This is a genomic window from Paenibacillus sp. FSL L8-0644 (genome assembly GCF_038008165.1).
Classification (GTDB): Bacteria; Bacillota; Bacilli; order Paenibacillales; family Paenibacillaceae; genus Paenibacillus; species Paenibacillus polymyxa_D.
The window spans coordinates 4,107,501-4,165,171 of sequence record NZ_JBBOYN010000001.1 but is presented as its reverse complement, the minus strand read 5'-3'; the positions used below and the strand labels follow the sequence as shown (position 1 = coordinate 4,165,171).

General features: G+C 46.4%; 54 protein-coding genes, 1 tRNA gene and 1 other annotated feature (2 of these 56 cut by a window edge). Of the genes, 50 read left to right on the top strand and 5 right to left on the bottom strand.

The window, feature by feature from the left end; all coding sequences use genetic code 11:
• Positions 1 to 264, bottom strand: partial view of a PTS transporter subunit EIIC gene (locus tag NSS94_RS18880; protein WP_029518394.1) — the beginning only. Its footprint begins 1,218 nt before the window's first position; 264 of the gene's 1,482 nt are visible here — the first part of the coding sequence; it begins with the start codon at positions 262 to 264; its stop codon lies beyond the left edge, outside the window.
• 318 nt (positions 265 to 582) lie between these two features.
• Between NSS94_RS18880 and NSS94_RS18875 the strand changes: the two genes are divergently transcribed.
• Positions 583 to 1,407: an MIP/aquaporin family protein gene (locus tag NSS94_RS18875; protein ID WP_029518395.1), complete on the top strand. Its 825-nt coding sequence runs from the start codon at positions 583 to 585 to the stop codon at positions 1,405 to 1,407.
• 32 nt (positions 1,408 to 1,439) lie between these two features.
• Positions 1,440 to 2,933: a glycerol kinase GlpK gene (gene glpK / locus NSS94_RS18870; protein WP_165148779.1), complete on the top strand. Its 1,494-nt coding sequence runs from the start codon at positions 1,440 to 1,442 to the stop codon at positions 2,931 to 2,933.
• An 85-nt stretch (positions 2,934 to 3,018) separates the two neighbouring features.
• On the opposite strand, the gene NSS94_RS18865 is transcribed toward glpK, so the two are convergent.
• A complete protein-coding gene (locus NSS94_RS18865; RefSeq protein WP_029518397.1) occupies positions 3,019 to 4,059 on the bottom strand; it encodes a LacI family DNA-binding transcriptional regulator in 1,041 nt (346 codons plus the stop codon).
• Between the two features lie 311 nt (positions 4,060 to 4,370).
• On the opposite strand from NSS94_RS18865, the gene NSS94_RS18860 reads away from it, so the two are divergent.
• The 3 genes from NSS94_RS18860 to NSS94_RS18850 are packed head-to-tail and all read left to right on the top strand — an operon-like array spanning position 4,371 to position 6,364.
• On the top strand, positions 4,371 to 5,717 hold the full coding sequence (locus tag NSS94_RS18860) for a GH1 family beta-glucosidase (RefSeq protein ID WP_341039884.1): 1,347 nt from the start codon (positions 4,371 to 4,373) through the stop codon (positions 5,715 to 5,717).
• Between the two features lie 18 nt (positions 5,718 to 5,735).
• Positions 5,736 to 6,014 (top strand): hypothetical protein, encoded by a 279-nt coding sequence (locus NSS94_RS18855; protein ID WP_029518399.1) that lies wholly within the window; start codon positions 5,736 to 5,738, stop codon positions 6,012 to 6,014.
• Positions 6,015 to 6,040: 26 nt separating this feature from the next.
• Positions 6,041 to 6,364, top strand: a complete 324-nt coding sequence (locus NSS94_RS18850; RefSeq protein WP_341039883.1) for a hypothetical protein — start codon at positions 6,041 to 6,043, stop codon at positions 6,362 to 6,364.
• A gap of 86 nt (positions 6,365 to 6,450) precedes the next feature.
• Here the strand turns inward: NSS94_RS18850 and NSS94_RS18845 are convergent, their stop codons facing one another.
• The 3 genes from NSS94_RS18845 to NSS94_RS18835 form a co-directional block, all read right to left on the bottom strand.
• A complete protein-coding gene (locus NSS94_RS18845; protein ID WP_029518401.1) occupies positions 6,451 to 7,215 on the bottom strand; it encodes an exodeoxyribonuclease III in 765 nt (254 codons plus the stop codon).
• A gap of 16 nt (positions 7,216 to 7,231) precedes the next feature.
• Entirely contained in the window at positions 7,232 to 8,311 is a 1,080-nt protein-coding gene (locus NSS94_RS18840) for a hypothetical protein (RefSeq protein WP_341039882.1), read from the bottom strand.
• Positions 8,312 to 8,621: 310 nt separating this feature from the next.
• A tRNA-Arg gene (locus tag NSS94_RS18835) sits at positions 8,622 to 8,695 on the bottom strand.
• 257 nt (positions 8,696 to 8,952) lie between these two features.
• Here NSS94_RS18835 and NSS94_RS18830 point away from each other — a divergent pair.
• The 45 genes from NSS94_RS18830 to NSS94_RS18610 all read left to right on the top strand — a co-directional run.
• A complete protein-coding gene (locus NSS94_RS18830) occupies positions 8,953 to 9,861 on the top strand; it encodes a hypothetical protein (RefSeq protein WP_185156363.1) in 909 nt (302 codons plus the stop codon).
• Positions 9,862 to 10,004: 143 nt separating this feature from the next.
• Entirely contained in the window at positions 10,005 to 11,318 is a 1,314-nt protein-coding gene (gene tig, locus NSS94_RS18825; RefSeq protein WP_028541569.1) for a trigger factor, read from the top strand.
• Between the two features lie 411 nt (positions 11,319 to 11,729).
• Positions 11,730 to 12,320 (top strand): ATP-dependent Clp endopeptidase proteolytic subunit ClpP, encoded by a 591-nt coding sequence (gene clpP / locus NSS94_RS18820; RefSeq protein ID WP_016324659.1) that lies wholly within the window; start codon positions 11,730 to 11,732, stop codon positions 12,318 to 12,320.
• A gap of 12 nt (positions 12,321 to 12,332) precedes the next feature.
• Positions 12,333 to 13,589, top strand: coding sequence for an ATP-dependent protease ATP-binding subunit ClpX (gene clpX, locus NSS94_RS18815; RefSeq protein WP_013311623.1), 1,257 nt, complete (start codon positions 12,333 to 12,335; stop codon positions 13,587 to 13,589).
• Positions 13,590 to 13,699: 110 nt separating this feature from the next.
• Complete coding sequence (ispG, locus tag NSS94_RS18810; RefSeq protein ID WP_025718670.1) at positions 13,700 to 14,818, top strand: flavodoxin-dependent (E)-4-hydroxy-3-methylbut-2-enyl-diphosphate synthase; 1,119 nt, start codon at positions 13,700 to 13,702, stop codon at positions 14,816 to 14,818.
• 218 nt (positions 14,819 to 15,036) lie between these two features.
• Positions 15,037 to 16,764, top strand: a complete 1,728-nt coding sequence (gene lonB, locus NSS94_RS18805; protein ID WP_029518404.1) for an ATP-dependent protease LonB — start codon at positions 15,037 to 15,039, stop codon at positions 16,762 to 16,764.
• Positions 16,765 to 16,874: 110 nt separating this feature from the next.
• Entirely contained in the window at positions 16,875 to 19,211 is a 2,337-nt protein-coding gene (lon, locus tag NSS94_RS18800; RefSeq protein WP_023989969.1) for an endopeptidase La, read from the top strand.
• An 18-nt stretch (positions 19,212 to 19,229) separates the two neighbouring features.
• The gene (gene yihA / locus NSS94_RS18795; RefSeq protein ID WP_029518405.1) at positions 19,230 to 19,841 is read left to right on the top strand and encodes a ribosome biogenesis GTP-binding protein YihA/YsxC; all 612 of its coding nucleotides are present in this window, start codon (positions 19,230 to 19,232) and stop codon (positions 19,839 to 19,841) included.
• Between the two features lie 287 nt (positions 19,842 to 20,128).
• Positions 20,129 to 20,716 (top strand): hypothetical protein, encoded by a 588-nt coding sequence (locus NSS94_RS18790; RefSeq protein WP_029518406.1) that lies wholly within the window; start codon positions 20,129 to 20,131, stop codon positions 20,714 to 20,716.
• A gap of 268 nt (positions 20,717 to 20,984) precedes the next feature.
• On the top strand, positions 20,985 to 21,383 hold the full coding sequence (gene speD, locus NSS94_RS18785) for an adenosylmethionine decarboxylase (protein ID WP_025365654.1): 399 nt from the start codon (positions 20,985 to 20,987) through the stop codon (positions 21,381 to 21,383).
• A gap of 246 nt (positions 21,384 to 21,629) precedes the next feature.
• Positions 21,630 to 23,024 carry a glutamyl-tRNA reductase gene (gene hemA / locus NSS94_RS18780; RefSeq protein ID WP_029518407.1) on the top strand — a complete coding sequence of 465 codons (1,395 nt, stop codon included), beginning with the start codon at positions 21,630 to 21,632 and terminating at the stop codon, positions 23,022 to 23,024.
• Between the two features lie 16 nt (positions 23,025 to 23,040).
• Positions 23,041 to 23,868, top strand: coding sequence for a cytochrome c biogenesis protein CcsA (gene ccsA, locus NSS94_RS18775; protein WP_029518408.1), 828 nt, complete (start codon positions 23,041 to 23,043; stop codon positions 23,866 to 23,868).
• 8 nt (positions 23,869 to 23,876) lie between these two features.
• Positions 23,877 to 24,524 carry a precorrin-2 dehydrogenase/sirohydrochlorin ferrochelatase family protein gene (locus tag NSS94_RS18770; RefSeq protein WP_069011260.1) on the top strand — a complete coding sequence of 216 codons (648 nt, stop codon included), beginning with the start codon at positions 23,877 to 23,879 and terminating at the stop codon, positions 24,522 to 24,524.
• 1 nt (position 24,525) lies between these two features.
• The gene (hemC, locus tag NSS94_RS18765; protein WP_209950328.1) at positions 24,526 to 25,452 is read left to right on the top strand and encodes a hydroxymethylbilane synthase; all 927 of its coding nucleotides are present in this window, start codon (positions 24,526 to 24,528) and stop codon (positions 25,450 to 25,452) included.
• 4 nt (positions 25,453 to 25,456) lie between these two features.
• On the top strand, positions 25,457 to 27,013 hold the full coding sequence (cobA, locus tag NSS94_RS18760) for a uroporphyrinogen-III C-methyltransferase (RefSeq protein WP_069011261.1): 1,557 nt from the start codon (positions 25,457 to 25,459) through the stop codon (positions 27,011 to 27,013).
• 48 nt (positions 27,014 to 27,061) lie between these two features.
• Positions 27,062 to 28,060 (top strand): porphobilinogen synthase, encoded by a 999-nt coding sequence (hemB, locus tag NSS94_RS18755; protein WP_028541574.1) that lies wholly within the window; start codon positions 27,062 to 27,064, stop codon positions 28,058 to 28,060.
• A 30-nt stretch (positions 28,061 to 28,090) separates the two neighbouring features.
• Positions 28,091 to 29,395 (top strand): glutamate-1-semialdehyde 2,1-aminomutase, encoded by a 1,305-nt coding sequence (hemL, locus tag NSS94_RS18750; protein WP_069011263.1) that lies wholly within the window; start codon positions 28,091 to 28,093, stop codon positions 29,393 to 29,395.
• The gene (locus NSS94_RS18745; protein WP_340932990.1) at positions 29,392 to 30,306 is read left to right on the top strand and encodes an RluA family pseudouridine synthase; all 915 of its coding nucleotides are present in this window, start codon (positions 29,392 to 29,394) and stop codon (positions 30,304 to 30,306) included. Before hemL ends, NSS94_RS18745 begins: the two co-directional genes overlap by 4 nt.
• 126 nt (positions 30,307 to 30,432) lie before the next feature.
• On the top strand, positions 30,433 to 31,758 hold the full coding sequence (locus tag NSS94_RS18740; protein ID WP_069011265.1) for a LysM peptidoglycan-binding domain-containing protein: 1,326 nt from the start codon (positions 30,433 to 30,435) through the stop codon (positions 31,756 to 31,758).
• 409 nt (positions 31,759 to 32,167) lie between these two features.
• Positions 32,168 to 34,834, top strand: coding sequence for a valine--tRNA ligase (locus NSS94_RS18735; RefSeq protein ID WP_029518416.1), 2,667 nt, complete (start codon positions 32,168 to 32,170; stop codon positions 34,832 to 34,834).
• A gap of 36 nt (positions 34,835 to 34,870) precedes the next feature.
• On the top strand, positions 34,871 to 36,247 hold the full coding sequence (locus NSS94_RS18730; protein ID WP_029518417.1) for a bifunctional folylpolyglutamate synthase/dihydrofolate synthase: 1,377 nt from the start codon (positions 34,871 to 34,873) through the stop codon (positions 36,245 to 36,247).
• 6 nt (positions 36,248 to 36,253) lie between these two features.
• On the top strand, positions 36,254 to 37,633 hold the full coding sequence (gene murC, locus NSS94_RS18725) for a UDP-N-acetylmuramate--L-alanine ligase (RefSeq protein WP_013311605.1): 1,380 nt from the start codon (positions 36,254 to 36,256) through the stop codon (positions 37,631 to 37,633).
• A 166-nt stretch (positions 37,634 to 37,799) separates the two neighbouring features.
• Positions 37,800 to 39,020: an SPOR domain-containing protein gene (locus tag NSS94_RS18720; RefSeq protein ID WP_341039881.1), complete on the top strand. Its 1,221-nt coding sequence runs from the start codon at positions 37,800 to 37,802 to the stop codon at positions 39,018 to 39,020.
• A gap of 121 nt (positions 39,021 to 39,141) precedes the next feature.
• A complete protein-coding gene (locus NSS94_RS18715) occupies positions 39,142 to 39,384 on the top strand; it encodes a DUF4321 domain-containing protein (protein ID WP_023989955.1) in 243 nt (80 codons plus the stop codon).
• 22 nt (positions 39,385 to 39,406) lie between these two features.
• The gene (locus NSS94_RS18710; protein ID WP_039272577.1) at positions 39,407 to 40,015 is read left to right on the top strand and encodes a Maf family protein; all 609 of its coding nucleotides are present in this window, start codon (positions 39,407 to 39,409) and stop codon (positions 40,013 to 40,015) included.
• 13 nt (positions 40,016 to 40,028) lie between these two features.
• Entirely contained in the window at positions 40,029 to 40,721 is a 693-nt protein-coding gene (radC, locus tag NSS94_RS18705) for a RadC family protein (RefSeq protein WP_103050169.1), read from the top strand.
• A gap of 106 nt (positions 40,722 to 40,827) precedes the next feature.
• Positions 40,828 to 41,862 carry a rod shape-determining protein gene (locus tag NSS94_RS18700; protein ID WP_013311600.1) on the top strand — a complete coding sequence of 345 codons (1,035 nt, stop codon included), beginning with the start codon at positions 40,828 to 40,830 and terminating at the stop codon, positions 41,860 to 41,862.
• 55 nt (positions 41,863 to 41,917) lie between these two features.
• Positions 41,918 to 42,739: a rod shape-determining protein MreC gene (gene mreC / locus NSS94_RS18695; RefSeq protein ID WP_029518420.1), complete on the top strand. Its 822-nt coding sequence runs from the start codon at positions 41,918 to 41,920 to the stop codon at positions 42,737 to 42,739.
• Positions 42,739 to 43,269 (top strand): rod shape-determining protein MreD, encoded by a 531-nt coding sequence (gene mreD, locus NSS94_RS18690; protein WP_029518421.1) that lies wholly within the window; start codon positions 42,739 to 42,741, stop codon positions 43,267 to 43,269. Before mreC ends, mreD begins: the two co-directional genes overlap by 1 nt.
• 82 nt (positions 43,270 to 43,351) lie before the next feature.
• Complete coding sequence (locus NSS94_RS18685) at positions 43,352 to 44,014, top strand: septum site-determining protein MinC (protein WP_029518422.1); 663 nt, start codon at positions 43,352 to 43,354, stop codon at positions 44,012 to 44,014.
• Positions 44,015 to 44,017: 3 nt separating this feature from the next.
• Positions 44,018 to 44,815 carry a septum site-determining protein MinD gene (gene minD / locus NSS94_RS18680; protein ID WP_013311596.1) on the top strand — a complete coding sequence of 266 codons (798 nt, stop codon included), beginning with the start codon at positions 44,018 to 44,020 and terminating at the stop codon, positions 44,813 to 44,815.
• Between the two features lie 342 nt (positions 44,816 to 45,157).
• Positions 45,158 to 46,003, top strand: a complete 846-nt coding sequence (locus NSS94_RS18675; RefSeq protein WP_029518423.1) for a peptidoglycan DD-metalloendopeptidase family protein — start codon at positions 45,158 to 45,160, stop codon at positions 46,001 to 46,003.
• Entirely contained in the window at positions 45,996 to 46,874 is an 879-nt protein-coding gene (locus tag NSS94_RS18670) for a M50 family metallopeptidase (protein WP_029518424.1), read from the top strand. The genes NSS94_RS18675 and NSS94_RS18670 overlap by 8 nt, the downstream gene beginning before the upstream one ends.
• Before the next feature lie 47 nt (positions 46,875 to 46,921).
• Positions 46,922 to 48,106 carry an Rne/Rng family ribonuclease gene (locus NSS94_RS18665; protein ID WP_029518425.1) on the top strand — a complete coding sequence of 395 codons (1,185 nt, stop codon included), beginning with the start codon at positions 46,922 to 46,924 and terminating at the stop codon, positions 48,104 to 48,106.
• 98 nt (positions 48,107 to 48,204) lie between these two features.
• Positions 48,205 to 48,292, top strand: a sequence feature (ribosomal protein L21 leader region).
• Between the two features lie 13 nt (positions 48,293 to 48,305).
• On the top strand, positions 48,306 to 48,617 hold the full coding sequence (gene rplU / locus NSS94_RS18660; RefSeq protein ID WP_013311592.1) for a 50S ribosomal protein L21: 312 nt from the start codon (positions 48,306 to 48,308) through the stop codon (positions 48,615 to 48,617).
• Between the two features lie 13 nt (positions 48,618 to 48,630).
• A complete protein-coding gene (locus tag NSS94_RS18655) occupies positions 48,631 to 48,969 on the top strand; it encodes a ribosomal-processing cysteine protease Prp (RefSeq protein ID WP_013311591.1) in 339 nt (112 codons plus the stop codon).
• A 5-nt stretch (positions 48,970 to 48,974) separates the two neighbouring features.
• Positions 48,975 to 49,292 (top strand): 50S ribosomal protein L27, encoded by a 318-nt coding sequence (gene rpmA, locus NSS94_RS18650; RefSeq protein ID WP_039272574.1) that lies wholly within the window; start codon positions 48,975 to 48,977, stop codon positions 49,290 to 49,292.
• A 146-nt stretch (positions 49,293 to 49,438) separates the two neighbouring features.
• Positions 49,439 to 50,176 (top strand): Spo0B domain-containing protein, encoded by a 738-nt coding sequence (locus NSS94_RS18645; protein WP_029518427.1) that lies wholly within the window; start codon positions 49,439 to 49,441, stop codon positions 50,174 to 50,176.
• Between the two features lie 13 nt (positions 50,177 to 50,189).
• The gene (obgE, locus tag NSS94_RS18640) at positions 50,190 to 51,500 is read left to right on the top strand and encodes a GTPase ObgE (protein ID WP_039272573.1); all 1,311 of its coding nucleotides are present in this window, start codon (positions 50,190 to 50,192) and stop codon (positions 51,498 to 51,500) included.
• 157 nt (positions 51,501 to 51,657) lie between these two features.
• Positions 51,658 to 52,095, top strand: coding sequence for an ACT domain-containing protein (locus NSS94_RS18635; protein ID WP_013311587.1), 438 nt, complete (start codon positions 51,658 to 51,660; stop codon positions 52,093 to 52,095).
• A 43-nt stretch (positions 52,096 to 52,138) separates the two neighbouring features.
• Positions 52,139 to 53,425 (top strand): homoserine dehydrogenase, encoded by a 1,287-nt coding sequence (locus NSS94_RS18630; RefSeq protein WP_341039880.1) that lies wholly within the window; start codon positions 52,139 to 52,141, stop codon positions 53,423 to 53,425.
• 27 nt (positions 53,426 to 53,452) lie between these two features.
• Positions 53,453 to 54,421 (top strand): homoserine kinase, encoded by a 969-nt coding sequence (thrB, locus tag NSS94_RS18625; RefSeq protein ID WP_341039879.1) that lies wholly within the window; start codon positions 53,453 to 53,455, stop codon positions 54,419 to 54,421.
• Positions 54,418 to 55,317 carry a prephenate dehydratase gene (gene pheA, locus NSS94_RS18620; protein WP_029518431.1) on the top strand — a complete coding sequence of 300 codons (900 nt, stop codon included), beginning with the start codon at positions 54,418 to 54,420 and terminating at the stop codon, positions 55,315 to 55,317. Before thrB ends, pheA begins: the two co-directional genes overlap by 4 nt.
• A gap of 17 nt (positions 55,318 to 55,334) precedes the next feature.
• Complete coding sequence (ilvE, locus tag NSS94_RS18615; RefSeq protein WP_029518432.1) at positions 55,335 to 56,219, top strand: branched-chain-amino-acid transaminase; 885 nt, start codon at positions 55,335 to 55,337, stop codon at positions 56,217 to 56,219.
• 159 nt (positions 56,220 to 56,378) lie between these two features.
• Positions 56,379 to 57,671: the 5' portion of a LysM peptidoglycan-binding domain-containing protein gene (locus NSS94_RS18610; protein WP_341039878.1), read on the top strand. It continues 306 nt past the right edge of the window; only the first 1,293 of its 1,599 coding nucleotides appear in the window; it begins with the start codon at positions 56,379 to 56,381; the stop codon falls past the right edge of the window.

Genomic DNA, 57,671 nt, shown 5'->3' with positions numbered 1-57,671 from the left:
TGCCGATAATGCGGCTACTGCGTCGCCTGCCAGACCAATGGCAACACCAATGGAGAAAATGAGCGCAAGGTTACCGAAGATAGCCCCCGCCCCCTCGTTCAGAAAAGGAGTGACATAATGATTCAGAAATCCGCCAACTACGGGACCAAACGGTATATCCGTTTCATAATTAATCAGAGCTAATCCTTGCAAAATCCCTGCGGCGGGTAGAGTAGCTACTGGAAGCATTAACGACTTGCCGATTTTTTGCAGAAATTTCAGCATAACATTCTTCCCTTCTTCATCGAGTTTGGGAGTGTCGTATTCAGCCTGAAATCCTTATGTTAAACCATTTTTTTACATCATAAATCGGGGGATCTAACATGGTCAACGATTATTTTAAGCTATGAAATGACGTAAATCCGCAGTTGACATCGCTTACATGCTTATATAGTATCAAATTTAAGTTAATAATCGTGACGGAGACAAGAGAGCCACGCAGACATCCCATGGTACAGCACAGGGTTGATTTGTGATGGCTTTTCTTTTTTTTGTGCGATGAAAGCGATCAAAATCGGGTGATCTATTGAGGAGGTAGGTTGTATGTCGCCATACGCAGCCGAATTCATAGGGACAATGATTCTTATTGCCCTAGGTGGCGGAGTGTGCGCAGGGGTGTCCCTGAAAAAGTCATTTGCCCACGCTTCCGGCTGGATTGTGGTCGGAATGGGTTGGGGGCTTGCGGTAGCTATTGCGGTGTATGCAGTGGGTCAAATCAGCGGAGCGCATTTGAATCCGGCAGTTACACTCGCGTTGGCATTTCAGGGTAGTTTTCCATGGCAAGATGTATCCGGCTATATTGTGGCTCAGCTTCTTGGGGCCATGGCGGGTGCGATCATCGTCGTTTTGCATTATTGGCCCCACTGGAAAGAGACGGAGGACACAGCAGCCAAACTCAGTGTATTCGCGACAGGACCAGCTATTGATCATCCGTTTGCCAACGTGCTTAGTGAAATGATAGGTACTTTCATCTTTGTTCTTGCTTTACTGTCGTTTGGCGCCAATTCATTTACAGACGGCCTGAAACCGCTGATTGTTGGTTTTTTAGTTGTCAGTATCGGTTTATCCCTTGGAGGCACAACGGGCTATGCCATCAATCCAGCGAGGGATTTTGGGCCGCGTCTGATGCATTATTTACTACCGATTCCCGGTAAGGGAGCATCCAACTGGAAATATGCATGGGTGCCCATTATAGGACCGCTATTGGGGGGATCTTTCGCAGGGCCATTTTATCAGGCTGTTTTTAAGGGGAGTGTGACTCCAGCTTTCTGGATTTTACTAGGGATCATCGTGATTGTACTCTTGATTACCTTCCGTATGAGTCGTACTTATAAAAATCATAAAACGGATCACAAACTTATAGCGTAAAAACGATGGATTTACACGGGGAGAGATGAACAATGGGAAAATATATTTTGTCACTAGATCAGGGAACGACAAGCTCAAGAGCGATTTTGTTCAATAGCGAGGGAGATGTAGTGTACTCGGCTCAGCGAGAATTTCCGCAATATTTTCCTCATCCCGGCTGGGTAGAGCAGAATGCGAATGAAATCTGGAGTTCTATTCTCGGAGTCATTGCCTCCTGTCTTTCCGAATCCGGTGTAAAAGCAAATCAAGTGGCTGCCATCGGCATTACCAATCAGCGAGAATCGGTGGCTGTGTGGGACAAAAATACAGGAGTGCCCGTATATAATGTACTCGTATGGCAATCACGCCAAACCTCGGACATCTGTGATGAATTGAAGCGACAAGGGCACGAGGAACTGTTTCACAGCAAAACAGGGCTGCTGATCGACCCGTATTTTTCAGGCACTAAAGTAAAGTGGATACTGGACCATGTAGAGGGCGCGCGGGAAAAGGCGGAACGAGGTGACCTGTTATTCGGTACGATTGACTCGTGGCTGATCTGGAAACTATCCGGCGGAAAGGCACATGTGACGGACTACTCGAATGCAGCCAGGACGCTCATGTACAACATTTATGAGCTAAAGTGGGACGAAGAGCTGCTGGACATTCTGGGTGTTCCGAAAATCATGCTGCCTGAGGTAAGACCTTCTTCTGAGGTATATGCGCACACCGTGGATTATCATTTCTTCGGTCAGAATGTACCGATCGCCGGTGCAGCAGGTGACCAGCAAGCAGCCTTGTTCGGTCAGGCATGTTACGAAAAAGGGATGATCAAAAATACTTACGGCACAGGCTGCTTTATGCTAATGAATACGGGGGATCAGCCTGTTGAATCTAAACACGGCCTGATTACGACCATCGCTTGGGGACTGGAGGAAGGCAAAGTGCAATATGCACTCGAGGGGAGTGTGTTTGTAGCGGGGTCGGCGATCCAGTGGCTGCGAGACGGGCTGCGTATGTTCCGTGAAGCGAAAGACAGTGAGCCTTATGCCGCTCGTGTTTCGTCTACGGAAGGAGTGTATCTTGTCCCCGCTTTTGTCGGACTGGGGAGCCCCTACTGGGATAGCGAGGTGCGCGGAGCAATGTTCGGCCTGACACGAGGGACCACGAAGGAGCATTTTATCCGCGCCACATTGGAGTCACTCGCTTATCAGACCAAGGATGTGCTTACAGCCATGGAGATCGATTCAGGTATTGCGGTGAAGACGCTGCGGGTGGATGGAGGAGCTGTATTGAACAATTTTCTGATGCAATTCCAGAGCGATATTTTAGATGCAACGGTGGAGCGGCCAGTGATCCATGAGACGACGGCACTGGGGGCTGCATGTCTGGCAGGTTTGGCTATTGGATATTGGAAGAGTACGGATGAACTTCGTAAGCGGGTGAGGGTGGAAACCTCTTTTGCCCCGAATATGGATGAATCAACACGTGCAGGCTTGTATGAAGGCTGGAAAAAGGCTGTGAATGCGACGATGGCCTACAAGTAATGATTAAGCGCTGGGTCTCTGAATATTAAACTGCAAAAAGATGACTTCTGAATCTTATCAGGAGTCATCTTTTTTAAGGCATGAGCTAACCTTTGACCTTCGTATGGTTCCAATGTTGGCCGGCTCCGCAGGAACTACGAATGACCAGTTCCGGCTCGACTTTAATACATTTGGTATCCATTTGTTTATTCATCAGGTCAAACAGCACCATAGCAGCTAGACGGCCTATTTTTTGCTTGTCTTGTTTTACAGTCGTCAGTGGAGGTTCGGTATAACGACAGGCTTCTATATCATCACATCCCACTACAGCAATATCCTCGGGTACCCTCAAGCCGCTTTCCTTGAAAGCACGTATGGCACCAAAGGCAAGCAGGTCGGTCGCCGCAAAAATAGCTTTTGGTAAATTTCCTTGCTGTATCCACGCTTTCGCGACCTGGTATCCATCTTCTGCCGCGTAGTCCTTACCATACACGACCCATTCAGGTCTAACATCAAGACTAAACCGTTTTAGTGAAGCAATAAAGGCCTCCTCTCTCTCTTTAATAACCAAGGAGGGGCGTTCAATGCCTATAAACCCCATGTCGCGGTATCCATTCATGTAAAAGTGCTCAACAACCTTCATTGAAATCTTCTGATTGTCGGACATAATGTAGCAAGAACTGGCTCCGGTTAGTTCAATATCGACACCGATACAGGGGATAGGGCTGGCATCGAGATCAAAAACACTCTTCTCCACTTCATCTCCAGCAATAATAATGCACCCGTCCACTGAAAAATATTTCGAGCGTGCCAAATAGTCCTCTCCATTATCCAGAAATTTCTCATTTGAAAAAAACAGCAGATCGTAACCAAGCAAGCCAATCTGTTTTTTGAAGACATTAATGATATCTACAAAAAAAGGATGACTAAAATCAACATTCAGCTTACCAGCGAATATAACGCCTACCAGATTAGATTTTTTGGTAGCCAGCGTTTTAGCCGAGGAGGAGGGTCTATAGCCTGTTTCCTCCATGATTTTAAGTACCCGCTGCCGGGTTTCCTCACTGATGTCTGTGTAATTGTTAATAATTTTCGAAACCGTTGCTACTGAAACGCCTGCCATGCTAGCTATTGTTTTTATATTCATGGAATCCTCCGCAACTAAACTGATTTAGTTAAATTGACTTTGTTTTTCAAAATTAATGATTACTCGTATTCTATGCTACCTCATAGAAGTGAGTCAACCGTGCTAATAAAGGATGACTCCTAATATTTTAAGGAGTAATAACGGTGATTTGTGTTTTATTTGATAATTTACAAATCTCTATTTACAAATACAGGCTATCCGATACATAATAGTAGCTGTAATTAACTAAACCGCTTTCGTAAAGGTAAGTGCATTTATTCTAAGATAGCCGGAGCTGTGAAGTCTTGATTCCTGAAAGGATGATACCAAATATGAATGAGAATACCTATACATTCCCCACCACGTTTATGTGGGGAACTTCGACCTCTTCTTATCAAATTGAAGGTGGCGTGGATGAGGAAGGAAGAACGCCTTCTATTTGGGATACTTTCTGTCAAGTACCCGGGAAGGTGATCGGAGGGGACTGCGGAGATGTGGCTTGTGACCATTTTCACCGCTTTAAGGAAGACGTGCAATTAATGAAGCAACTTGGCTTTTTACATTACCGTTTTTCCGTGGCCTGGCCGCGCATTATTCCCGCACCTGGCGTGGTTAACGAACAGGGGCTACTCTTCTATGAGCGTCTGCTGGATGAGATTGAGTCGGCTGGGCTAATTCCAATGCTGACGCTGTATCATTGGGATCTGCCGCAATGGATTGAGGACGAGGGTGGCTGGACGCAGCGAGAGACTATCCAACATTTTAAAACGTATGCCTCTGTAATCATGGATCGATTTGGACAGCGTATAAGCTGGTGGAATACGATAAATGAGCCCTACTGCGCCTCTATTTTGGGCTATGGCACAGGCGAGCATGCCCCCGGCCATGAGAACTGGAGGGAAGCTCTTGCTACCGCTCATCATATTCTGATGTGTCACGGGATAGCCATGAACTTACACAAGGAAAAGGGCCTGACGGGCAATATCGGTATTACGCTGAACATGGAGCATGTCGATGCAGCCTCTGAACACTCCGAGGATGTAGCCGCTGCTGTCCGGCGGGATGGCTTTATTAATCGTTGGTTTGCCGAGCCATTGTTTAACGGGAAATACCCTGAGGATATGGTGGAATGGTACGGGGAGCACTTGAACGGATTGGATTTTATACAGCCTGGTGATATGGAGCTGATTCAGCAGCCAGGGGATTTTTTGGGCATCAACTACTACGCCCGCAGTATCATTCGAGCGACTACAGACGCTTCGTTGCTTCAGGTCGAGCAGATTTCCATAGAGGAACCGGTAACGGATATGGGATGGGAGATTCACCCTGAATCCTTTTATAAGCTGCTGACACGGATTGAGAAGGATTTTACCAGAGGATTACCCATCCTGATTACAGAAAACGGAGCAGCGATGAAGGACGAACTGGTGAATGGAAAGATTGAAGACATTGGGCGTCAGCATTACATTGAGGAACATTTAAAGGCATGCCATCGCTTTATTGGGGAGGGAGGTCAGCTTAAGGGCTATTTTGTATGGTCATTCCTCGATAACTTCGAATGGGCCTGGGGATACAGCAAACGTTTTGGGATTATACACATCAATTACGATACGCAGGAACGGACACCCAAACAAAGTGCGCTGTGGTTCAAGCAAGTGATGGCGAATAACGGGTTTTAAAAAGAAAAGGGGTGCACGATGCAGCAGTATTATTTTGACGATCAAGGACGTTTTGTGATTGAGAATTTTGCGCAGGCCAAGCCCTTTTCCAGTTTTCTACCCGGTATTGCTGGTGTTCAGGGAATTCCTCTGTGGGCGTATTATGTTAATCGTGGACAAGGAATTGCGAGCTTTGGTGTGGAGGATAAGAATGGAGCCATCATGGAGTTTTTTCCGGCCAACCGAACAGCTCCTTTATTGCTAGCAGTGCTAATCCTGATGCAAGTTTGCATGGAACGGGATATATCGCGAGGCTGAGCGGATCTACGGCAGAATTTATCCATATGTGGATATGGATGATGACGGGCGGGCAGCCGTTTGGTTATGATCATAGGGGCCTATCCTTGAAGCTGGAGCCCAAGCTGCCAGGCTGGCTTTTTACAGCTACAGGTGAGCTATCTTTCTGTTTTCTCGGAAGCTGTCAGGTGACTTATTTTAATACGGATCGAAAGGATACTTATGCACCGGAATGCATAGTGACCCAGTATGTACTGCATTACGCTAGTGGCGAAAAGAAGACGATAAGACAGGCTATATTAGATCATAAAGAGGCACAAGATGTGAGAGAGCGGTTGATTTCCCGTATCGAGGTATATTTGGGGACATAGCTCCATTCATTAAAGCGGTCATGCTGCAATAACAGAGCATGACCGCTTTTTAAAGTTTCATAAATCCTTGTGTCAGGGCAGGGGACTTATGCTGAAATATCTTGCAACTCCAATATCACAGGACAGTGGTCACTGCCTGTAATATGACAATCAATGTTCGCATCCATCAATAGCGAACGAAGTCTCTCCGAGACGAGGAAGTAATCGATCCGCCAGCCAATATTCCTTTCTCTCACCTTTGGCATGTAGGACCACCAGGAATAAACATCCGTCCGGTCAGGATAAAAGGTTCTGAAGGTATCTATAAATCCGGCGTCTAGCAGCTGTGACATGCGTTCCCGTTCCTCAGGCGTAAAACCGGCATTTCCGTAGTTAGCTTTGGCGTTTTTGAGATCGATCTCCTGATGAGCTACGTTCAAGTCTCCACACACGATGACAGGCTTCAAAGCATCCAGTTGTTGCAGGTAGCTGCGAAAACGGTCTTCCCATTCCAGTCTGTAGGGCAGTCGGGATAAGTCCCGTTTGGTATTCGGTGTGTACACATTGACGAGATAAAATTTTTCGAATTCCAAAGTGATGGTTCGGCCCTCCGGTTCTTCATTTTCTTCAAGTCCATAATGCACAGAGAGCGGCTTGATTTTGGTGAAAATAGCCGTGCCGGAATACCCTTTTTTCTCAGCATAATTCCAGTATTGTGTGTATTCCTCCATGTTTTCCATGAGGATCTGCCCTTCTTGAAGCTTCGTTTCCTGTACGCAAAAAATATCGGCATTCGTTTCTTTTAAATAAGTATAAAACCCTTTGGTCACACAGGCTCTTAAGCCATTTACATTCCAAGATATTAATTTCATTTGATTAATCTCCTTGCTACTTCACGCGGTCAAGCGATGTGATTTGTATATCCTTTGTTGACATAAGCTTATAAATGTCTTCTATCTTGACTTCATAGGTCTTTTCATCAAAATGGTCCTGACCAAACATATAATCGTTTAGTTCTATTGCCTTAAGGTTTCGGTTGGTATTCATAGCCGAAGGGAAGTATTCGATGTCTAATGAGGCTTTATTTCCGGCCAACACTGTTTTGAGAACTTTTGCAGTTTGTAATACCCGTTCTTTTTCCAATGACAATCCTGAGTCAGTTAGATCCTCGAATACAATTATACGAATATATTGATCGCCGACCGCTTCGGGATTCAGTTTAAAATCGTCGTATTCTTTGATCATTTTATCTGTTTCCCCTTCTTGCACCCCAGAATGAACAGCGGCTGCATCATTGTATAGCTTCTGTATAACAGGTTTGAGCTTCATGTCCAGTTGGCTCTCCCAAAGGGCGTTAAGATATTTTTCTCTAAATGGGACATCCTCATAAGGACGCTTGGTCATGTTAAAGAGGACGGAAGGATGACGATTAGAGATCGCCTCCATGGTATATTCAGTGAAGGGAATACTATGATAGCTAATATTTTGAATTTGAAAGTCCTCTCCGTATTTCTGCTCCAGATATTGCTCTGATTCTGCGGCTACGTTGCGTTTATTTTCACCTGTTTGTGTAAAAGGTTCTATAATATCTACGTATTTCATTGTGACTGCAAGAAGTAGAAGTGTAGCTCCCACAGTGAGACTGAGCAACATGCGCCATTTGGAAGGCAACGATGCACTTGTCGGCGCGCTACCCACTTTGCTTGTAATTTGAAAAGATCGTATTGTAAAAATAATGCCTAAAATGTGGAGAATAATGGCCAGCGGTCCCGAAATAATAAGCAGGTATCCGAGAGAAAATAATGTAAAATAGATCAGAATTCCCTGTGTGATGATCAGAGCCGCTCCTCCAATCATATAGGAAGGAATGGCGAGATAAAACATACCCAATCCAGTACCTAATATAGAAAGCAAAGTGGCAACAAAACGATGAATTTCCCGCGACTTTTGGAGTTTATTCGTAGTCAAGGGAGTCAGCCAACCTCCTTTACTTCAAAATGGTGTAACATGATAGATGATAGCAATATCTGCGTTTTATTGAAAGAGTAGTGACTTGAAACCAGCGCCTAAAGTAGCGTGGCAGACTATTCTTTCTACATTATTTATCATCAAAAAAAGCTCCCTTGCGGAAGCTTTTTTTGATGAATTTATCAAGAGAGATACTCTCCCTATGGTTGACTGCGAAGTATAGGCTAACGATGCCGATGGGCCGACGTTCCCCTGTGAGTTATCTCATGAGAACAAAAAAAGCCTCCATTATGGAAGCTTCTTGTTATGACGTCCCAGGAGGGATTCGAACCCCCGACCGACGGCTTAGAAGGCCGTTGCTCTATCCAGCTGAGCTACTGGGACATAAAATTCAAGCGAATATTAATATATCATATGGATAAAAGAAATTCAAGTCTTATTTTGCATATATCGCTTATTTAGGCTTTATACAGCATAAATTCTGAGTAGACGTAGTTTTTTTTGCCTTATAAAAGGGTATGTTAGAATACAGGTGAATATGTGTAAGACGAGTGGTTGGACTTCGGCTACTGTTTCTCATATAATCTACAAATACTTGAGCTTGTGAAGGAGAGGGGGTGCCTTGAATAAAGGACTCCAAGGTGACGACAAAAGAAAATAATATTGTATTGTTTCCGAAGACACTGGACTATTATCAAATCCAACTTACTGTGATGCTTGAAAACGAACGTTACGGAGAGGCGATGGCGATGCTGCGTTTTTTAATGCAGTGTCAGGGACAGGAGCAGAAGCAATACGATGAATGGAACGCTCTATTACAATGGCTGGAAGCTGCATTTCCACAGTACGCTGACAGCGGGGCGGTAACGGACGCTGTGGAAGAAGAGGTCAGTGAAGTAGAGTTAGCTCGCCGTCATGCACGCTTTAAGCAGGAGCAGGATGCGGGCTACGGCAACAAGCTGTTGCGGATGGCTATGGATGAACCCTTATCCGAACAGACGATTTTAGCGTTGGAGCAGTTGTCCTATTTGGAACTGCCAGAAATCGACGATGCCTTGCTTCGCTGGATTACGGACCGGGAAATCCATCCTTTACTTCAATTCCGTGTTCTACAGACAATGCGACGACGCGGAATGGAAGGGACGATAGAAATCAGACGGGGTGATGAACAAGCGGAAATCGACATTGAAACGGTTCCGTTACAGCCTGGTGATTTTCCAGAGTCGATTATGCGTATTTTGGAACGGGTGGCTGATCAGACTGAGGTGCACGAGCCTACACTATTCTATTTTGCACAGGAGTTGTGGTCACAGTTTGTGATGGCAGTATACGGTACGAATGATTATAGATCCATGTTGGTGGAAGAGGACGGAATGCCGGATATTTGGGCTGCAGCACTCCATCAGACCGTTTCGGAAAGTTTGAACGGTAATAATAATGAGGAAGAAACCCGTGCTATATATGGTATTACAGATGCGTTGCGCTTCCGTTTTGAGCAGGCGTATCGGTCGATGCGACTATTCGTAGCGGCGGGAATGCACACTCCTTAGTGACCGGAAACGTTTACCTGTGAAGCATTCAAAGGGCTGCTCTTGAAAAAGACAGTAATGTTAGATATACTATAGTGGTTATTTTGTGTGCGTTGATTGTAATGAAAACTAAGTGAAGATTTTGTTGGAGGGGAAAGCATAAAATGAAAGCAACTTGGGAGAAAATAGAGAAGAACCTTGGGGTTCTTGAAGTTGAGGTTGACGCGGATCGTGTAGCCGCTGCACTCGACAAAGCTTTTAATAAAGTGGCAAAACAAGTAAGTGTACCAGGATTCCGTAAAGGTAAAGTACCACGTCCTATCTTTGAAAAACGCTATGGTATTGAAAGTCTGTACCAAGATGCAATTGACATCCTGTTGCCAGAAGCTTACAGCCAAGCTGTAGAGCAAACGGACATCTTCCCGGTTGACAGCCCTGACGTTGAAATTGATCAATTTGCTAAAGGCGAATCTTTCAAGTTCAAAGCAAAGGTTACTGTTAAACCTGAAGTGACTTTGGGCGATTACAAAGGCGTAGAAGTGCCTGTAAGCAAACTCGAAGTAAGCGACGAAGAACTGGCTCAAGAACTGGAGCGCCTGCAACAACGTCATGCTGAACTGGTTGTCGTTGATGAAGATGCTGCTCAATCCGGTGATACAGCTATTATTGACTTCGATGGTTCCGTGGACGGTGTACCATTCGAAGGCGGACAAGCTGAGAAGTATTCTTTGGAACTGGGATCTAACACATTCATCCCTGGTTTTGAAGAGCAAGTGGTTGGTTTGCACACTGGCGATTCCAAGGACGTTGAAGTAACGTTCCCTGAGAACTACCATTCTGCTGACCTCGCTGGCAAACAAGCGGTATTCAAAGTGAAAGTTCACGAACTGAAACGCAAAGTTCTTCCTGAACTGGACGATGAATTTGCTAAAGATGTAAGCGAATTTGACACACTGGCTGAATTCAAGGAAGACTTGAAAAAGCAATTGTTGGATCGTAAGGAAAACGAAGCTAAAGCAGCCCGCGAGGGTGCTGTAGTGGAGAAAGTTGCTGAGAATGCAACAATCGACATTCCTGAAGCAATGGTGAAGAGCGAAGTGCAAAACATGGTTCGCGATTTCGACAACCGTTTGCGTAGCCAAGGTATGAACCTTGAAATGTTCCTTGGATTCTCTGGTCAAAGCAAGGAAGACCTGGAAGAGCAAATGAAAGCTGATGCTGAGAAGCGCGTACGTAACAACCTCGTGCTGGAGCAAGTGGCTAAAGCAGAAAACATCGAAGTTTCCGAAGCGGAAATTGATGAAGAACTGAAAAACATGGCTGAAGCTTACAAACGTTCAGTTGAAGAAATCCGTAGCATTCTGGAAGGTAACGGCTCGTTCGCTAACCTGAAAGAAGAAATTTCACTGCGCAAAACCATTGCTTTGTTGGTGGAAAACAGCAAAGAAGTAGAAGCGCCAGTTGAAGCTGCTGAGTAATTCAGACGATAAAATATACGGAGTATGCTGTAACAAGCTGAAACGTAGTAATTAGATAGGGATAAGGCACGTAGTGAAAGTTACGTGCCTTATTTTTACCTTTGATAACCCAAATTTTAGTCGTTTATGGAAAGTGCTGTGAGTCGCGTTTTCTTGTTTTACATAAGTCACTACCGTATATTTGCACATACATACGAAACATGGTTAAATATGAGAAGGTCTCGGCAGAGTGTACTGTAAATAGCCCGCACTGCATATATGAGCGCATGCAAATATGACACGAGACTCTGAACATGTTAAAATATTTTGTAAGGTGTTCACGTTTCATGCTTGCTGCTTCCGTTTTAATGGGACATAAGGAAGCGGATGAATACAGGTGTTCATTTTAATAAAGAAAAGAGGTTGGTCGTGATGAGTCTCGTCCCTATGGTTGTGGAACAAACGAATCGAGGAGAACGATCTTACGATATTTACTCGCGGTTGCTTAAGGATCGTATTATTTTCCTAAGTGGCCCGATTGATGACGATGTCGCCAATCTCGTCATTGCACAGCTATTGTTCCTTTCTGCGGAAGATCCAGAGAAGGATATTAATTTGTACATTAACTCGCCAGGCGGTTCTGTAACTGCGGGCATGGGTATATATGATACAATGCAATTCATTAAGCCGGACGTATCGACGATCTGTGTAGGCATGGCTGCAAGTATGGGTTCGTTGCTGCTAACAGCGGGTGCGCCAGGTAAGAGATACGCGCTTACCAATAGTGAAGTCATGATTCATCAGCCACTTGGTGGCATTCAGGGGCAAGCCTCCGATATGCTGATTCATGCGGACTGGATTATCAAAACACGTGCTAAGCTGAATCAAATCTATGTAGAGCGTACGGGTCAGCCCCTCGAAAAAATCGAACGTGATACTGACCGGGATTTCTTCATGGAAGCGGAAGAGGCAAAAGCATACGGTATCATTGACCAGGTGCTGTCTAAACCGATTAATCTGTAAAGGGGTGGCTCTATGTTTAAATTTAATGATGAAAAAGGACAATTGAAATGTTCTTTCTGCGGTAAATCTCAGGATCAGGTTCGCAAGCTTGTTGCCGGACCGGGCGTATATATATGTGACGAATGCATTGAGTTGTGTACGGAGATTGTAGAAGAGGAATTGGGTCATGAAGAAGAAGTAGATCTGAAAGACATTCCGAAACCAATGCAAATCCGTGACATTCTGGACCAATATGTTATTGGTCAGGATCAAGCGAAAAAATCGTTGTCTGTAGCGGTATATAATCACTACAAACGAATTAATACTCAAAACAAAATTGATGATGTGGAACTGCAAAAAAGTAACATCTTGATGCTTGGACCTACAGGTTCGGGTAAAACGTTGCTTGCGCAAACCATGGCTAAAATTTTGAACGTTCCTTTTGCTATCGCAGATGCCACTTCCCTTACGGAAGCAGGTTATGTGGGTGAAGACGTTGAAAATATTTTGCTGAAACTGATTCAAGCTGCCGATTATGATGTAGAAAAAGCCGAACGCGGCATTATCTACATTGACGAAATTGATAAAGTAGCCCGCAAATCCGAAAACCCGTCCATTACGCGTGACGTTTCGGGTGAAGGTGTACAGCAGGCGTTGCTTAAAATTTTGGAAGGCACGGTTGCTTCTGTACCACCTCAAGGCGGTCGCAAGCATCCACATCAAGAGTTTATTCAAATTGACACCACGAATATCCTGTTCATTTGTGGTGGTGCCTTTGATGGTCTGGAGCAAATGATCAAACGCCGTATCGGTAAAAAGGTTATCGGCTTCAACGCTACCAGCGAACAAAAAGACCTGAAACCAGGCGAATATACTTCAATGGTATTGCCTGAGGATCTTTTGAAATTCGGTCTGATACCGGAATTTGTAGGACGCTTGCCAGTAATTTCTACGCTGGAGCCGCTTGATGAGAACACATTGGTTCGTATTCTGTCCGAACCGAAAAATGCGTTAACCAAGCAATACCAGAAGCTGCTTGAGCTGGATAATGTGCAACTGGAGTTTAAGCAAGATGCTCTGGAAGCCATTGCTCGTGAAGCGATCAAGCGTAACACGGGTGCCCGTGGCCTTCGTGCGATCATCGAAGGTATTATGCTGGACGTAATGTATGAGGTTCCTTCCCGTGAGGATGTGACTACTTGCGTCATCAATGAGCAGGTTGTAAAAGACAAAATCGCACCGGAACTCGGTGGTACAGATAAGGATAAAAAACAAGAAGAGAGCGCCTAAGGATTGATACTTCGCGATCTCTAAAACATGAGAAGCCGGATCTCCACTTCACTAAACCTGTATGAGGTTTTAAGGGGTGGAGGTTTGGCGTTAATGGGAGAGAAAAGTACATGTTCTTAAGACAAGACACACGTCCCGTTAAAGTCGGGAATCTGACGATTGGCGGCAGCAATGAAGTCATCATCCAAAGCATGTGTACAACTAAAACAGCAGATGTGGAAGCAACTGTAGCCGAGATTCTTCGCTTGGAAGAAGCCGGATGTCAACTGGTGCGGGTTACCGTCAACAATGAGGAAGCTGCCGCAGCCATTAAGGAAATTAAAAAACGGATTCATATTCCGCTAGTTGCAGATATTCACTTTAATCACAAGCTGGCTCTACTGGCAATTGAAAATGGGATTGATAAAGTTCGCATTAATCCAGGTAACATAGGACGACGTGAAAAAGTAGAAGCTGTCGTGAAGGCATGTAAGGAAAAAGGGATTCCGATTCGAATTGGTGTGAATGCCGGGTCATTGGAACAGCATTTACTTGATAAGTATGGCTACCCTACGCCAGAAGCGATGGTAGAAAGTGCGCTGTATCATATCGGGATACTGGAAGAACTTGATTTCCATGACATTATCGTGTCACTGAAGGCGTCTGATGTTCCTATGGCGATTGCTGCTTATACGAAGGCCGCTGAAATTATTAAGTATCCGCTCCATCTGGGTATTACCGAAGCGGGTACACTCTTTACGGGTACAGTTAAAAGCGCGGCAGGTATGGGCGCTTTGCTAGCATCAGGCATCGGCTCCACAATGCGTATTTCACTTAGTGCTGATCCGGTGGAAGAAGTGAAGGTAGCCCGTGAGTTGCTCAAGACGTTTGGATTAATCACAAACGCAGCTACATTGATTTCTTGTCCGACTTGCGGACGTCTGGATATTGATCTGTTCTCTATTGCCAACGAGGTAGAAGACTACATTGCAAAACTCAAGGTACCGATTAAAGTATCAGTACTGGGTTGTGCAGTAAATGGCCCGGGTGAAGCGAAGGAAGCTGATATTGGAATTGCCGGAGCGCGCGGTGAAGGCCTTTTGTTCCGTTATGGAAAAATGATTCGCAAAGTACCTGAGGCTGATATGGTGGACGAATTGAAAAAAGAAATTGATATCATCGTCAAAGCATATGAGGAAACAGGGAAAATACCTGGACGTGAAGAACGTCATACCGCCGAGAAGGTGTAGGCAAAAAGCAGTTATTATAAAGAGGCATAGTCATAATCTATTGTCATCATTTAAACGCCGTGGAGAGCAGCTCTGCTACAGAACTGTTCTTCGCGGTGTTTTTGTATTTCTCTCTGATCTTTTGAAAGACCGCCGTTTAGCTATCGCGGAAAAGGAAATACTGTTTTTCATAGAGCGGCATTTTTAAAATTGCTGAGATGAGAAACGGAGGAAATACGATGGACTTGACTATGATTTTGTTATTGGTGCAAATGTTTTTCGGGATTGTTATTGGTCTGTATTTCTGGAACCTCCTGCGGAGCCAGAAAACGAACCGTAGTGCGGTGGATCGGGAATCCCGCAAGGAATTGGATAAGCTACGCAAATTGCGTTCTATTTCACTTACCAAGCCGTTGGCTGAACGCACACGTCCTGCCACATTACAGGATATCGTGGGTCAGAAGGATGGACTGCGCGCGCTCAAGGCTGCGTTATGTAGTGCGAATCCGCAGCATGTCATTATTTATGGCCCGCCGGGTGTAGGGAAGACAGCTGCTGCACGCGTTGTGCTGGAAGAGGCTAAGAAGAATCTGTCCTCTCCGTTCAAGGGAGACGCCAAATTCACGGAGATTGATGCTACGACGGCCCGCTTTGATGAGCGCGGTATTGCGGACCCGCTGATAGGTTCAGTGCATGATCCAATCTATCAAGGGGCAGGAGCGATGGGGGTAGCGGGTATCCCACAACCTAAACCCGGAGCTGTGACGAAGGCGCATGGGGGGATGCTGTTCATTGATGAGATTGGTGAGCTGCATCCAACGCAGATGAATAAACTCTTGAAAGTACTGGAGGATCGCAAGGTATTTTTGGAGAGTGCGTATTACAACTCGGAAGATTCGAATACTCCTGCTTATATCCACGATATTTTCCAAAACGGTTTGCCAGCCGATTTTCGTTTGGTGGGTGCGACGACCCGTTCGCCGCATGAACTGCCACCTGCGATTCGCTCCCGGTGCATGGAGATTTATTTCCGTGCCTTGCAGCCACAGGAGATTGCTCGTATTGCAGAGGATGCCGTCCACAAGCTAGGCTTTGGCCCTTGTCCTGAGGCGGTAGAAGTTGTACAGCGTTACGCAACGAACGGTCGGGAGGCGGTCAATATGATCCAGCTGGCTGCTGGTTTGGCACTTACCGAGAAAAGGGAATGTCTCAATGCTTCCGACGTCGAATGGGTAGCGGGCAGTAGTCAAATTCAACCGCGTCCTGACCGAAAAATACCAGGCTTGCCGCAAATCGGATTTGTTAACGGATTAGCTGTATATGGCCCGAACATGGGGATGCTGCTTGAAATTGAAGTTACAGCAGTTCCGGTTCCTGAGGGAAAGGGCAGCTATAATATTACGGGGGTTGTGGATGAGGAAGAAATCGGAGGCGGGTCCCGTACACTGCGCCGTAAGAGCATGGCTAAAGGTTCTGTAGAAAATGTTCTAACTGTTTTGCGTACGCTCGGATTGTCTCCGTCGAATTACGATTTGCATATCAATTTCCCTGGGGGTACGCCGGTAGATGGCCCGTCCGCAGGAATTGCGATGGCAACAGCCATTGCTTCCGCGATGCGGGGAATTCCGGTGGATCATGAAATTGCAATGACTGGCGAAATTAGCATCCATGGTCGTGTCAAACCGATTGGTGGTGTATTAGCCAAGGTTGAAGCCGCTTTTCAGGCAGGAGCCAAAAAAGTGATCATTCCGCAGGACAACTGGCAAGCTCTTTTTGACAGCATTGAGGGTTTAAAAGTGATTCCCGTACAGTCGGTTACCGAAGTGTTCCGACATGTGTTCGGGGAAGAGATAACGTCGGATTCGCCTGTACATGCGCCAATTGAGACTTTTCGCCCATCCCAATCTTCCTTGTTACAGGCTGATGGAACGCATAACGGGACGATATCAGATACAGGATCTTGCTGATGAACCACCCTTTCATTGGTTTTTTCATAAAACATTTGATAAAATATGAAAGATAACAACTTGAGGATTGTAAAATCCGGAACCTGAGAATCACTGGAGGTGCGAAAGCGATGGGACCCACCAAGACAAAAGGTCGTCGTTTTCCTTTGCTGCCTTTAAGAGGGCTTCTGGTCTACCCGAGTATGGTTCTGCATCTCGATGTGGGCCGGGAAAAATCGGTCAAGGCTTTGGAAAAAGCGATGGTTGAAGACAATTTGATTCTCCTGTGTTCTCAATCAGAAGTAAATATTGAAGAACCTACACAAGAGGACATCTTTCGAGTCGGCACGGTAGCCAAGGTACGCCAGATGCTCAAACTTCCTAATGGAACCATTCGAGTATTGGTGGAAGGGCTGGAACGGGCCGAGATTATTCAATATACGGACAATGAAGAATATTACGAGGTAATGGCGAAGGAGCTGCACGAGGCAGAAAACGTACAGCCTGAGACGGATGCGCTAATGCGCACTGTATTAACTCAGTTCGAGCATTATATCAACTTGTCCAAAAAGGTAACACCGGAGACTCTCGCTGCGGTATCGGATATTGAGGAGCCGGGACGGCTAGCAGACGTAATCACAAGTCATTTGACGCTCAAAATTAAGGAAAAGCAGGATATACTGGAGACGATCGACGTTACTCAGCGTCTGGAGAAGCTTCTGGATATTTTGAACAATGAGCGTGAAGTACTGGAGCTGGAACGTAAAATCAACCAGCGTGTGAAGAAGCAGATGGAAAAGACGCAGAAGGAGTATTATCTGCGTGAACAAATGAAGGCAATTCAGAAGGAACTTGGCGAGAAGGAAGGTCGCGCGGGAGAAGTTGAAGAACTGCGCAACCAGCTAAGTGAACTGGAGTTGCCTGTTCCGGTGAAGGAGAAGGTCGAAAAGGAAATCGATCGTCTGGAAAAAATGCCGGCAAGCTCTGCCGAGGGTGGCGTCATCCGTAATTATGTGGATTGGTTGTTAAGCTTGCCATGGAACAAGTTTACCGATGATGATCTGGATATCGTCAAAGCTGAAGAGGTACTTAATAACGACCACTACGGATTGGATAAACCCAAGGAGCGTGTATTGGAGTATTTGGCTGTACGCAAGCTGGTGAAGACCATTAAGGGACCGATTCTGTGTCTCGTGGGTCCGCCAGGGGTCGGCAAGACCTCGTTGGCCCGTTCGATTGCCAAATCCATGGGTCGGGAATTTGTCCGCATCTCTCTCGGAGGTGTGCGGGATGAAGCGGAAATCCGTGGTCACCGTCGGACTTATGTTGGTGCGATGCCAGGGCGGATCATTCAGGGGATGAAGACCGCAGGAACGTCTAATCCAGTATTTTTGCTGGATGAGATTGATAAAATGGCTTCCGATTTTCGAGGAGATCCATCGGCGGCATTGCTCGAAGTGCTTGATCCTGAACAAAACAATACGTTCAGTGACCATTTTGTTGAGCTGCCGTTTGACCTGTCCAATGTGATGTTTGTAACGACAGCCAATGCTGCACACAACATCCCGCGTCCGCTAATGGACCGCATGGAGACGCTCTATATTCCTGGCTACACCGAACTGGAGAAGCTGGAAATCGCCAATCGGTACCTATTGCCCAAGCAGAAGAGAGAGCATGGCTTGGACGAGGAACAACTGGTTATCGGGGAGGATACGCTACTGCGTGTCATTCGCGAATATACGCGTGAATCTGGTGTGCGGAATCTTGAGCAGCAAATGGCTTCTCTGTGCCGCAAGGCGGCGAAGTCCGTTGTATCTGGTGGCGAAGGACCAATTCAAATCACACCGGATAATCTGAAGGATTATCTGGGTATCGCTAAATTCCGTTACGGTGTTGCAGAACTGGAGGATCAGATCGGTACGGTTACAGGCTTGGCATGGACAGAGGTCGGTGGTGAAACACTGATGATTGAAGTGACGGTCGTACCTGGTAGTGGTAAACTGATTCTTACGGGTAAACTGGGAGACGTTATGAAGGAATCTGCACAGGCGGCATTCAGCTACACCCGTTCCAAAGCAGTTGATCTGGGCATTGAACTAGACTTTTATGAGAAAAATGATATCCACATTCATATTCCTGAGGGTGCGATTCCGAAGGATGGTCCATCTGCGGGAATTACTATTGCTACCGCGTTAATTTCAGCTTTGACCAACCGTCATGTATCCAAGGATGTGGCTATGACGGGCGAAATTACTCTACGCGGCCGTGTATTGCCGATTGGTGGTTTAAAAGAGAAGTCGCTGGCTGCCCACCGGGCAGGCTACAAAAAAATTCTGCTTCCCAAAGATAATGAACGGGATTTAAAGGATATTCCCGACAGTATCCGGCAGGATGTTGAATTTGTCCCCGTTGCCCATATGGATCAGGTGCTAAAGCATGCTTTGGTTGAGCAGGCAAGGGTACATTAGAGAGGAATTAAGGACACAATGAAAGTAACAAAAGCAGAATTTATAATAAGTGCGGTTGGTCCCGATCAGTTTCCTGTGGACGCTTTGCCAGAGATTGCTCTGGCGGGGCGCTCCAATGTAGGAAAGTCTTCATTGATTAATCGGTTGATTAACCGTAAAAATTTGGCGCGTACCAGTTCTACGCCAGGTAAAACCCAGCAACTCAATTATTACCGGATTAATGATGATCTCTATTTTGTCGATTTTCCCGGTTACGGTTACGCCAAGGTATCCAAAACGTCCCGCAAGGCTTGGGGGCAGATGATTGAGTCTTATTTGCTGGAGCGTGAGCCACTCAAACTGGTGCTTCAAATGGTAGATTTGCGCCATCCGCCGTCCAAGGACGATATCATGATGTATGATTGGCTGCGTCATAACGGGCTTCCCGTATGTGTTGTAGGCACGAAGGCAGATAAAATCCCTAAAACGCGGCGAGAAAAGCATTACAAGGTAATCAAGCAGGAACTCGGAATACTTCCCGGGGGATTGTTTATCCCCTTTTCATCCGAAGAAGGTATGGGCAAGGAAGAGCTGTGGTCTGTCATCTCCAGCTATATAGAGAATGACGAAGAAGAGCAGACGGAATTGTAAGGCTAGGGACGTCCTTGAGGACGTCCTTTTTTCATGGTTCGGGCTTCAAAAAAATAAACTTACTAAATAGGTGGGAATAATATATAATAACAAAAAGAACTCGTGGATTTTAAGCCGAAAAGTGAGTATATGGGGGATAATGCAGTCTCAACCCCATCATTTTCCGCTTATTTCCGATGTATGGCGGGAATTTATGATTTGATGTGCAAGAAAAGCACTTTTGGTCTGATGTATAATAAATTTAAAGCTTAAACTTATAGGTTCAGGAAAGAATTGAGGAGATGGGTATGGCTCAGCGGTTAGCCACAGAGTATGTTAAAACCACTTTGACCTTGTCGGAAACCCAAATGGACGAATTTTTGCGGGCAGTGGATGATCCCCAGGTGCATTACTATATTAAAGTTCTAGATAACGGAAGACAGGAAATCGTTCTGGAGCATAGTGCGGGTGAGGAAGTTCATTTGTTTTTTGAAGCCAAAGAGGGAGCGTTTGTGTGTGAATTGACTTGTCGCTTAATTCATCCGCAACTAACCCTGTTTATACGCAAACTTTTTGTTCGTTTTAAGGGCGAAGGCATCGTTTACCGAATGTATCAAGGATTCACTATGGTGTATTTTTATAATGAAGGTACGGTTCGTAAAATTATGGAGAAGAATGCCGGAGGTTCCAGGCTGGTATTCGAATATAAAAATACGGTGCAGGAATTGCAACAGCTTTTTCAGCATCAGAACGTCGAAAATGAAATATCTGACGTATATCATCTCATTAATTCGTTGCTTGACCAGCGGAATTTGGCGCGTACTTTCTCGGAGTTGGAACAGATTGACCACAAGCTTCGAATGAGTTGCTCAAAATTATTTGCACTGGAAGCTTAATAAGGCATGAATATATGGAATGAATCGTTATGCCATGTAGTCCCTTTCTTTACCGAAATAGGCTTTTTTATTCTTAAAAAATGATTGCATTTGCTGCACATAGATGTTATTTTTAATCTCGTTGAAAATGAAATATAGGAACCAGGATTCACTCAGGACATTGAATGTTGCGAGAGATTATTCCCTCGGGAAGTGAATGACGTAGGTCCTAGCGGATGAAATTTTTCCAAACATTTTATTCCTAGGAAGGGGGAACCGAAAGATGGAATTGGAGTACTCAACTTTCGGAAGACACGTTGCCGTAGATACTTGGGGTGTTGAGTTTGAATTACTGAATGATGCGCAGTTTTTGGAGGCTCAATTAGTTGAAGCAGCTGAAGCTTGCGGAGCAACGGTGATGTCCGTTCAATCCAAGCAGTTCGAACCACAGGGAGCTACCGTGCTTGTACTGTTGTCGGAGAGTCATCTCTCTATTCATACGTATCCTGAGAGAGGGTTTGCCGCTATTGATTGTTATACTTGCGGTGAGACTGTCGATCCGCAGCTGGCTATTGATTACCTGGTATCCGTTCTAAAACCGAAAAAAACATATGCGAAAAAGCTGATTCGCGGCTTGGGAGAACTTCAGGTGGAATCACCAGAGTGCAAGCTGGCTGAGTTAGTGTAAATCGTTTTTTATGGAGCCGTTTGTGCGTCCTATATTATAGCCATGGAACATTTCCATGGTTATTTGTTTTAAAAGTGGTCTACACTAAATCAAATCATACAGAACGTGCTGGTTTCATGAAAGCTATTCAATTTTCATAAACAATTCATAAAACAGCCGGAGGAGATTCGGACTTCTGTGATATAATTAACATAGTTTATGATAACAGTGGTTATTCTTATTACAGTTTAGGCAGGTGAATTTGCAATGCACATCGTCGTTGTTGGGTTGAATTATCGTACGGCGCCTGTGGAAGTCAGAGAGCGTTTTACATTTGCAGAACAAGATTTGCCAAAAGCGCTGGAGCAACTCAAACTTACCAAAAGTGTGTTGGAGGGCGTAGTTGTCGCAACCTGCAATCGGACTGAAATATATGTTGTAGTGGACCGCCTTCACATGTGCGGCTATTTTATACGCAGTTTTATGGAGCAATGGTTTGGCATTCCGCGTGATCAATTTACACAACATTTATATATATATGAGGACGAGCAGGCGATTCGGCATTTGTTCCGTGTGACTTGTGGTCTTGATTCTATGGTAATCGGAGAAACACAAATTTTGGGACAGGTAAAGAACGCTTTTCTTCAGGCTCAATCCCAGAAAATTACGGCAACGTGGTTTAATATGTTGTTTAAGCAGGCCGTCACATTGGGCAAGCGTGCCCATTCAGAGACATCTATTGGAGAAAGTGCCGTATCTGTCAGCTATGCAGCAGTTGAGCTAGGCAAACGGATTTTCGGGATGTTTACCGATAAAAAGGTACTGATTCTCGGTGCTGGTAAAATGAGTGAACTTACGGTTAAGCATTTGTACAGCGGCGGAGCAGCCGAGGTTATTGTAGCCAACCGAACCTTGTCCCGTGCGGAAGACCTTGCCTCCAAGTTCCATGGAACGCCGGTTACGATGGAGGAAGGCATGAATCGGTTGGCGGACGTGGATATTGTTATTAGCTCGACAGGTGCCCAGGGGTATATTCTGGATCGGACTCGGGTTGAAGCAAGTATGAAACGTCGACAGTCCCGTCCTTTGTTTATGATTGATATTGCGGTTCCGCGTGATCTCGACCCGGCTATTGGTGAATTACAGAATGTTTTCCTGTACGATATTGATGATCTGGAAGGGATCGTGGAGAGCAATTTGGAAATGCGCCGTACCGAAGCTACAAAAATCGAGCATATGATCGAAGATGAGCTTAGCGAGTTTTATCAATGGTTGAAAACGATGGGAGTGCGTCCGGTGATTCGTGCATTACAGGAAAAAGCGGAGTCTGTACATCAGGATACGTTGGAAAGCTTGTTCAATAAGCTTCCCGAGCTGGATGAACGGCAACGCAAAGTGATTAGCCGTTTGACGAAGAGCATGCTGAACCAGATGATGCATGATCCGATCAATCGGGTAAAGGAACTGGCTGTCCAAAAACAGGGGAATGAGGCCCTGGACATGTTTAGCCACATTTTTGCTCTGGAGGATCGTTTGGATGACGCCGCTCAGAAAGTAGATAAAAGCGATGCATCTGCGTTAATAAAACCGGAAGCCGGTGTTCATGAAAAAACCGTTCAGGCTCAGGCTTTGCCAGCGTCGTTTGCGCCGGCCAGCCTGTAAAAGTGGGTGAACAGACGTGGCTTCAGGCATGCTTATATATGATTCAATGATTTATGTTTTTGCCCTGAGCCTTCTGTTTGTATTCTCGGATGGGATTCGTCGCAATGCGAATGCTAAACGGACAGGTACAGGGCTTCTTGTTGTCGTTCTGGTGCTCCAGCTTGCTTATATGGGGATAAGAACCTGGAATGAAGGGCACCTTCCTATTTTCGTGACCTACGATTTTCTATTTCTGTTTTCAGTTATTTTAGTGCTGATTTCTTTGATTTTGACACGTTATCAGCGTTCCGAATTTGCGGTATTGCTGCTTAATATTATTAGTTTTGCAGTGCTGGTGCTCAACAATATATGGATGGAGCCTCTCGACAATCCACTTGGAAATTGGCATACCGTGCATGGGCTGCTCCTGATTCATATTGCGCTGGCTAATCTTGGTTTTGTAGCGATGACGGTAGCAGCTGTATTTTCGGGGTTATATCTGTTTTTGCATCGTAAATTGAAAGTAAAGAAATGGAATGACACGATCAGACGCCTGCCGAGTCTGGAAATGATGGATCGGTATACGCATATGGCGCTGTTGATTGGTACTCCTTTGCTGGGAGTCTCTATTGTAGTTGCCGTTATTTCTATTATTGCTGAGGAACGCTGGCTTCTCTTGCTAGATACCAAGGTGCTGATGACAGCGATTGCCCTGTGTGTGTATATTATATTTTTAGTGAGCAAAAGATTGAATCAGCGTTCAGGGCTTGTGATGGCAAAGTGGGCATTGGTGGGCTACACGCTATTGATTCTTAATTTTTTGCTGAATTCCTGGTCTGTATTTCATCAGTGGACGGGAGAGTGAAAAGCCATTTGCAGCATTTTGTCCCGATTTCGTTGAATTGTAACAATAAGATCTGTTGTATTGTAGGCGGCGGCAGGATTGCGGAACGAAAGGTTAAGGGGATGATGGAAAGTGGGGCGTCCATTACCCTCATTAGCCCGAATATAACGCCGGATTTACAGGTCCTGGCCGATCACAAGCAGCTCCACTGGGTAAATCGCGTATATCGCGAGGGTGACCTCCAGGGAGCCTTTCTTGTATATGCCGCTACGAACCAGAGAGAAGTGAATAATAAGGTTGCGCATGAGGCCAGACAAAGGGGTATACTGGTAAATGTGGCGGATCGCTCGGAAGAGGGAGATTTTATAACGCCGGGCATCATCCGACGAGGGAGACTGACGATTAGTATCTCTACAGAAGGGGCAGGCCCCGCTGTGACCGCTGATATTACATCAGCCTTGGATACGTTGTTTGGTAGCGAATACGAGCCATATCTGGATTTCATGCACGATATGCGACAGATCATCAAACGTAAGATAAGTTCCCCACAGCAAAGGACTAAACTACTGAGGCGCTTGGCGAGTAGCGGAATTTTGGATCAAATACGCCGTCATGAATTTATGGCTTGGACCGAACAACAAATAGACCTGTGGATTGCGCAAAATCAGGAGGAATAACATGCGAACAATTGTGGTAGGCAGCAGACAGAGTGCGCTGGCGTTAACTCAGACCGGGCATGTCATTGAAGATTTGAACGCGCTATGCGCGGAGCATGGAATGGATTTGCAATTTGTCGTAAAGAAAATCCTGACCAAGGGTGATCGAATATTGGATGTAACCTTGTCCAAAGTGGGTGGCAAAGGGCTTTTTGTCAAAGAGATTGAACAGGCCATGCTGGCTGGTGAGATTGATATGGCAGTACATAGTATGAAGGATATGCCTTCCGAATTGCCGGAAGGGCTTGTCAACGGCGCTGTACCGCGTCGTGAGGATCCACGTGATTGCCTGATCACATTGGGCGCCGAGAGCCTGGAGGATTTGCCTCAAGGGGCAAAGGTGGGCACGAGTAGCCTGCGCAGAGCCAGTCAAATCAAGTCCATGCGACCTGATCTACAATTGGAGCCTGTGCGTGGGAATATTGATTCCCGTCTGAAAAAGCTGGAGACGGAAGGTTTTGACGCTATCATTTTGGCGGCAGCAGGTTTGCATCGGATGGGCTGGAAAGATCGAATTACATCCTATATACCGGAAGAAGACTGTTTGCCGGCGGTTGGGCAGGGAGCGCTGGGTATTGAATGTCGCGCGAGTGATGAAGAGCTATTGGCCTTGCTGCGCCTTTACAACGACCGGGATACCTCGGCTACCGTTGCGGCAGAACGAACCTTTTTGGGCGTGTTAAATGGGGGGTGCCAAGTGCCGATCGGGGCTCATGCCGTCTGGGCTGGTCAAGAAATCAGCCTTACGGGCATGGTAGGCTCGCCAGATGGCGAGGTTATTTTGAAGGAAACGCTCCAGGGAAATGATCCGCAAAAGCTGGGAGAAGCGGTGGCGGCCAGTTTGATAGCCAAAGGAGCAGAACAGATTCTGGCGCAGGTGAGGGGATGATAGCATGGCAGGAAAAGTATATTTGGTAGGTGCAGGACCCGGAGACGCAAGATTAATTACGGTCAAGGGTTGGGAATGCATTCAATTGGGCGATGTCATTGTGTACGACAGACTGGCAAGCCCGCGCCTTTTGGGATTGATGAAGCCAGAGGCCCAAAAAATATATGTTGGAAAGTTGCCAGATCGTCACACTATGAAGCAAGAGGAAATTAATCAGCTGTTGGTGGATTTGGCCTTGGAAGGAAAAACAGTTGTTCGTCTTAAAGGGGGAGACCCTACTATATTTGGACGAGTCGGCGAGGAAGCCGGGCTACTGCGTAAACATGGTATTTCCTATGAAATTATACCCGGCATCACATCAGCAATCAGTGTGCCCGCCTATGCGGGGATTCCAGTCACACACCGGGATATGGCCTCATCGCTATCTATCATTACAGGTCATGAAAGTCCGGATAAACTCGACAAAAGTATTCATTGGGATAAAGTGACGAACGCAACGGGCACACTGATCTTTATGATGGGTGTAGCAAAGATTGGCTATATCAGTGAACAGCTGATAAAACACGGCAAGCCATCAAATACTCCTGTTGCCTTGATCCGCTGGGGAACCCGTGCCGAGCAGGATACGCTGGTGGGTACGCTTGCGGATATTGAAGCTAAGGTGAAGGCTGCGAATTTTCAGCCTCCCGCCGTCATCGTTGTTGGAGAAGTGGTCAATCAACGTGAACAGTTAAAATGGGCTGAGGACATGCCTTTGTTTGGCAAGCGAATTTTGGTTACTCGCGCGCGTGCGCAGGCCAGCAGTCTGGTCCATCGGATAGAAGAGCTTGGTGGCGAGCCTTATGAATTTCCAGTTATTCAGACGGTCGCCCCTTCGGACGAGCCAACCAAACAGGAAATTAAAGAGGCATTTGCGCGACTGCCAGAATATGATTGGGTGTTTTTTACCAGCGTTAATGGAGTGGAATACTTTTTCACGCACTTAAAGGAACAGGGCAAGGACGTACGTATGCTGTTCAAAGCGCGTATTGCCGCAGTCGGACCGGCTACAGCAGCCGCGCTTCGGACACACGGAATTGTGGCAGAACAGATCGAGGGCCCATTTCAGGCAGAGGGCTTGCTCGAAGGATTTGAGCAGGATTTGCAGGCAGGGCAGAACGTATTTCTCCCAAGAGGTGATCTAGCTCGGCCGTGGCTGCCAGAAAAGCTGAGGGAGATGGGACTTCATGTGACCGAGGCTGATTTGTATCAAACGGTGCTAGCAGCCAACACACAGGATGATGAACTTCTCAAGCTGCTTGAGGAGCGTGCCATTCATGCGATTACGTTTACCAGTTCCTCAACTGTAACCTTTTTCTTAGAAGCCCTCAGACAAATGGGGATCCATGATCCGGTGTCGCTGCTGGAGGGAGTTACGATTGCTGTGATAGGTCCTTTGACCGGTGAGACAGCTACCCAAGCCGGCTTGACTGTAAGTTTTATGTCAGAGAAGGCGACCATTGAAAGTCTGATCCAATCGTTGTGTGAGTGGAAACGTTCAAGTACTGTTATGACATTATAATTTTTTTGTTTTTACTAATGAATGTATAAAAAATGGAGGTTTGTAATCATGAGTGTTCCTTTTACCAGACATCGCCGTTTGCGCCAGTCGGCTGCAATCCGCAGTATGGTGCGTGAGACCGTATTGAATCCCGCTGATTTTATCCAACCGATCTACGTTACATTTGGCACTGGGGTGAAACAGGAAATTAGCTCTATGCCAGGTGTATACCGTTTTTCTCTGGATCGGCTGGAGGAAGAACTGAAAGAGATTAGTGAGCTCGGCATTCCCGCTGTGCTCCTATTTGGCATCCCAGAAACCAAAGACAGCGTAGGGACTTCGGCTTTTGTGGACGATGGTATTGTTCAGGAAGCTACTCGTCTGATCAAGTCGCGTTATCCCGAACTGCTGGTTGTGGCTGACACTTGTTTGTGTGAGTTTACGGACCATGGACACTGCGGTATGGTGCACATGCATGAGCATGATGGTGAGGTATGCGGTGAGGTATTGAATGATGAATCTCTGGAGGTGCTGGTACGTACAGCTGTATCTCAGGCCAGAGCTGGTGCAGATATTATCGCGCCATCTAATATGATGGACGGTTTTGTACAGGCGATTCGGCAGGGGTTGGATCTAGAAGGCTTTTCACATATTCCAATTATGTCGTATTCCGTCAAATATGCGTCTGCTTTTTACGGTCCTTTCCGGGAGGCCGCAGATTCTGCGCCGCAGTTTGGTGACCGCAAATCCTATCAGATGGATCCTGCTAATGCACGTGAAGCATTGCGAGAAGCAGAATCTGATGTGCTGGAGGGGGCAGATATGCTGATGGTGAAGCCTTCCCTTTCTTATCTTGACGTAATGCGCACGATTAAGGATCAATTTGATCTGCCTATGGTGGCTTACAACGTTAGTGGTGAATATGCCATGGTCAAGGCAGCGGCACTTCAAGGCTGGATTGATGAAAAAGCAATGGTGCTAGAGATTTTGACAAGTATGAAGCGTGCGGGTGCAGATATGATTATTACCTATTCGGCCAAGGATGCGGCAAGATGGTTGAAGCAATAAGTCTATTTTCAGAAGATAGGAGTGGTCAGAATGATCGACGAACAACGAACAGTGCGCAAGGATACGAACTCCAAAGTAGCCTTTGATGAGGCAAAACAATACATTCCGGGTGGCGTAAACAGCCCGGTACGGGCTTTTAAATCTGTTGGAATTACACCTGTGTATATCGACCATGGCGAAGGATCGCGCGTATATGATATTGATGGTCAATCCTATTTAGACTATGTATGTTCATGGGGACCGCTTATTATGGGCCATGCACATCCCGAAGTGGTTAAAGCTTTACAGGCTGCTGTTGTAAAAGGAACCAGCTTCGGCGCACCAACGTTGGCAGAAACCGAAATGGCCAAGCTCGTATGTGAGCGTGTTCCTTCTATGGACATTGTACGTATGGTTAACTCCGGAACTGAGGCGACTATGAGTGCGATTCGACTCGCACGCGGATTTACGAGCCGTAGTAAAATCCTTAAATTTGAGGGATCATATCACGGTCATGCGGACAGCTTGCTGATTAAAGCAGGCTCTGGTGTTGCCACATTAGGCTTGCCCGATAGTCCCGGTGTGCCTGAAGTTGTGGCCACCCATACAATCACTGTCCCTTATAATGATCTAGCTTCGGTGAAGCTAGCTTTTGAGAAATTTGGCGAAGAGATTGCCGCAATTATTGTCGAGCCAGTAGCAGGCAATATGGGAGTTGTACCGCCACAGCCTGGATTTTTGGAAGGTTTGCGTGAGGTAACCCAGCAGTACGGAAGTCTGCTGATTTTTGATGAAGTGATGACTGGATTCCGGGTTGGACTTCATTCGGCTCAAGGTCGCTTTGGTGTGACACCGGATCTTACCTGTTTGGGTAAAGTGATTGGTGGTGGACTCCCTGTAGGTGCTTACGGCGGACGTCGTGATATTCTGGAGCGGATTGCTCCATCGGGGCCCATTTATCAAGCGGGTACGCTTAGCGGAAATCCGCTGGCTATGGCAGCAGGTTATTCGACACTTAAATTGCTGACGCCAGAAGTATACGATCGCTTGGAAGAGCGGGCAGCACGACTTCAAGCCGGATTCGAACGTAATGCGAACGAGCTAGGTATCCCTGTCACGATCAATCGCGTGGGTTCCATGGTTTGTCCATTTTTTACAGAAGAAAAGGTTGTCAATTTTGATACAGCTAAAACGAGTAATCAGGACCACTTCCGTCGTTACTTTACTGAAATGGTGAATGAGGGAGTCAGTGTAGCACCATCTCAATTTGAGGGTATGTTTGTATCGGGCGTGCATACGGTAGAGGATATTGATGCCACCATTGAGGCGAACTATCGCGCGCTCAAACGTCTATGAGCTGGCAAGGTGGCTGGAAAAGAAGAGGACCGTGGCTGGAAGTCACGCCAGGACGGGAAATCACAGACGAGGAAAAAAACAGCGCTGATGCTGTAGATCAGTGGTTGCTGAATCGTTTGGAATTACCGGAAAAGCTGTGGCGCAGACTGCGCCATGATAAAGAGATTGAACTTACAGGGGACCGGCTACGGCTGGCCCTTTTTCCTGTAATGAACCTTGGCATCACCCCTCGCTGGTATGATTTGAAGGTACTGTATGAAGATGATTTTTGTCTGGTAGTACATAAACCAGCAGGTATGGCAGTACATCCGGACGGTGGTGTGCAGGATGGTCCGCTGACGTTGGATCATGCTGTCGCATCCTACTATGAGATGAATGGCATTCATGCGGTGGTACGGCATGTACATCGTCTGGATGTGGATACGACGGGCCCGGTGCTATATGCCAAAAATGAGTTTGCGTTGCTCAAGCTGGACGAGCAAATGAGAGCTAAGGATATCGACCGCCGGTATGTAGCTTTGGTACGAGGGGAAGTACCTCCATCGCTGCGAACGTTGGATTGGCCGATTGGCAAGGACAGGCATCATAAGCAGCGCCGTCGTGTATCTCCGACTGGGCAGAAGGCGGTTACCCATATTGAACTCGGGGAAGTATGGGGAAGCGGTTCAAGTGCAGTGAGTCTCGTATATCTGACGCTGGAGACAGGACGGACGCACCAGATTCGCGTACATCTTAGTCATGCTGGCTACCCGTTGCTTGGGGATGTATTATACGGGGGGCGTGCTACTGATTTTGGCAGGCAGGCGCTACACGGAGAGCGTCTTACCTTCTGTCATCCGCTGAGTGGCGAAACGATTACTGTGGAGGATGCTTGGCCGGATGATTTTCAAAAGCTGCACAAACAGCTATAAAAGATGGCATGCCTTCTATTTTGGCGCATATACTTGAACCTAGAAACGGTTTGCAATATGGAGTTTCCGTGCGCCTGACCAGAAGTCAGAGGATGTGCGGAGACTGCCCAAAGGAGGATGCCATCCTTGAACAAACAACAGAATGATCAGCCGCAAGGCTTGCGTTTTGATATTTATGAACGCATTCATTTGACGGAGGAAGCTGCCGGGATTGCTGAGTTGGAGGAAATCGAGCTTCTGCCACGCATTCAGGTTGTAACCCACGGCGACCATGCCGCTTTGCGAGGGCATTTGCTGCTGGAGGGCGTGTACCGCACACCTGAACAGTTCACGAGCGAGCTTCATCATTTGATCCCTGTGGAAATTACCATTCCGCTAAACCGCGTAGGGAGATTGGAAGATATCTCTGTCGAGATTGAAAATTTTGATGTGGACCTGCTTTCTTTACGTAGTCTAAACATTACAGGCGTTCTTTCTTTGCATGGTGTGGAAAGCTCGCACGCGGAAGAGACGGCGGTCTGGTTGGATGAAGAATTTACCGTAGTGCATGCACCTGAGCATCCGGTTCAATCCCTTTCCGCCGATGAAGAGTATCGTCAGGCAGAGGCCTATTCTACCAATGACTCGACCTCTGATTACGTTACAGATCCTGAAACCTCCTACAGTGTGCCAGTACAACAGGAGTCCATTTCCTGGGAACAGCTGTCTGAGGACCAAGGGGAACAGCAATCATCGTCGGAACAGCAAGCTTATGAGCCAGCAGTAGATCCTAACCGATTCTATGAGCCTTGGACGGGCAAAGCAGTTGAAGATAACTCTCCCGAGGTCAAACATGAGCATGGGTCTCCGGAAGTGTGGGGATTTCAGCAAAAGGAAGCATGGGCAGGGGGAAATGAGTCCAAAGTATCTTCCGCATCTCCTAATGTAAATTATGACCCTTTGCTGTCTGAACCGCATCCTGCTACGGAGTCCGAGGTCTATCTGGAGCCACAGTTGGAAGCGAGTCAAGTAGATAGCTTCGACTTCAGGCCTGAAGCGTCAGAACAGGTGAATCACGAGGCCCATGACACTTTTACTGAGGATAAGCCAGAGATGCGTGTGGCGCTTAACAGTAAAAAGGATGAAGAGGCAGACGAGCCAGACCCGGTTGTCTACTCATCATTGCTCCAATCCAGCCGTTCGGTGAAAGAAGCGGAATACCAGCAGCAATTGGAGCAGGAGCCGCAGGATCAGAAAGCCGAAGAAGAGCGGGAGAATGCCAAGTGGAAGAACCTTTTTTTTCATACACAAGATGAAACACCTTTTCGTAAGGTGCGGTTATGCATAGTACAGCGCGAGGATACACTGGAAACCATAGCTGACCGTTATCAGCTCAGCACGCGTGAGCTTCAACTGTATAACAGATTGGCGGAGCATCATGTGGAAGAAGGACAGGTATTGTACATCCCTTGATCCGGTTGCTGAAAAATGCACAGCGGGTGTTGACTATAGTCAATGGGAAATGTATGATGTGGTATAGTTATTGAAAGACTGAGATCGGGAAGAGTAGGCAGCAAGCCCTTCAGAGAGTGGAATTGCAGCGCTGTGAGGTTCCGCAGGAAGCTACTGGCCGAAGTCACCCGGGAGTCGCCTGTTTGAACGGTTCCTCATTTAATTCCTACGGAAGATAAGAGGTTCACGGTAGAATAAGGCCGGTCCGCAACCGTTATCTGCATAAAGTGTCACACCATGTGTAATGGATCAGTGGATACATACACTAGGGGTGAAACAAAGGTGGTACCGCGAGAGAACAGCCTTTCGTCCTTTGAGGATGAAGGGCTTTTTTTATTTGCCAATTGAAAAATCATGGAGGTATCCTGATATGTCAGAACAAGACAACAAGACAACCTTGGAAATGCCAACAACGTACGATCCAAAATCAGCAGAACAAAAATGGTACAAAACGTGGATGGAGAAGGGCTATTTCCGCGCTGGGCAACATCCAGAGGCAGAGCCTTTTACAATCGTTATTCCACCACCGAATGTTACAGGTATGTTGCATATTGGACATGCTCTTGACTTTACTTTGCAGGATATTATTATTCGCGCCAAGCGGATGCAGGGCTATGATGCCTTGTGGCTGCCAGGGGCAGACCATGCGGGTATTGCTACCCAAACAAAGGTAGAGCAAAAGCTGCGTGAAGAAGGCCTGACACGTTATGATTTGGGCCGCGAGAAGTTTTTGGAGAAAGTGTGGGAGTGGAAGGATCTTTACCTAGATAATATCCATAACCAATGGGAAAAGATGGGCTTTTCTCTCGATTATTCTCGTGAGCGTTTTACGCTGGATGAGGGACTGTCCCAAGCGGTACGCGAGGTATTCGTTAAACTGTACAAGAAGGGTCTGATTTATCGCGGTAAACGCATCATAAACTGGGACCCTGCTGCACGTACTGCATTATCGGACATTGAGGTGGAATACAAAGAGGTGAACGGAAATCTGTATCACCTGCAATATCCACTGAAAGACGGTAGCGGATTTATTACGGTAGCCACTACACGTCCTGAAACGATGCTGGGCGATACAGCTGTAGCTGTACACCCGGAAGATGAACGCTACAAGCAAATGATCGGCAAAACGCTTGTGCTCCCAATCATCGGACGGGAAATTCCGGTCATTGCGGATGATTATGTTGATAAAGATTTCGGTAGCGGCGCGGTTAAAATTACACCGGCTCACGACCCGAATGACTTTGAAATGGGACAACGTCACCAGCTGCCACAAATTACAGTGATGGACGAAACGGGAACGATGAATGCCGAAGCAGGCAAATATCAGGGCCTTGATCGTAGCGATTGCCGTAAGCAAATCGTCGCTGATCTGAAAGAGCAGGGCGTACTGATTCGTATTGAAGAGCACGTACATCAAGTAGGCCACAGCGAGCGTACAGGTGTAGTTGTAGAACCTTATCTGTCCACACAATGGTTTGTGGAAATGAAGCCTCTGGCAGCTAAAGCCATTGAAGTGCAGAAGGCTGGCAACGGGGTAAACTTTGTACCGGATCGCTTTGAACGTACTTATCTGCATTGGATTGAAAATGTGCGTGACTGGTGTATTTCCCGTCAATTATGGTGGGGACACCGTATTCCGGCTTGGTACGATGAGGATACCGGAGAAGTGATTGTATCGGCGGAGGACCCTACAACTTTGCCTGAGTATGCTGGCAGAAAGCTAAAACAGGATGAGGATGTGCTGGATACTTGGTTCAGCTCGGCTTTGTGGCCGTTTTCGACACTGGGCTGGCCTGAGCAGACAGAGGACCTCAAACGCTACTATCCGACTAATGTCTTGGTTACAGGCTATGACATTATTTATTTCTGGGTATCGCGTATGATTTTTACAGCACTCGAGTTTACGGAAGAGATTCCGTTCAAGGACGTACTTATGCACGGGTTGGTTCGTGATGCGGACGGTAGAAAAATGTCCAAATCCCTCGGCAACGGTGTTGATCCGCTCGACGTGATTGACCAATATGGTACCGATGCCATGCGTTATATGATTTCCACCAGTAGCACGCCTGGGCAAGACCTTCGTTTCCGCTGGGAGCGGGTGGAGCAGGCCCGCAACTTTGCCAATAAAATCTGGAATGCGTCACGCTTTGCGCTGATGAATCTGGAAGGCGTCACTTCGGCAGATATAGACATTACTGGTGACCTGAGCACCGCTGATCGTTGGATTCTGCATCGTCTAAACGAAACTTCACGCGACATCACGCGTCTAATAGATGCTTATGAATTTGGCGAGACAGGCCGCCTTCTGTATAACTTTATTTGGGATGATTTGTGCGACTGGTACATTGAGTTTGCGAAGCTTTCCCTATATGGCGACAACGCAGATGCGAAAAAGAAAACGCAGTCCGTACTTGCATATGTATTGGACCGGACGCTGCGCATGATTCATCCGTTCATGCCGTTTATCTCTGAGGAAATATGGCAGCATCTTCCACATGAGGGAGAAACGATTACACTGGCCGCTTGGCCTGTTTATGATCCGGCTTTTGAGGATAAGGATGCAGTTGCAGAAATGAATTTGCTGATCGACGTAATTCGCGCTGTGCGCAATATCCGTGCTGAAGTCAATGTGCCGATGAGTAAAAAAATTGAGTTGCTCATAAAACCCGGCGATCAAGCCGTTCTCGATATCATTAACCGCAATGGGGAATATGTGCGTAGATTCTGTAATACGTCTGAATTCGACGCGGGATTAGAGTTCACCGTTCCAGATAAAGCGATGACATCTATAGTTAGCGGCGCAGAGTTGTACCTGCCGCTGGCCGGACTGCTTGATATTGCCCAGGAAATTAGCAGACTGGAAAAAGAACTTCAGCATTTGAACAGTGAAGTGGAGCGCGTGGAGAAAAAGTTATCTAACCAAGGCTTTGTGGCGAAGGCACCAGCTAAAGTCATCGAGGAAGAGAAGGCCAAGCAAGCCGATTACTCAGATAAGCGCGCTAAAGTTATCGCACGTATTGAAGAACTCAAGGGATAATTTCACTCACAATAAAATGACCTGAAGGTGAAGAGGATGTCAGATACGATCAGGGGCGGAGATACGGCTCCTTTACAAAGCTATGATGAGGCAGTGGAATGGATTAACGGCTTGATTCCGTTTGGTATCAGACCTGGACTGGAACGAATTGAACAACTAATGAGTAAATTGGGTGATCCGCAACGACATCTGAAATTTGTGCATATTGCGGGAACCAACGGTAAAGGCTCGACTTGTGCCTTTCTGACCTCTGTGCTACTTAAATGTGGGTACGATGTCGGGACTTTTACGTCTCCGTACATCACCCGATTTACGAACCGCTTTCAATTCAATGGGACCGATATTCCCGATGAAACGCTGGTTTTGCTTGCCAATCGCTTGTATCCGTTGGTGAAAGAAATCGCAGATAGTGAATTGGGATCACCTACAATGTTTGAGGTATCGACAGCGTTGGCTATTTTATACTATGCTACGGTATCTTTCCCAGATGTTGTGGTATGGGAGACAGGTCTTGGGGGAAGGATGGATGTAACTAATATCGTGAATCCAATCCTCTCGGTTATTACAAATGTCGGCTATGACCATACGGATATTTTGGGAGATACGCTCGAACAGATTGCAAGGGAAAAAGCCGGTATCATCAAACCGGGTGTACCTGTCGTCAGTTGTGTTTCCCAACCCGAGGCTATTCAGGTCATACGTGAAACGGCGACAAAGCAAGGAGCTACCTTGTACCTGGCAGGAGAACAATTTACGTATGAACGGCTAAACGGAGATGAAACAGCTCAAACCTTTTCATTCGCGGGGCCCTTCCGACATATGGAAATTGACATCACGTTGTTAGGCGAGCACCAATGTTCTAATGCGGCAGGAGCTATGATGGCACTTGAGGTCCTACGTCAGTATATGGCTTTTGTGTTGGATGATGCAGAACTGCTGGAGGGCTTTAGGCAAACTGCCTGGGCAGGGCGTCTCGAACAAGTCAGTACATCACCGAGAATTGTTCTTGACGGGGCTCATAATCCAGAAGGAGCACAGACGCTGGCCAAGAGTCTTCCTCAAGTGTATTCGTACAAAAAATTGGTTTTAATGATGGGGATGCTGTCAAACAAGCATCATGAAGCATACTTGCAGCATATACTGCCACTAGTGGATACGCTTATCCTGACCGAGCCCGATTTTCGGCGCAAAATGAATGCCGCTGAATTGGCTCATCTCGTGGAGAAGCTGCGGCCGTCTTATGCCAAAACGGATTTAAAAATAATTGTAGAAGGTGACTGGAAAAAGGCTCTTGGCCTGTTTCAATCACATACGGAAGCGGAAGATCTGGGGGTGGTGTCCGGCACGCTGTACCTTATTGCGGATGTACGGGCTACCCTTATGTATCAAACCGATTCGGAAAAAGGTTGGTGAAATTTGTTGATTACTTCGGAACATGTTCATTTTATCGGTATCGGCGGCTACGGGATGAGCGCGATTGCTCGAGTCATGCTGGAGATGGGTTATACCGTGACTGGCTCAGATGTGGCATCACAGGAGCTGACAGAAAAACTGGCGGCAAAAGGCGCAAAAATATATATTGGACACACGCCTGAGCATATTGCAGGCGCGGATATCGTCGTCTATTCAACAGCATTGTCACGTGACAATGTGGAGCGGGTGGCAGCGGAGGAATTGAATATTCCAACTCTGCACCGTTCGCAGATGCTGGCTCGCTTGCTTAACGAACGTAAGGGAATAGCTGTTGCGGGTGCGCACGGTAAAACGACAACCTCTTCCATGATCGCTCTGGTTATGGAGAGATGTAACGTTGATCCAACGTATATTATTGGCGGCGAAATCACGAATTTGGGGACGAATGCCAAAGCAGGTAAAAGCGAGTTTGTCGTTGCTGAGGCGGATGAGAGTGATGGTTCTTTCCTGCAATATCATCCTTGGCAAGGCATCGTAACCAATATTGAAGCAGATCATTTGGAAAATTACGATGGCGACTTTAATCGTCTGAAAAGTGCTTATGTACAGTTTTTGAGTCAAATTCGACCGGATGGAGCGGCTATTGTGTGCGCAGATGATCAGAACATCCGGGAAATGCTGCCTCAACTCCAGACTCGGGTCATTACTTATGGAGTGGAGCATGAAGCGGATTATATGGCGACAGATATCCAATTAGGTGACCGTCGATTAAGCTTCACTATGAGCCGTAAGGGAACAGCACTCGGAACAATCGAACTATCAGTGCCGGGTAAACATAACATGTATAATGCGATGGCGACTGTAATTTCATGTTTAGAAGCAGGGATTCCATTCGATCAAATCGCTGCTACAATTGTGGAATTTCACGGAGCGAAGCGTCGGTTTCAAGTACTAGGTGAAAGCAATGACATACTGATTATTGATGACTATGCGCATCACCCAACAGAGATTGAGGCTACGATTAGCGCAGCAAGAGCGACTGGCAAGCGTATTATTGCTGTATTCCAGCCGCAACGCTATAGCCGCACCTTTTTCCTGCTCGATGCGTTCAGCCGCGCGTTTAGCGAGGCTAGTGAAGTCATCATTACCGATATTTATTCACCAGCGGGAGAAAAACAGATTGAGGGCGTGCATTCTTCCAAGCTCGTGGATTTAATCGTCCAAAACAGCAATGCTAATGCAATCTATTTGCCGACCAAAGAAGCTGTGATCGAGGAGTTGAAAGATCGATTACAGCCGGGTGATCTTGTGCTGACGATGGGAGCAGGAGATATCTGGAAAGCAGGTGACGCGTTAGCGCGCCATCTTCGCGGACAGCAAGTGTAAACCGTATAAAAATGAGCTGTTGCGCCAATGAATTACAATTATTCAAGGGTATTCCGAACACGACTGTGTTTCGGGATACCCTTTTTTGTAATGCTGGGGCATATATTCTTAGCTTGACTCATACAACAGACTATGAGGAAGTATGGGACAAGGAGGGAGTGCATCCATGAACAAGACCAAGATGACATTCCGGTTCGACCAACAGTTGCCGGAGACAAGCCGGGAGGATAAGCTACAGGTGCTTCCGTACAAAAACGAGTCGATTACGAACGAACAGCGTGAAACTGATAACCCGCATAAAGGAACGGAACGGAACAGAGGAATGGAGAAAAATACTGCAACTACGCAAGAATCAAAGATCAAAGAACCTGAGGATCGGAATAAACGCATTTCAAGTCGGCGTTTTGCTCCGACATTAAGAGTACAAGAGGGATGGGAAGATCCCTTTGGTCGTTCGGCGGCTTCCTGGTCAGATGCGGAAGTTCTACCGGATAGCCTGGAAGAGGATGAGGAAGCTTATCATTCTGGCCAAGAGTACAGAAGACGTCCGCCCCACCCTTCTAGATGGAAACTGGTTGGCTCTGTAGCCAGCGCACTGATGACCGGAGGCATGTTTGGATATATTATGTTGTTACTGTTTAACGGAGGAGGCATGGTTCCGGGATCAGATCCTTCAGTAGAGGAGGCTGTACCGGTCTTTAAAGAATCTGTTGGTGCGGATGCAATATCTGCAAAAGAGAACTCTGTCCCTGCCACTGTCATAAAGGCTCAGGTACCACCTCAAACCTACTATTTGTTGCAATATGGGGTTTTCAGCACCCCAGAACGGGCCTTACAAGCAAAAGAAGAACTGTTAAAGGCAGGTATTGCAGCAGGAGGGGATACCGAGAACCAAAACCGGGTATATGCAGGAATATCACCGGATAGGGAGCAAGCCAAGTTGCTCAGCAATCAGTTGAAAACACAAGGAGTCGAATTGTATGTTCGTGAGCTTGAATTGCCTGGTTTTGAAAAAGCGGCTTACGGAGGCGAAGGTGATAAACTCACTAGCTTTTTTCAGTTAAGTAGCTCATTGGTGGGTAAGTTGAGCGGACTTTCCTCAAACTTGCTCGGAGAAGGAGGTCCGAATACGGTACCAGCCTCCGACATGAAGGAGCTGAACGACCTGCATCAGCAGTGGACACAAAATATCACTGTACTTCCCAGTGGTCTTCCGAAGGAAGCGGTTGCCTCCGCAACCTCACTTGAAAAGGCGATGAACAGCGCGATCTCTGCACTTGGGGAATATAATAAGAATACAGCCAAGGAACACATTTGGGAGATTCAGTCCTCCATGATGGAATATGTTTTGCGTGAGAGGGAATTTATCCAATTCATAAAACAATAGGCTAACCATATTTTCCGGCAAGGAACTGGAAATAGTTCCCCATGCCGGATTTCTGTTTGTATTGCAGTACAAATCACCGTATAATAATGAAGGTGTCAAAAAATGGCGAGGGAAGATCAGGATGAAAAAAAATGTAGGAATGCTTATACTGTTTTTATTGCTCGGTTGGCTCTTGGGTGCATGGATTGCCAAAGCCCTTCAATCGATCAAATTCCTTTCTTTTCTGACCCACCCCACTAGGATATCTTGGTCGCCGAGAGCGGACCTGGATATTATCAGCTACAACATAACAATAAATTTTGAATTGAGCCTGCTTAGTCTGATCGGCATCATTGCCGCGTTCTGGCTGTACCGCAGGCTCTAACTGATGAAAAGGAGCTTCCCTTATGGACGGGAAAATTACGCCCCGCATTATTTTGGCATCGACTTCACCAAGAAGGAAGGAATTGCTCGCATTTTTGAGACTCCCCTTTGAGGTGGTGCCAAGTCATGCGGATGAGAGCACGCCTGAGAGCTGGACGCCTCAGCAAATCGTGGAGACCCTTGCGGCACGCAAAGCCCAAGCGGTCGTGAACACCGTCACTCAGTCGAAGGAAGCCGGACTGGTGATTGGCAGTGATACCATTGTCGTGCTGGATGGTTCGGTATTGGGCAAGCCAGCCGACCATGCGGACGCAGTTCGCATGCTGACTGCATTGCAGGGAAGGACACACCGGGTGTACACCGGGGTAGCCTGCATACATACCGGAACCGGCGAAGTGCTTGTCAGACATCGCCAAACGGAGGTTACAATGAAGCCTCTGAGTCAAGAGCAAATTGTGGCATACGTGAATACTGGTGAACCGTCTGACAAGGCAGGAGCGTATGGCATTCAAGGCATGGGTGCTACGCTGGTGGAATCTATTCAGGGTTGTTATTTTAACGTCGTAGGATTGCCGCTTTCCTTGCTTTCGGACATGCTGTCCGATTTTGGAGTGAATGTGTTGCGTCCATAAAGGGGATAAACATATGCTGGAGTCGCCAATACTGATGCTTCGCGACCTCCCCCATGAAGAACGACCAAGAGAGCGCATGATGACATATGGGGCGGATGCCTTAAGCAACGCGGAGTTGCTGGCAATATTGCTGCGTACAGGAACGCAAAATGAGTCTTCGGTGCATTTAGCGCAGCGTATTTTGCAGCAGGCAGGAAATTTGCGTCAACTGGTGGATATGAGCTTGAACGAGTTGACCCAGATTAAGGGCATTGGGGATGCTAAAGCGATACAGCTAAAAGCGGGTATCGAACTGGGGCGTCGATTAGCTTTGTCTCGCCATTTGGAGACCCCGGTGATTAGTTGCCCGCGGGATGTGGCAGATCTGTTGTTTGAGCAGCTTCGTTATTTGCAGAAAGAGCATTTTGTATGCTTGTTCCTTAACACTAAAAATCATGTCATTGCTCAGGAAACACTATCTATGGGTAGCCTGAATTCTGCCATCGTGCATCCACGTGAAGTATTTCGGGCAGCAATCAAATGCAGCAGTGCTTCAATAATTTGCGCTCATAACCATCCGAGCGGTGATCCGAAGCCAAGCCCGGAAGATGTCCAGTTGACTCGCCGCCTGATGGAAGCGGGCAACATCGTGGGTATCGACGTGCTTGATCATATAGTGATCGGGGACGGGACCTTTGTAAGTTTGAAGGAACAAGGTCTGATATAATATAATATTTAAATCAAACATTTAAACACGACCGGATAATCCGGCCTGAATAAACCGCTTATACATTGGATAACAGATTTCAGGGAAGAGAAAAGGAGATTACATCATGCTGGGTGGCTTTACAAAAGATTTGGGAATAGATTTGGGGACGGCAAACACGCTTGTATACGTAAGAGGTAAAGGAATTGTGGTTCGTGAACCATCTGTAGTCGCTTTGCGTACAGATACAAAAACCATTGAGGCTGTTGGTGAATCTGCGAAAAAAATGATCGGTCGCACACCGGGAAATATCCGTGCGATTCGTCCGATGAAGGACGGTGTCATTGCTGATTTTGATACGACAGCAACGATGATCAAATATTTTATCCGTCAGGCGCAAGCCCAACGCTCTTTGTTTCCACGCCATCCGAACGTGATGGTTTGTGTGCCTTCGGGCATTACTGCGGTGGAGCAGCGTGCTGTTGAAGATGCGACGAAGCAAGCAGGCGCAAGAGAGGCATATACGATAGAGGAGCCGTTTGCAGCAGCAATTGGCGCTGATCTTCCTGTATGGGAGCCTACAGGCAGTATGGTTGTCGATATCGGTGGAGGTACAACCGAGGTGGCAGTCATTTCCCTGGGTGGGATTGTAACAAGCCGCTCCGTGCGTGTCGCTGGCGATGAAATGGACGAGTCCATCATCCAATACGTGAAGCGCCAATACAATCTGATGATTGGTGAACGGACTTCAGAGCAACTGAAAATGGAAGTGGGTTCAGCTATGCCATTAGAGCAAGTGGAAACCTCGGAAATCCGCGGACGTGATCTGGTAACAGGTTTGCCGAAGACGATCACGATTACTTCTGATGAAATTAGTGAAGCATTATCGGATACAGTCAATGCAATCGTGGATGCGGTTAAAGTAACACTGGAAAAATGCCCTCCCGAATTGGCAGCGGATATCATGGATAGAGGTATTGTACTTACTGGCGGTGGAGCACTTCTACGTAACCTGGACAAGCTGTTGGCAGGTGAAACCGGAATGCCGGTGATCGTAGCAGAAAATCCTCTAGATTGTGTGGCAATCGGTACAGGCAGAGCGTTGGAAAATATTCATTTGTTCAAATCGCGCAGCAGTTCTGCCGTCCGTTCCAAACGTTGAATCGGGGGTGTAGGAACTGTTTAAGCTGTTTGGCAATAAAAGACTATTTGTTCTATTGATAGGAATCGTTCTGTTTATTGCCCTTATGGGGATTACACTTGGACAGAGGAATTCCTTAACCTGGCCCGAGAAGTTCGCCAGAGATTCGATTGGCTTTGTGCAAGGTATCTTTTACAGGCCCGCTTCTGCAATAGCGGGCTTCTTTGAAGATATCGGGAATATGCGCAGTATCTACGAAGAAAATGAACGGTTAAAAATTGCTGTGGCAAAGCTGACTCGTGACCAAATTCAGACCCATAATTATGTTGAAACAAATGCCAGACTGCAGAATGAACTGAAGTTCACCCAAACGCAAAAGGCGAAAAATAATTATGATTATCGTGTTGCTCAAGTGAACAGCGTCAGCAATGATTCCAAAACGCTTGTGATCGATATTGGTGAGAAGGACGGAGCGAAGGTTGGTCAGGAAGTCAGTTCGCTTGAAGGATTTGTCGGAGTCATTAGTCAAACGGGGAATTTTACGTCCACCGTTACCCTATTGACTACATTGGATCCTAAAAATCCGAATTCTTATGCTATTGCAGCGACAGTCTTGGGCAAGGAAAATCAATCGTTTGGTATGATTGAAAGCTATGATCCGGGTACGAACAGATTTCAAATGACTCGCATTGAGGAAAAAGATCCAATCGCAAAGGGTGATCAGATTATTACATCTGGCGCAGGTGGTAAATTCCGCAAAAACCTAATGGTTGGAACGGTAGAGAAGATTCAGGTTGGGGAGTTTGGCAAAACACGGACAGCGATTATTAAACCGGCAGCTAGCTTTGTGGATTGGAAAGAACTGCTCATCCTCTACACTCCTGAGGTACCGGAATAATGAAGATGCGCGGTCAGGTTCTAATACTGCTGCTGTTTGTACTGTTTATAGCTGAAGGGACGATTCTTCCATGGCTTCTTCCGGATAGTTGGCATTCAAGAATGGTTCCGAATTTTGTGTATGTCGTGATCTTGTTTGTGTCTGTGTATTACAGCCGCCATACAGCATTGGTGCTAGGTATTGTTTTTGGACTTATTCATGATGTAGTGTTCTATGGGTTTATCATTGGGCCTTATTCTTTTGCAATGGGGTTGTCTGCATACTTATTGGGGCTTGTTTTTACAGCTCGACGTGCGCAGATGCCCATTATGATGGCAGCCGTGTTGATTGGTAGTTTCCTCTTGGATTCTATGCTTTTTGCCATTGACCAGCTGTTCCAGCTGAATCATCAGACTTTCAATTGGGCACTTGCTCAGTATATAATTCCTGATTTATTTATCCATTTTCTGTTCGCCCTCATCATTTATGTCCCAGTTCGCAAGCAGTTGCAGCGTTTGGGTACCCGTGTGAAAAAGGAAGAGGCTGTCTAGGTCTTTTTACACACATTTTGTCCGGGTTAGCAGGGATTTGACGTCCCGGGGACGAAATGATTGAGATAGGAGGGACAGGCTAATGGCAGTGAAATCGAATCATGTCACGATTAAAGGCATCAAAGATGGCCTGGTATTCCTGCTGGACGATCAATGCGAGTTTGAGAATTTGCTGGGTGAGCTGCGTTTTAAGCTGGAGCACAGTCATCAAAATATTTTAACAGGCCCGATCATTCATGTGGATATTAAGCTGGGAAGCCGAGAAGTGACAGAGGAACAGAAGGAAAGTATTCTGGAGATTTTGAAGCAAAAGGGGAATCTGCTCATCAGGTCTGTAGAATCACCTGGACTGCCTGTGGAAGTGCAGGGAAAGCCCCCTATTCATACGGTGACAGGGATTATCCGATCTGGTCAAGTGCTTCATCACAATGGGAACCTACTCTTTTTGGGAGATGTAAACCCGGGTGGAATTATAACATGTACTGGTGATATTTATGTCCTCGGCGCTCTGCGAGGCATGGCGCATGCAGGGATGGAGGGAAATAGTGAAGCGATTATAGCGGCTTCCTATTTTGCACCGACACAGTTGCGAATTTCCGAAATGATCAGCCGTCCACCAGACGAATGGGAGACACGTGAATCCGGTATGGAATTTGCGTATCTCAAGGATGGCGCTATGCAAATAGATAAAATGAGCAATATTGTGCGTCTGGGCCGCGATTTTAACGTGTTCAAAGGGGTGTAGCACATGGGAGAGGCTATCGTCGTCACTTCAGGAAAAGGCGGCGTCGGCAAAACGACGACGTCAGCCAATATAGGAACAGCGCTTGCACTGCTCGGCAAAAAGGTATGTTTGGTGGATACGGATATCGGTTTGCGTAATCTAGACGTTGTGATGGGTCTAGAAAACCGAATTATTTACGACCTTGTTGATGTAGCGGAAGGTCGTTGCCGTTTAAATCAGGCACTGGTTAAGGACAAGCGTTTTGAGGAGCTGTATATGCTGCCAGCCGCTCAAACCAAGGACAAGAGTGCTGTTACGCCGGAGCAGGTTAAGGATATTATTTTGGAGCTTAAAAAGGATTTTGAATATATATTGATCGATTGCCCTGCGGGTATTGAACAAGGCTTTAAAAATGCCATTGCTGGGGCGGATCAGGCTATTGTTGTGACTACTCCGGAAAATGCAGCCGTACGCGATGCAGACCGGGTAATTGGTTTACTGGAAAGCTCACATGTGATATCACCCAAGTTGGTGGTTAACCGCATTCGCAATAGCATGGTTAAATCCGGAGATATGTTGGATATTGATGGGATTTTACAAGTGCTTAGCATAGACCTTATTGGGATTGTGCCGGATGATGAAATGGTAATTAAAGCAGCTAATACAGGGGAGCCCACCGTTATGAATCCAGATTCACAGGCCGCGATTGCTTACCGTAACATTGCGAGACGGATTTTGGGCGATACAGTGCCCCTCATGCAGCTAGACCAGAAGAAAAGCGTGATGACACGTTTTAAGAAGTTTTTTGGTATGGGTGGATGAGGAAAACCGGAAGTTATGGCTGGTAAATTGCTTCCACGCTTCCTAAGTGATTTTCTATTGGTTCTAAGGTAGGAGCTGTAGTAGTATTCATTTGTAATACTAGACACTTAAATAAGTAATAATCTTATTTAAGTGTTTTTGGTTTGTCTTTTTAAATTCCTATAATACGGCTTCACAAAATTTAGGGTCACTACATAAATATTATAAATACAAAACAAATCCGGTGCGTTAGCGCCGGTTTTTTTTTGATTTTTAGGTACTTATTCCCGAGCGGGACAACATAAGTTGAAGCCCGTCCTCATAAGATGTATCAAACATACCTCGCTGAGGGGGCTGAACAGGATGAATAAAAATTCCGGAATCAAGCAGCGCAGAGAAGAACGTATACAGCAGCTAATCGCGGGAAGCAAAGCGGAGACGTATCCCTCTGGCATATATCAGTACAGGCACGGGGATAAAGATATGAGGTCGATGCCTATAGTCAGTGCCGACTCGCCCAGAGACCCAGAAACGGAGTGGAAAAATGAGCGGCAACACTGGCAGCAATCTTTTGGGGCGAATCGTGCTCCGTCTTTTTGGACTTCCTTTTGGCGAAGATCAGTCATAGCAACGGTGTTATTTGGAATGGTATGGGGAATGTTTCGTTGGGATATTCCTTATGCAGTGAATTTGAGAATGTTTATTGCGGATGCCTTGAATAAGGATATGGATTTTGCAGCCGTCGGACAATGGTATGAAACTTATTTTGACGGAGCTCCTTCCTTTTTGCCGATTTTTGGCGAGGAGCATGAAACGCACAAGGTAGCCGCAAATCGAAAGGGCTCTCCACCGATCGAAGGCACTATAACACAGCCTTTTGTACTGAGCCTGAAAGGGGTAGAAATTACGCCGAATGTCACTGACAACGGGCCAATCGTTGTTAAAAGTATAGATGCAGGACGAGTATTAGACATATTAAATCATCCCAAAAGCGGGATTTCGGTTACAGTTCGACACACTGGCGGTATCACAGCAACTTACGGGAGGCTTTCCCGCTCTACCTTAAAAGTGAACGACTGGGTTCAGGAGGGAGATGAGATCGGTGTACTGCCAGCAAGTCGCAGCGGCAGCGAGGCGGCAACTTTATTTTTGGCAGTTCAGAGAGGGGATCACTACATTGACCCGTCGGAAGTGGTAGCCCTTGATTAATGTCCGAGGGGTGACCTTATCACTACATCCACTGTTTGTATTGGTTATGCTGACCTCCATAATAACGGGACATTTTATCGAGATCATCACTTTATTTACATTGGTGTTTATTCATGAGCTAGGTCATGCGACAGCTGCTTCGTTGTTAGGCGCGCGGGTGCTTTCCATACAGATGTTACCCTTTGGAGGAGTTGCGGTCATTGAGGATCAGGGGAAGCTCAATGCGTGGAAGGAGATTGTCATTGCGCTAGCGGGGCCCCTGCAAAACGGAATCATGATCATCATCCTTTTATGGTTCAAAAATGTGAGTGGACCGGAGTATGATTATGTAAATTATATAATTCAGGGGAATGCAGTTATTGCACTGTTTAATTTGCTGCCCATTTTACCACTTGATGGTGGGAAAATATTGCAGGCAATGATTAGTTTATCCTTTTCTTATCACCGCACATTAGTGTGGACCTTTAGGGCCAGTATCGTAACGAGTCTGCTATTTTGTATGTATGGTATTTCACCGTTGTTAAGGCAAAATGGGCCTATGCATTTAAATCTGCTGGCGGTAGGGATTTTTTTGCTTTATTCTAATATTGTGGATTATCGGAATATCCCTTACCGTTTTATACGGTTTTTGCTGGGGAGGGACGAGCTTTTTTACCGCGAAATAGCTAAGGGAAGTATTGCCTTACCTATTGTATCCCTGCCAATGAAACATTTGGAGCCTATTTTGCGTCTTTTCAGAAGAGATCGGTATCATATGGTTTATGTTATGAATGAACAGGGACGAATTGTAGCCGTACTGCCGGAGCAACGCCTTATTCGCTCTTATTTTGCGACACGCCCGCCAGATGGTGGAGAACCCAAGCCTAAATAATGTTTTATGAGTAAGAAAGAGGCTGTATCCAGAGAGGTTGAAAAACCATGAAGCAAATGATTGTACAATGCCAGCAGCAGATGACCCAAATGGCGCTGTTGGAAGAGGGACGATTGGTTGAATATGCGGCTGAACTACCGCGAAAACGGGGGATTCTAGGTTCTTTTTTCAAAGCGAGGGTGGTCAATGTGCTACCAGGTATGCAAGCCGCCTTTGTTGACATTGGACAGCGAAAGAATGCCTTTTTGTACGTAGATGACGTACTTCACGCTCATTTGGACAAGCAGCCGGAGGTAAAGCCATCCATTTCTGAAGTGTTAAAGGTGGGGCAGGAAATTGTAGTACAGGTATTAAAAGAGGCAGTTGGTAGCAAAGGAGCCAGGGTCACCACTCATTTTTCACTTCCGGGTCGCTGGATCGTATATATGCCCCGTGCTGATTATGTGGCCGTATCCAAGAAGATCGAACGTGAGGGCGAGCGCACCCGTTTGAAAGCAATGGGAGAGCAGCTACGCACAAGTGAGGAAGGACTCATAATCCGTACCGTTTCGGAGGACATGAGTATAGAGGCGATTGAAAATGATCTGAATCAACTACGTAAGCAGTGGGCGGCTATTCAGCGTAAAGCTGGTGAACACTCGGCTCCGTGCGAATTACACCGGGATTTAAGTATTGTTCAGCGATTGATTCGGGATGTGTTTACACCTGAACAGGATGAACTGGTTATTGACAGTGAAGAGCAAGCAAAGGATGCAGAAATCATGCTGCAACAGATTGGTCCTGCGAAAGCTCATGTAAGTATATTTCGTGGTGCAGAAGAAACGATTTTTAAAGCTTATGGCATTCATGAGCAGCTGGAACGCGATTTTGCGCGAAAGGTATGGCTGCAGGGCGGTGGATACATTGTCATTGATCATACGGAGGCACTAACCGTCATTGATGTGAATACCGGGAAGTTTACGGGAGGCAGTAATCTGGAAGAAACGGTAACCCGGACTAACATTGAAGCAGCTGAAGAGATTGCCCGCCTGGTACGTGTGCGTGATATTGGTGGTATCATCATCATTGATTTTATTGACATGGAACAAGAGGAGAACCGTCGGGAAGTATCCTCTGTGCTGGAAGCAAGATTGAAGAAGGATCGGACCAAATCTTATGTTGTCGGTTGGACGCGGTTAGGTTTGCTGGAAATGACCCGCAAAAAAGTGCGTGAAGAAAAGACGCTCGTGTAGAGCGATGCGTAACCCAAAATCATTTTAAAACTAAAGGTTGAATGTGTATAAAGCTTGTGCTACAATCATTTAGTATGTGTGATGCGTAAGATTGGCTGCACATGCTGTAACCGCTCCAATCAGGTACTGAAGTGCAGTATCCTAAGGGAATCTGCCACCTGCTATTAGGCGAGTCTGAGACATAAGGAGGTGCAAGCAAATGTACGCAATTATCGAAACAGGTGGTAAGCAATACAAAGTTCAAGAGGGCGACGTATTGTTCATCGAGAAGTTGGAAGCTAATGATGGTGAAACTGTAACGTTCGATCGTGTTCTGGCAGTGTCCGGCGACAATGGCTTGACAGCAGGTACACCGCTTCTTTCTGGAGCTTCTGTAACAGCTAAAGTTGAGAAGCATGGTCAAGGTCAAAAGGTCATCGTATACAAATACAAACCTAAAAAGAACTACCATGTGAAGCAAGGTCATCGTCAACCGTACACGAAAGTGACGATTGAAAAAATCCAAGCGTAAGAGGGTGCGATAAGTGATTATCGTGCGTATTACACGACTGGAGGATGGCAGCATACAGGGGTTTTCCGTTAAAGGACATGCAAATTTCGCTAAATCTGGCGAGGATATCGTATGTGCTGGCGTTTCGGCGGTAACAGTAGGAACTGTCAATTCGATTGGAGCTCTTACGGACGTTGAGATGGAAACGGAAATGGAAAACGGCTTTTTAAGCGCGTATCTTTCTCCTGAAAGTTATCATGATGCGAACGCACAGGTTCAACTGTTGCTGGAGTCCATGGTGATTATGCTGACAAGCATTGCTGAATCATACGGTAAGTATATTCAAATAGAAAATAATCAAAGAAGGAGGTAGACATCATGTTGAAATTGACATTGGATCTTCAATTATTCGCATCGAAAAAAGGTGTAGGTTCCACAAAAAACGGACGTGACAGTAAATCGAAACGTCTTGGAGTGAAACGTGCTGACGGTCAAGCAGTTACCGGCGGTAGCATCCTGGTTCGTCAACGCGGAACGAAAATTCACCCGGGCACGAACGTGGGCATCGGTAAGGACGACACCCTGTTCGCGAAAGTGGACGGCGTTGTGAAGTTCGAACGTTGGGGCCGTGATCGCAAAAAGGTGAGCATCTACCCGATCGACGTTGCTCCAGTAGCAGCTACTGTAGAAGCTTAATAGCGGCTTAGACACGCTGAAAAGCCTCCGGCACTTTTGTCGGAGGCTTTTTTGCATGATGGTAATGAACTGGAAAGTTAGTCTGTGCTATACTGGATTAAGGTTCTTTAATAATCCATTTAATTATCGCAGAACGGAGAGAAGCCATGTTCCAGCGGATAAGAGCGCCTTATCTGGCGTTGGGTTCCATTCTGATTCCTTTGGTTTTTTCACTGCTCTATCCCGAAGTATTAACGATTATCTTATTAGCAGTATGGTCTGTAGTTGCTGCATGTTTTGGTATGTGGTATACGAATAGACAGGTTGAGTATGAGCGGAAAGCTGCTTTGCGTTCTTTTGAGCGTACAGCGATTGCAATGCTTAACCATCATCGGCATGACTGGATGAATGACTTGCAGGTGCTTTATGGATATATTCGCATGAATAAGCATGATAAATCTGTTGCTTATGTGGAAACAATAAAAGGGCGCGTGGCGGAAGACAGTAAAATATCTAAGTTGGGTATTCCCTCACTGGTGTTTTATTTACAGTCTTTTCGCGTGAACGCCGGTAATTTACAGTTGTCGGTACAGGTTGAGGAGCAGTTAAAGTTAGACGCTGTCATGTCTCCCGAAGACGGCGAGTCGCTTGCCTCGGCCGTCATAGAAACGGTGCGTGCGTATCAATATGGCGGGGGCCGGTCGTCCTGGGGAGAAGTGCGCAGATTGACACTTTATTTCGGTATGGATCAGAATGATGTTATCGTCCGTTTTGAAGGAAGTGACATACCTGCGGATTTGAATATCCTTAAGCGGGTCAGATCCGTACCCGGAAGTGAACGCATTCGAACAGAGAAGCTCCCTACGGGCGAAATGTTTCAAATTCGGATGCAGTGCCAGACATAAGGAAGGTGTAACCATGTTTGTAGATAAAGCGAAGATTTTTGTTAAAGGCGGAGACGGCGGAGACGGATTAATTGCGTTTCGTCGTGAGAAATACGTTCCTGAAGGTGGCCCAGGTGGTGGTGACGGAGGGAACGGTGGAGATGTAATTTTCCGTGTAGATGAAGGTTTGCGTACCTTGATGGATTTTCGGTACCAACGACATTTTAAAGCCCAGCGTGGAGTGAAAGGTCGTAACAAAAGTCAACACGGAGCCAATGCGGAGCACATGATCGTACGTATACCACCGGGAACGGTCATCATAGATGATGATACTGGTGAAGTAGTAGCAGATATGACACGTCATGGTCAACAAGTCGTCGTAGCTAAAGGAGGACGCGGAGGACGCGGGAACATCCGTTTTGCTACGCCGAGTAATCCAGCGCCTGAGTTGGCTGAGAACGGCGCAGAGGGACAAGAACGTTATATCACGCTTGAGTTAAAAGTGATGGCTGACGTAGGTTTGGTCGGATTCCCTAGTGTAGGAAAGTCTACCTTGTTGTCGGTTGTATCTTCCGCGAAACCGAAAATTGGGGCATACCACTTTACAACGATTACTCCAAATTTGGGTGTTGTAGATGTGGGTGATCATCGTAACTTTGTGATGGCGGATTTGCCTGGTTTAATTGAAGGAGCTCATGAAGGTATTGGGCTGGGACATGAATTTCTACGGCACATTGAGCGGACGCGTATTATTATCCATGTTGTGGATATGGCGGGCTCCGAAGGACGTGACCCGTTTGAAGATTGGACTAAAATTAATGACGAATTGAAGCAATATAATGCAGCATTGGCTGAGCGTCCGCAAATTGTGGCGGCCAATAAAATGGATATGCCGGAAGCTGAAGAAAACCTGGCTCACTTCAAAGAGCAGATTGCTTCTATACGTCCTGATCTTGAAATCATGCCTATTTCCTCACTGACACGTCAAGGTGTGAAGGAACTGCTCTACCGGGCTGCTGATTTGCTGGATCAAATACCGGACGAGCCGGTTGTTGAGGAAGTAGCAGAAGTTAATGAACGTAAGGTATTTAAGCTGGATACAGCAGAAGACGAGGGCTTTACAATTGTACGTGAAAACGATACATTCGTGGTGCAGAGCCCTAAAATTGAGCGCATGATGAAGCGCATGCAGTTGAACTCGCATGATGCCATTTTGAAATTAGCAAGAACGTTACGCCACATGGGTGTGGATGCTGAGTTACGCAAGCGTGGCGCCAAAGATGGTACATCTGTACGCATTGCTGATTTCGAGTTCGAATTTGTTGAAGGCAGCAGCTACTACTAAATTTCAAATAAAGGTCTAAAACCTGAACGGTTACTGTACTATAGGAAACTCTATAGAAGGCAGTAGCCGTTTTTTGCATTGTTTGCTTGCCGATTTTCATGAGTTTCGATATAATGTCCTCTATACAAAAACATAAGTCTTTGAGGAGAGGACGTTCTTGAAAGAGCGCTATTACTTGGTACGGGAAGATATTTTGCCTGAAGCTATTGTTAAGACCATACAGGTGAAACTGCTGCTGGCTTCAGGAGATGTTAAAACCGTGCATGATGCCGTGGAGCAAGTTGGGCTAAGCCGAAGCGCCTTTTATAAATATAAGGATGGCATACATTTGGTTAACCAGCTGGAGCGTGAGCGAATTGTTAATATCTCTATTGATTTGGAACATCAATCCGGAATGTTGTCCAGGGTACTTGGCAGAGTGGCAGATTTCGGAGGCAATGTGCTGACGATCCAGCAAAGTATTCCACTGCAAGGCAGAGCCAACGTAGTCATCTCGGTAGAAATGTCCAGACTCAGTGAAGAGTTGGGTGTTCTACTGGAGGGCTTGGAAGATATCTCTGGAGTCAAACGTGTTCGCCTGATTGGGCAAGGTTAAGGCAATACAGTTCATTAGATAAAAGTTATCAGGAGGGGAATGGATGAAACCGGTCAAAGTAGGATTGTTAGGTTTGGGGACGGTAGGAACGGGGGTCGTTCGAATCGTAGAAGGCAATCAGGAAGACTTGAGCAGACAAGTCGGTTCACCGATCATCATTGAAAAAATAGCTGTAAAAAACATAGAAAAATATCGTTCCATTGAAGTGGAGACGAGCAAACTTACTGAGGACCCATGGGAAGTTATTCGGGACCCTGAAATTGATGTAATTATCGAAGTCATGGGCGGCGTTGATCAGACGAAGGAGTACATTCTTGAAGCGCTGGAGCGGGGTAAACACATCGTAACGGCAAATAAGGACTTAATGGCTTTGCACGGTTCTGAAGTATTAGCAAAGGCGCAGGAAAAGCAGTGTGATATTTTTTATGAAGCGAGTGTAGCAGGTGGTATCCCGATCATTCGTACATTAATTGAAGGTTTCTCCTCCGACCGCATTACCCGCATTATGGGGATTGTGAACGGTACGACAAACTTTATTTTAACCAAAATGAGTCAGGAAGGGGCCTCGTACGAGGAAGTTCTCAAGGAAGCGCAGGAGCTTGGGTATGCTGAATCCGATCCGACCTCAGATGTGGAAGGACTGGATGCAGCCCGTAAAATGGCAATTCTCGGCACGCTGGGTTTCCGCTCTAATGTAGAGCTCAAGGATGTAAGTGTCAGCGGCATTTCAAAGGTAACCAGTGAAGATATTGCTTTTGCTAAAAAACTAGGATATGAAATGAAATTGCTAGGCATTGCAGAGCGCCAGTGTGATGAATTTACGATTAATGTTCAGCCGACCATGGTACGCAAGCAACATCCATTGGCTTCGGTGAACGGGGTATTCAACGCGGTGTATGTGCATGGTGAAGCAGTGGGTGAAACCATGTTTTATGGTGCGGGTGCAGGTGAAATGCCGACGGCAACATCAGTTGTAGCCGATTTAGTTGCTGTAGTGAAAAATCTCAAACTTGGTGTCAATGGGCTTAAAGCCATCGTTCCTTACAACCCTAAAAAAATTAGTAACGACGAAGATGTGTATTTCAAAAACTTCGTGCTTCTGCATGTGGATGATAAAGCAGGGGTGTTGGCACGGATTACGCAAGTATTTGCTGAATTTGATGTCAGTCTGGCATCTGTTGTGCAGCAACCGAATGAGGTTAACCCCGATGCTGAAATTATTATCGTGACTCATTTAGCCAGTAAAGCAAGTATGAAAAAGGTTTTGGAGCATTTTGAAACTTTGGACGTCATCCGTCGGATCAAGAGCGTATATCGAGTAGAGGGATAGTCAATAAAAGCAGGAGGAATTGTCTGTATGACCGTTTTAAAAACAGCAAGAGTGCGTGTGCCTGCGAGTACGGCCAACTTGGGTCCGGGCTTTGATACATTGGGCATGGCATTGTCCTTATATGCATGGATTGAAATGAAGGAGGCCGAACAGACGGCTTTTCATTTATACGGAGATGAAATGAATGGTGTTCCCCAAGATAAAACTAATCTGATTTTCAAGGTAGCACAAATGGTTTTTCGGGAAGCAGGTGTATCAGTTCCTGAGCTCGATATTTCGATGTACTCAGATATTCCACTCACTCGTGGTTTGGGCAGCAGTGCTTCTGCCATTGTGGGCGCCTTGGTCGCTGCAAATACGTTGATTGGCTCGCCTCTACCGGATTCCAAGTTGTTCGATATGGCAAGCGCCATTGAAAAACATCCGGATAATGTTGGAGCTTCTCTGTTTGGCGGTATTATTACAGCGATGTGGGACGGTGAGCGTGCTAGGCATTTACGACTTGAACCGGATACCAATCTGGAGGTTATGGTAGTTATTCCAGATTTTCAGCTGTCCACGTCGAAAGCCAGAGAGGTTCTACCCGCACAAGTATCATTGAAGGATGCTGTATATAATATAAGTCATGCTTCCATGCTGGTAGCAGCATTGGCATCAGGGCGAACCGACTTAATCGCTGAAGCGATGCGTGATCAGCTTCATCAGCCTTACCGCGCGGCACTTGTGCCAGGTATGACAGAGATCTTGCAGGATGCGCACCATTATGGTGCTTTGGGTGTGGCTCTAAGTGGGGCTGGACCAACGTTGCTGGTATTGACAGATCGGCGGGAAAATCGGAAAGCAGAGCTGGAGCAGTATTTAACGGATACCATGAACAAAGAGGGGATCACTGCTTCTGTTTTAAAATTGCGCCCTGAGGATGAAGGAGTTAAAGTATATACAGAAGGGAATACTCTCCCTTTTATGGATATGATTAAAGGGGAACTTACGATATGAAACGAATTGCACTTCTTCCTGAGGGGACTGTTTCTCATGAAGCGATTAAGTATTTGTTAGGAGATACGTCCCATGAATTACTTTTTTACAAACATATCGCGGACGTATTTCAGGCAGTAGACAAGGGTCAGGCAGACTATAGTGTAATTCCCATTGAAAATACGATTGATGGCTCTGTAAGTTTGCATATGGATTGGCTTGTACATGAAGTAGACATTCAAATGCAGGCGGAATGGGTATATCCTTCAATTCAAAATCTTATTGGTCATCGCAGTGAATTTACGAAGGATTTGGACAAGCTAGATTTGAGCAAAGTGGTCAAAATTATGTCTCATCCTGTGGCGCTTCCCCAGTGTAAAGAATTCATACAGGCTTCCGCTCCTCAGGCCGAGTTGGAGAGTGCAGGAAGTACGGCGGAAGCTGTCGAAATTGTTAAACATAACCCCGGTAAAGGCTGGACCGCTCTCGGAACCAAGCTTGCGGCTGCCAAACACGGATTGGATATTTTGGCCAGCAAAGTGACGGATCACGATAACAACTTTACCCGCTTTGTCTTGATCGGTCATCAACCTATAAGTCTCCCGGGTACGCCTGAAGGTCAGCGAACCAGTATTTTGGTCACGCCGCCGCAGGATTTCCCGGGAGCGCTGCATCAGGTTTTATCCGCATTTGCATGGCGCAGGTTAAATCTGTCCCGTATTGAATCGCGTCCGACCAAAAAGCAATTGGGGAATTACTATTTTTACATTGAAGTTTTGGAATCTCTGCATTCCGTGCTACTTCCGGCAGCCTTTGCAGAGATCGAGGCTTTGGGGTGCCATGTACGTGTTCTTGGCTCTTATCCAAGCTACAAGTATGTTGAAGCAGCGATCGAACCTATTTTAAAGGAACATTAATCGGAGGTGTGGTTTTAATGGCAGAACAATGGATCTATCTGGATGGGCAGCATGTGACTAAGGAAAACGCAAAGGTTTCCGTATATGATCATGGATTCTTGTACGGAGACGGTATATTTGAGGGCATTCGTATCTATAACGGGAATATTTTTAAATGTAAGGAGCACTTGGAGCGTCTGTATGATTCTGCGAAATCCATTCAGTTAAACATTCCGTTGTCTCCTGATGAAATGTTGGAAGCAATGGCTGAAACGATTCGTCTTAACGAAATGCGTAACGGATATATCCGTCTGATTGTATCCCGAGGTGCAGGAAATCTAGGTTTAGATCCTCTTCGTTGTGCGAAGGCGAGTGTCATCATTATCGTGGAGCAGCTCGCCATTTACCCGGAAGAAGCTTACTTGACTGGCCTGAAGACAATTTCTGTCTCTCAGCGTCGCAACATCCCGGATGCTTTGAATCCGAAGATTAAATCATTGAACTATCTCAACAATATCCTCGTGAAGATCCAGTCTAACTATGCTGGTGTAGGTGAGGCTATTATGCTCAATTCCCAAGGGTATGTGACGGAGGGCTCTGCAGACAACATTTTCATTGTCAAAAACGGAGTGTTGTATACACCTCCTTGCTATTTGGGGGCGCTTGAAGGGATCACTCGTAACGCTATTATCGATTTGTGTGCTAAGCTTGGGTATTCCCTTAAGGAACAACCTTTTACACTGCATGATGTATATGTTGCGGACGAGGTGTTTTTTACAGGAACTGCGGCAGAAGTTATTGCAGCTTATGAAGTGGATGGTCGTACGATCGGCTCTGGCGTTGCTGGCCCAGTAACTTTGGAGCTCCTGGCTGAGTTCCGGAAGATCGTGGATCAGGATGGCTACAAAGTGTGGCAGGACTAAAATAAAACCGAATCCTTTTAATTGAATGCTCGCGAGAGTATTCAGTTAAAAGGATTTTTTTGTTTGTATGGGGTCATTCGCCCGGGAGGTGCATAGGATGTAATAACAGAAGCCGGGCGTTTATCCCGCCCGAACGAAAGTCTAGGAGGTTTGTGACCTGTGAAAATACACATCGTCAAAAAAGGTGACACTCTGTACTTGCTGGCACAGAAGTATAATGTGACGCTGGAGAAAGTTATTGCCGCCAATCCCCAATTGGCAGACCCTAATCAGTTGAGTATCGGCGAGAAAATTAAAATTCCAACAGAGCCTGTCACGATGGAAACACAGCCGTCAACGGTATATCAACACAAGGTTAAGCAAGGAGACTCATTGTGGAAGTTGTCTAAGGCGTGGAATGTACCGCTCAAGCTAATTATTGATGCCAATTCCCAGCTTAAAAACCCGAACGCACTACTGGTTGGAGAAACAGTTAATATTCCACACTACAAAGAAGAGAATTCTGATTTTACTGAGAATAAAAAAAATACCGCAGTCAAAGAAGAGATGACACAGCCTAAACCTGAATCCCCCACTAAGCAAGAACTTACCCAGCCCAAGGCAGAGATGACACAGCCTGAGCCGGAGAATATGCCTAGCCCTAAAGAGGAGATGACACAGCCGAAAGAAACAGTGAATCCTCCTAAGCTTCCTGAATTAAAACTGCCTGAAGTCCCTATGGCACCCGTAAATCCCGCTCCACCTCAAATGCAGCCCATAGTTACACCACCTGCTCCACCTCAAATGCAACCTATAGTTACCCAACCGATTGCATCTAAGCCACAGCTTCCTACAACTGTTGTGAAGCAACCTGTAACTGAAAAGTTTTGCGGCTGCACAAAATCGGAGTCGATGGTAAATTCCGAGTGGTCGATACAACAGCCGACATCTGATTATAGCCCACAAATAAATGCAATGCCGAACTCGTGGTATCCGGGGATTGGGTCTCCTCAAGCGCCTATAAATACCTCCTTAGCAGAATATGCCTCTCCTACTGTAGTTTCTGATCAGGGCTATCATCATGACTGTGAGCATCCATGGTGCTGGGGGCCTGTGCAGACACCAATTATAAATGCCTATCCAACACCTTATCCTGTCTATTCAGATTGCTGCGCCCCCGGATATTATCCGAGCCATGAAGCGTCTGAAAATGCATCCTATCCTGTCTATCCTCCATTTATCCATCAAGGGCATCCGCCGCAGTATTCAGAGAGTACAGTCCAGAGCAGTCAATGGAGCCAGGCATGGGGAGGACCTCCATATGGTTTGCCTGCGGCTGGACACGTATCCGACTATAGCCAACTACAAGGACAACAATCTGCGAATTCCCCTTATCATCCGTTTGCGCATGGGAATGCACCTATGTATCCATTAGAGGGATATACAACACCCTATATGTTTATGCCAGACTGT

Coding starts and splice junctions, on each gene's coding strand:
- NSS94_RS18875 (WP_029518395.1), top strand. CDS start 583: ATGTCGCCATACGCAGCCGAATTCATAGGGACAATGATTCTTATTGCC.
- glpK (WP_165148779.1), top strand. CDS start 1,440: ATGGGAAAATATATTTTGTCACTAGATCAGGGAACGACAAGCTCAAGA.
- NSS94_RS18865 (WP_029518397.1), bottom strand. CDS start 4,059: ATGAATATAAAAACAATAGCTAGCATGGCAGGCGTTTCAGTAGCAACG.
- NSS94_RS18860 (WP_341039884.1), top strand. CDS start 4,371: ATGAATGAGAATACCTATACATTCCCCACCACGTTTATGTGGGGAACT.
- NSS94_RS18855 (WP_029518399.1), top strand. CDS start 5,736: ATGCAGCAGTATTATTTTGACGATCAAGGACGTTTTGTGATTGAGAAT.
- NSS94_RS18850 (WP_341039883.1), top strand. CDS start 6,041: ATGTGGATATGGATGATGACGGGCGGGCAGCCGTTTGGTTATGATCAT.
- NSS94_RS18845 (WP_029518401.1), bottom strand. CDS start 7,215: ATGAAATTAATATCTTGGAATGTAAATGGCTTAAGAGCCTGTGTGACC.
- tig (WP_028541569.1), top strand. CDS start 10,005: ATGAAAGCAACTTGGGAGAAAATAGAGAAGAACCTTGGGGTTCTTGAA.
- clpP (WP_016324659.1), top strand. CDS start 11,730: ATGAGTCTCGTCCCTATGGTTGTGGAACAAACGAATCGAGGAGAACGA.
- clpX (WP_013311623.1), top strand. CDS start 12,333: ATGTTTAAATTTAATGATGAAAAAGGACAATTGAAATGTTCTTTCTGC.
- ispG (WP_025718670.1), top strand. CDS start 13,700: ATGTTCTTAAGACAAGACACACGTCCCGTTAAAGTCGGGAATCTGACG.
- lonB (WP_029518404.1), top strand. CDS start 15,037: ATGGACTTGACTATGATTTTGTTATTGGTGCAAATGTTTTTCGGGATT.
- lon (WP_023989969.1), top strand. CDS start 16,875: ATGGGACCCACCAAGACAAAAGGTCGTCGTTTTCCTTTGCTGCCTTTA.
- yihA (WP_029518405.1), top strand. CDS start 19,230: ATGAAAGTAACAAAAGCAGAATTTATAATAAGTGCGGTTGGTCCCGAT.
- NSS94_RS18790 (WP_029518406.1), top strand. CDS start 20,129: ATGGCTCAGCGGTTAGCCACAGAGTATGTTAAAACCACTTTGACCTTG.
- hemA (WP_029518407.1), top strand. CDS start 21,630: ATGCACATCGTCGTTGTTGGGTTGAATTATCGTACGGCGCCTGTGGAA.
- hemC (WP_209950328.1), top strand. CDS start 24,526: ATGCGAACAATTGTGGTAGGCAGCAGACAGAGTGCGCTGGCGTTAACT.
- cobA (WP_069011261.1), top strand. CDS start 25,457: ATGGCAGGAAAAGTATATTTGGTAGGTGCAGGACCCGGAGACGCAAGA.
- hemB (WP_028541574.1), top strand. CDS start 27,062: ATGAGTGTTCCTTTTACCAGACATCGCCGTTTGCGCCAGTCGGCTGCA.
- hemL (WP_069011263.1), top strand. CDS start 28,091: ATGATCGACGAACAACGAACAGTGCGCAAGGATACGAACTCCAAAGTA.
- NSS94_RS18745 (WP_340932990.1), top strand. CDS start 29,392: ATGAGCTGGCAAGGTGGCTGGAAAAGAAGAGGACCGTGGCTGGAAGTC.
- NSS94_RS18735 (WP_029518416.1), top strand. CDS start 32,168: ATGTCAGAACAAGACAACAAGACAACCTTGGAAATGCCAACAACGTAC.
- NSS94_RS18730 (WP_029518417.1), top strand. CDS start 34,871: ATGTCAGATACGATCAGGGGCGGAGATACGGCTCCTTTACAAAGCTAT.
- NSS94_RS18720 (WP_341039881.1), top strand. CDS start 37,800: ATGAACAAGACCAAGATGACATTCCGGTTCGACCAACAGTTGCCGGAG.
- NSS94_RS18715 (WP_023989955.1), top strand. CDS start 39,142: ATGAAAAAAAATGTAGGAATGCTTATACTGTTTTTATTGCTCGGTTGG.
- NSS94_RS18710 (WP_039272577.1), top strand. CDS start 39,407: ATGGACGGGAAAATTACGCCCCGCATTATTTTGGCATCGACTTCACCA.
- radC (WP_103050169.1), top strand. CDS start 40,029: ATGCTGGAGTCGCCAATACTGATGCTTCGCGACCTCCCCCATGAAGAA.
- NSS94_RS18700 (WP_013311600.1), top strand. CDS start 40,828: ATGCTGGGTGGCTTTACAAAAGATTTGGGAATAGATTTGGGGACGGCA.
- mreD (WP_029518421.1), top strand. CDS start 42,739: ATGAAGATGCGCGGTCAGGTTCTAATACTGCTGCTGTTTGTACTGTTT.
- NSS94_RS18685 (WP_029518422.1), top strand. CDS start 43,352: ATGGCAGTGAAATCGAATCATGTCACGATTAAAGGCATCAAAGATGGC.
- minD (WP_013311596.1), top strand. CDS start 44,018: ATGGGAGAGGCTATCGTCGTCACTTCAGGAAAAGGCGGCGTCGGCAAA.
- NSS94_RS18675 (WP_029518423.1), top strand. CDS start 45,158: ATGAATAAAAATTCCGGAATCAAGCAGCGCAGAGAAGAACGTATACAG.
- NSS94_RS18665 (WP_029518425.1), top strand. CDS start 46,922: ATGAAGCAAATGATTGTACAATGCCAGCAGCAGATGACCCAAATGGCG.
- rplU (WP_013311592.1), top strand. CDS start 48,306: ATGTACGCAATTATCGAAACAGGTGGTAAGCAATACAAAGTTCAAGAG.
- rpmA (WP_039272574.1), top strand. CDS start 48,975: ATGTTGAAATTGACATTGGATCTTCAATTATTCGCATCGAAAAAAGGT.
- NSS94_RS18645 (WP_029518427.1), top strand. CDS start 49,439: ATGTTCCAGCGGATAAGAGCGCCTTATCTGGCGTTGGGTTCCATTCTG.
- obgE (WP_039272573.1), top strand. CDS start 50,190: ATGTTTGTAGATAAAGCGAAGATTTTTGTTAAAGGCGGAGACGGCGGA.
- NSS94_RS18630 (WP_341039880.1), top strand. CDS start 52,139: ATGAAACCGGTCAAAGTAGGATTGTTAGGTTTGGGGACGGTAGGAACG.
- thrB (WP_341039879.1), top strand. CDS start 53,453: ATGACCGTTTTAAAAACAGCAAGAGTGCGTGTGCCTGCGAGTACGGCC.
- pheA (WP_029518431.1), top strand. CDS start 54,418: ATGAAACGAATTGCACTTCTTCCTGAGGGGACTGTTTCTCATGAAGCG.
- ilvE (WP_029518432.1), top strand. CDS start 55,335: ATGGCAGAACAATGGATCTATCTGGATGGGCAGCATGTGACTAAGGAA.